Origin of the sequence: Alistipes sp. UBA6068 (assembly GCF_949428155.1) — a bacterium.
GTDB lineage: Bacteria > Bacteroidota > Bacteroidia > Bacteroidales > Rikenellaceae > Alistipes > Alistipes muris.
In genome coordinates this window covers 57,672-113,923 of record NZ_CASQFS010000006.1, presented here as the reverse complement: position 1 = coordinate 113,923, position 56,252 = coordinate 57,672, and the positions used below count along the sequence as shown (strand labels likewise).

The following is a 56,252-nucleotide window of genomic DNA, read 5'->3' as shown; positions in this document are numbered from 1 at the left end:
TGCAGCAATGGACCGGGGTGGCGAAGCTCGACGCCGAGGGCTATCTGCTGTCCGAAGTTCCGGTTGCGCTGGGAGGAAGCTGGCTGCTGCTGCTCAACGTCGGTGTGTTGGCGGTCATCGTGGCCCTGCTGATAGTCCCGGCTTCGGCCGTCTCGAAGATAAAACCTGTTGAAGCACTCCGCTACGAATGACGGTAAAACCTTATAATACACGTGCTTCCAAGAAGGAAGAGGTGCGCGAAATGTTCGACAGCATCGCTCCGCGCTACGATTTGCTGAACCACACGCTGTCGCTCAACGTCGACCGCTGGTGGCGCCGCCGCGTGGTCGTGGAGGTGCGCCGGGGGGCTCCCGCGCAGATTCTCGACATGGCGACGGGTACGGGCGATCTGGCCATCGAGCTGGCGCGGCATATCCCCGGTGCGCATGTCACGGGCGTCGATTTGTCGGACAGAATGTTGGCCGAAGCCCGCCGCAAGGTGGCGGCGCAGGGACTTGCGGAGCGTATCGAACTGCACCAGGGCGACGCCGAACATCCCACGGCCGAAGCCTGCTACGACGCGGCGACGGTGGCGTTCGGCGTGCGCAACTTCGGCGACCTCCACGCGGGGCTGTGCGGGTTGGCCCGCGCAATAAAACCCGGGGGCAAAGTCGTTATATTGGAGTTCTCGCGGCCGCGCAGCCGGTTGTTCCGGGCGCTGTTCGGGTTCTATTTTTGCAGGATTCTGCCGTGGGTGGGCGGGATGGTCTCCCACGACCGCCGGGCCTACGACTATTTGCCTGCTTCGGTGGGGGAATTTCCCTCGCCCGAAGCGTTCTTGGCGATGATGGGCCGTGCCGGATTCGCCGACTGCCGGGCCCGGAGCCTGAGCGGCGGGATAGCGTATATATATATAGGTGTGCGGCGATGACCCTTTCGGATATGAGTGCTACGCGTAAAATATTTTTCTTGTTGTTGTGCCTTGCGGTGTGCGCGGGGATGACTTCGTGTCGCCGGAAGCTGGAAAAGGCGCGGGAAAACATCCGTGTCGAAGCGGTCGAACGGGTTGGGATGCGCGGTCTGACGGAGCTGGACGTTGTGCTGCGCCTGCGCAACGACACGGGCTATAAGTTGGTGCTGGACAAGGCTTCGCTCGACATTTTCATGGGTCCGTCGTTCGTCGTGGGGGCGGAGCTCTGCGACCCGGTCACGGCCGAACGCCATACCACGCAGAGCATTGCGACCCGCTGGCGCCTGCGGATTTCGGACCCCTTTACGCTTTACGCTTTTGCGCGGCGCATCCGGCAGCAGCAAATCGCTTCCGTTGCGGTCGACTGCGCGGCGGAGGGCCGATGCGGTCCGGTGCCCTTGAATATTTTCCGCGGGAAGGTCCCTTTGTACGAATTTTTGAATACCTTTGGCGTGGAGTTGGAAGAACTGCAAAACCATTTTGAACCGTGATAAATAAGTATCTGATTGGGCTGCTGGTATTTGCAGCGGCATTGTGCGGGCGTCCGGCGGCGGCTCAGTCGCTCGGCGCCTTCAAGGGACGGCTGGCCCGGCCTGCGGCGACGCCGTATGCGCAGACCCCGGCCACGGTGACGGTGACCGAATACGGCGACGCGGCGGAAGCGGTGGCCGAAGCGTCGCGGAGCGTCCGGACCCCGGCGCTCAAGGCCTACCGGGTGTGCATCTTTTCCGACAATGGCCACAACGCCAGGGCGGGTGCGGCGGCGGCCAAGGAGCTCTTCGAGGAGACGTTCCCCGGCACGCCGGTCTACATGTTCTACGAAAATCCCTATTTCCGGGTGACGGTGGGCAATTGCCTGACCCTTGAGGAAGCCATCATTCTCAAAGGCCGCGTGTCGGGCACTTTCCCCAAGGCTTTTCCCAAAAGCGAGCCGCTTTCGCTGCGCGATTTCCGGTATTGAGCGGCGGTGCGATTCGGAAAAATCTTGGAATTTCCTTGCATATTTCTTACGATTGTCTAACTTTGCGGCGATGTAAAACAACTAATTTCAAACGTTTGAAGCTATGAAAAAGATTTTTTCTTTCGTTGTGGTTCTCGCTGCTGTGGCTATGGTAGGCTGCTGCGGCAACGCCAACAAGAAGGCTGCCGAGGCTGCCGCTGCTGCTGAAGAGACTGCTGTTGTGGAAGCTGCTGCTGAAACCGCTTGCACCGGTGAGTGCGAGAAGTGCGATTCGACGGCTTGCGAGAAGTGCGAAGCTGCTGCCGAATAACCAATCCGGTACGGAAAAAAGAGGGCTCCTGGACGATTCCAGGAGCCCTCTTTTCATTAGAACGAAATACCTACCCGCAGGCCGAAGTTGCTGAGGTTGTCGACCTTGTAGGTGAGCAGGTTGGTGCTGTTGGTCGCGTAGCTGTAATAGAGTGCGAGGTGCAGTCCGAAACGGTAGTTCGGATTGGGGAAGATCGAGACGCCTACTTCGGGCGAGAGGTAGAATCCCCAGGTGTTTTCGTACTGCTTGATAACATAGTAGTACGACGAGAACTGCGAGTAGCAGGCGCCCAGCTTCATCCCGACGTAGGGTTGGAAGATGCTGTCGTTGAGCCAGCTGTAGCGGCCCGTCGCACCGAACGGCAGTTGGAATACGGCGTGTTTCTGGTTGGTCGTCAGCGCCGAGCCGTCGTTCAGGTAGAGCGTCCGGCGGTCGATGTTCTGGAGGTTGGTGTGGAACGAGATGAACGGACCCACGGCCACGGCCGGCGTGATGCGGTAGCCGCCCTCGAAGTTCATGCCCCAGCCCGAAGCCTTGTCGGCGAACGATTTGCCCAGCGGGACGTTGACTTGCCAGTCGATGTTGATGTAGGACTTGGGGAAGATTTGCGCCTGACCGGGCCGGGCAAGGGCCAGCAACAGGGTGCAGAGCGCTGCAATACGGAGGTATTTTGTCGTTTTCATGATTGCTGCGTAAAATGGTGATCGGTTATTCGTAGAGGTAGGGCGATTGCGCGAAAGCCTGTTCGACGGCTTGGAGCGTGCGTTCCTGGTTGAGGCTGGCATTCGAGGTCAGCAGACCGCTCATGAAGCTGTCCCAGACGACGGGCAGGCGTTTGCCTTCGACCCGGGTGGCTTTCAGGTCCATCATTTCGAGCAGCAGCGACCCGGCCGTGTAGCCGTAGTAGACACGGTAGGGGTAGAACCAGCCCATCCAGTCGCCCCAGTAGCCCGGGCTCCAGTAGTAGGGATAGTACCACCACCAGTAGGGGTTGTTCGAGCCGACGAAGTAGGTTTCGCGTTCCACATAGCTCAGTTGGACGCCTAAGTCGGCGTTTTGTTTTTCGGAAGTCCGCAGGAATCCGGCCGCTTCCAGCTCGAAGGCTACGGTGCCGACGATTTCAAGCGCGTCGGCGTCCTTCCAGTATTCGGTTTGTTTGTTGCTGCCGATAATCAGAATGCTGTCGGGCAGATAGAAGGTCTCGAAAGCCGCGAAGTCGGCGGCGCGGTCGCGGTCGGTGTAGACTAAGTACTCCCGGTGCAGGGCCGATGTCGACGGGTCCTTCTGGCACGAGCTGACCGCAGCCGCGAGCAGTGCGATCGCTAAGAAGTGAATGGTTTTGACGGTCATGGTTTTTCAGATTTATGGTTTGCTGTCGGGCGGAATGTTTCAAAATTCGTTCCGCAAGCGGTTGTGTGCTCCGGAAAAACCGGACGGGTCATAAAAAAAGACGCTCTCTGCGAAGAAAGCGTCCGAACGAAAACGGTTGCGCACCGTTAGCGGTATCGGTGGGAAATCAGCGTCATGAACTCTTCGCGCGTGCGGTGGTCCGAAAGGAAGATGCCCGTGAACGCCGAAGTCGTCGTCGCCGACTGTTGTTTCTCGATGCCGCGCATCTGCATGCACATGTGGCTCGCTTCGATGACCACCGCCACCCCCATCGGGTTGAGCGCTTCCTGGATGCAGTCGCGGATTTGGACGGTCAGCCGTTCCTGTACCTGCAGCCGCCGGGCGAAGCACTCCACTACGCGGGCTATCTTCGACAGGCCCGTAATGCGGCCGTCGGGGATGTAGGCCACGTGGGCTTTGCCGTAGAACGGCAGCATGTGGTGTTCGCAGAGCGAGTAGAGTTCGATGTCCTTGACCAGCACCATCTGTTTGTATTCTTCGCGGAACATCGCCGAGCGGAGGATTTCGAGCGGGTTTTCGTCGTAGCCTTTCGTCAGGAACGACATCGCCTTGGCCACCCGTTCGGGGGTCTTCAGCAGTCCTTCGCGGGCCGGGTTCTCGCCCAGGAGGCGCAGGATTTCGCTATAATGGCCGCGGAGCGCTTCGACGGTCGCGGCGTCGAAACGTTCTTCCTTTTCGTAGTTTTTTGTCTCCATAGGGCCGCGAAGTTAGGTTATTTCTCGATGGAATGCAAATAGGCGGCAAGTTTGCGCACGGCACGGCCACGGTGGGAGACGGCGTTTTTCTCGGCTGCGTCCATCTCGGCGAACGTCTTGTCGCCGCCCTCGGGTACGAACAGCGGGTCGTAGCCGAATCCTTCGGCGCCGCGTTCGGCGGGGATGATCTGTCCCTCGACAATGCCCTCGAACAGGTGTTCTTCCCCGTTGAGAATCAGCGCGATGACCGTGCGGAACCGGGCCCGGCGGTTCGTTTTTCCCTCTAAGTTTCGCAGCAGCAGCCGATTGTTGGCCGCGAAGTCGTGACCGTCGGTGGCGTAGCGGGCCGAGTGTACGCCCGGGGCTCCGCCGAGCGCTTCGACTTCGAGCCCCGTGTCGTCGGCAAAGCAGTTGCGGCCCGTGCGGGCGTGCAGGTAGCGGGCCTTTTGCAGCGCGTTGCCTTCGAGGGTGGGCTGCGTTTCGGGTATCTCTCCGGTCACTCCGCAGTCACGCGGGGTCACCAGGCGGTAGCCGTCGCCCAGCACGGCGCTTGCTTCGGCCAGCTTGTGGGCGTTGTTTGTGGCGAAAAGGATTTCCATTTCTTTCAGTACCAATAAGTTTTGCCGTGGGAGCCGTATAAGATCACTACTTGGTCATCGTCGACATATCGGGCGTCGACCTCCACTTCTTCGTGGTCGATTGTCGCGGTCAGCTTCAGTTTTCCGCGTTGGAACTGCAAGCGTTTTTCCGAATTGTATTTCAGCGGTTCGAGTGTTTCGTAGGCGACGGTTCCGAAATCGGGGGAGTAGACCCCTTCGGACAAATTGCCCGTGCCGTTGATTCTCAGTTCGCACCAGTAGCGGGTCGGGCCGTCGGGCTGCGGCTGGTTGCAGTAGAACGGCGTCACCGACCATTGTTGGTTGCCGTCGGGGAGCCGGAGGTCGTAGGTGTCCGGTCCGGTTTCGTGCTTGCGGCAGCTGATTGTCGGCATCTCGCTTTCCAGGCAGCTTTGCGAAGAATAGGCATATCGCCAAACGGCCCCTTCGGCCGAGAGCGGCTGCCCGCCGGTGTAGATAATCAGGTCGCTGGTGCCGTCGATAATGTGGCATGCGTCGTCGGAAATGACGATGCGCGAGGAGTAGAAATAACGATTGTGCACGACTTCCCGCTCCTCTTCGGAGGCGGAGTAGTAGAGGTCGAAAAGCAACACGCGCGTCGCATCGGCGGCCGTTTCCCCGAGGCAGCGGTTCGCTTCCCGGAATATGTAGAAGCCCTCTCGGGTCGGGTCGAAATCTTCGGCTTCATGGATTTTGCAGCCCGTCAGCGCGGCCGCGGCCGCCAGCCATATCAATGCCCGTTTCATTTTGCTCGCATGTTTTGAGGTTTGAACTTGTAGCCGACACCCATCATGAAGACGCCCTGCGCGCCCAGTCCCAGTTCGGCGAATCCGAACAGCGAGCGCCCGACCGAAATGCCTATCGGCGTGAGCTGAAAGGCGAGGAAGCCATTGCGGAAGCGGTCCGAATTGTGGTCGAAGCGTCCGCCGGAGAGCGTCGCTCCGAGCCCCAGCGTCGAGTACATGCGCACCCAGCTGGAGTTGACCCACGTGAAGCGCACGACGGGCATGACCGTGAAAGCATGGGCCCGGTTGCGGCCGACGGGCGAAAAGTCCCTGTTGCTGTACGAGCGGCTGTATTTGCCGTAGTAGCTGAGCGTCACCCCAAGGTCGAACCACTTCTTGAACCGATAGTCGTAGGTCAGCGACCAGGTTCCGCTCGTGTAGACCGGGCCGCGGTGGGTTCGGTCGTAAAAGATTCCGTCGGCGCAGCCCTCCCAGTCGAACATGGAGGGCAGAATCGGGTAGGCTCCGACGGTCAGGCGCAGTTCGTGTTGCGGAGTGAACGGCCTGCGCACTCGGATGGCGGCAGGTTCTTCCTGCGCGAGCAGTCCTGCGGGCATGGCCGCCAGCAAGAGCAGCAGCAGTAGTTTCTTCATAGGTTCGGGGTTTTGGCAGGTTTCGGTTACAAATATAGGATAATTCCCCCCCCCTGCAAGAAACCGGCGGTTTATTTGCCGTCGGGCTCCGGATTTTCGGCCCGCGCTTGCCGGGGGCCGGGTCAGAAGATGGTTTCGCGCTTCTGGAGTTTTTCGTCGAGGTCGAGCTTGTCGATAATCAGCTTCACGAGCGTGTCGATTTTGGAGCCCTCCGAATAGTCGGCCGGACAGACGTGGTTCACGCGGTTGTCCTGGATGAGCGACGCCATCTCCTTGTGGGCTCCTTTCTGTTCGGGGTTGTAGACGGCGATGGAGTGGCCGCCGTAGTTCTTGACCAGCCGCATGCAGGGGATGTCGGTGGTGCCGTCGCCGACGTAGATCATCCGGCTGAACGGCACAGGCCGTTCGTTCTCGGGGATGTAGCGGTTGACCAGCTTGGAGTCGGAGACCGATTCGACCCCCTTGTTGATTTTGAAGATGAACTGCGTCTTGTTGGTGTAGTTGACCGCCACGGCGGGCCAGTAGGCGATGCCGTCCACGTCGTAGAGGAACGAGCAGGCGTAAATCTTGCGGAATTCGCAGGCGATTTCGGTTCCTTCGATAATCTCTTTCAGCCCCGACGAGTTGATATAGTGGAGGATGCGGATGCCGCGCTCGGCGCCGTAGCGGTTGATGCGTGCGAACCACTCTTTCACCCCGCGGAACAGGGCGACCTTGCGTCCCGATTCCTGGAAAGCTTCGCGGCGGAGCGACAGCCCCTTGGACTTGGCGCCCTGAATCATGCGGGCCATGTAGGTGAGCACCATGTCGGCGTCCTGCTCTTCGGCCAGCGAGTTGGCTTCGGTCCAGAATTCCTTGTTGCTTTTGCCCACGGCGGGGATGAAGTCGTATTCCTGCATGTTGCCGGGGGCCAGCGTCCCGTCGAAGTCGTAGATCAGGGCGATGGTGAAACGGTAGGTGTCGTTCATGGTGAAAGGATATTTTGCCATTCAAATATACGCTTTTTTCATTATCTTTGCAAGAAGCGCTCGAAAACAACAGCTTATGGAGTTCAAGGAAATCATACGCATGCGCCGTTCGGTCCGCAAGTTCAAGGCGGAGCCCGTGCCCCGGGCAGTGGTGGAACGGTTGCTCGCCGCCGCTTTGTCGGCCCCCTCGTCGCGCAATACCCGTTCGACGCGGTTTTTGGTGGTCGACGACCCGGCCGCCGTGGCCCGGATGGCCGGGATGCGCGATTACGGCGCAGGGTTCATGAAAGGGGCACCGCTGGCTGTCGTGGTCCTGGGCGAGACGGCCAAGACCGACCTTTGGCGCGAAAACTGTGCCATCGCGGCGACGCTGTTGCAGCTGGCCTGCGTGGACGAGGGGCTAGCTTCGTGCTGGGTCCATGTCGACGGCCGCCCGCGGCTCAAGGATGCCCCCGACGGGGAAATGGCGGCCGATTATCTGCGGAGTTTCCTGCCCGTTCCCGACGGCTGCGAACCTCTGTGCGCCATCGCTTTGGGCTATTCCGATTTCGTTCCCGCGCCCCTGCCCCCGGCCGACGACGCGGCAAGGGTGACTTGGCTGAAGTGAAAAGTGAAAGGTGAAAAGTGAAAGGTGCAGGTAAGCGGAATTGAAACTTGCTGCGCGATTGAAAAAGAAAGGTGAAAGGAGCAAAAGCCCTTTCACCTTTTTCAGTCAGATGCGAAAAGCATTCGGATAGACTTTTCACCTTTGACCTTTCACTTTTAACCTTTCACTTTTCACCTTATTTCTCCACTGGCTTGATGTCCTTGATGCGCAGTTGCGTGGTGACGCAGCCGCGGTAGTGGTTCTCGACAATCTGGTAGCATACGTCGATGGGCTTGCCCGCGCGGACCCATTGGTAGTGGGTGGGTTGCTGGAACGCAATCGACTGGATTTTGGTGTTGGGCTTCTGCCGCTGCATCAGGTCCATGCGCAGGTGTTCGCACTCCATGCCGACCAGCTTGGCATCGCCGTGGTTGCTCACGCCGTAGGTCACGAAGACCGGGGCCGCGTTGCCGGGGCCGAAAGGCTGGAAGCGGTTGAGGTGGTCGCGGAACTTGGGCGTGATGTCGGAGAAGAGCAGTTCGCTGTCGATGTCGACCTGCGGAACCAGCATCTGCGGGTCGATGTGCTGTTCGACGAAATCGTTGAACCGCCGGGTGAATTCCTCGACGTTCTCGGGTTTCATCGTCAGCCCCGCGGCATACATGTGTCCGCCGAAGTTTTCCAGCAGGTCGGAGCACGATTCGACGGCCTGGTAGAGGTCGAAGCCCGGTACCGAGCGGGCCGAGCCCGTCACGAATCCGTTGCTCATGGTCAGCACGACCGTGGGCCGGTAGTAGGTCTCTATCAGCCGTGATGCGACGATTCCGACGATTCCTTTCATCCACTTCGGGTTGTAGATGACGGTGCTTTTGCGGCGTTTCAGTTCGGGGTTGCTCTCGATGTAGTTGTGGGCTTCCTGCGTCACGGAGCGGTCTATCGACTTGCGGTCCTGGTTGTAGGCGTCGATGACGTTGCCGAATTCCTCGGCGACGCTCTCGTTGCCCTCGATCAGCAGTTCCACAGCCGCATGTCCGCCCGACGGCGACGCGTTTTCGTCCGTCTCGTCCATCCGCATGCGGCCTGCGGCGTTGATGCGCGGGCCGATTTTGAACACGATGTCGTCGATGGTGATGTTGTGCTTGTCCAGTCCGCAGATTTTGATGATGGAAAGCAGTCCTTTCGACGGTTCGCGGTTCAGGTACTTCAGCCCGAAGTGGGCCAGGATGCGGTTTTCGTTGACCAGCGGCACGATGTCGGAGGCGATGCTGACGACCAGCAGGTCGAGCAGCCCGAGAATCCGCTCGAACGGGATGCCGTTTTTCTGGGCATAGGCCTGCACGAGCTTGAATCCCACGCCGCAGCCCGACAGTTCGTCGAACGGGTAGGAGCAGTCGACCCGCTTGGGGTCCAGCACAGCTACGGCACGGGGGATCTCCTCGGCCGGAAGATGGTGGTCGCAGATGATGAAATCCACGCCTTTCTCTTTGGCATAGACGACCTTTTCCGTGGCCTTGATACCGCAGTCGAGGGCGATGATGAGCCCCACGCCCTTGCGGGCTGCGAGGTCGATGCCCTTGACCGAAATACCGTAGCCTTCGGTGTAGCGGTCGGGGATGTAGAAAGTCAGGTTCTGGTGCCCGAGCTGGCGGAGGAACTTGTAGACCAGCGCCACGGCCGTGCAGCCGTCGACGTCATAGTCGCCGTAAACCATGATTTTCTCATTGTTCGCGACGGCCCGTTCGACCCGTTCGACCGCCTTGTCCATGTCCTTCATCAGGAACGGGTCGTGGAGGTCGGCGAGGGTGGGCTTAAAGAACTTTTCCGCCTTTTCTACGGTGTCTATGCCTCTCTGTACGAGTAGATTGGCCAGCACAGGCGAAAGTTTCAGCGCGGCCGCCAGCGCAGCCACCGCTTCGGCATCGCCCTGCGGCTTCACTACCCAACGTTTTTCTATGGGCATATGAACTATTATTTATATATTTTAACATTTACTTTCTTCTTTTTCCGGCGGACGGCCGTTTCGCCGACCGTTCGTTTTGTTTTGGCATGCAGGCCGCAGTTTCGTTCCGCGGGAGCCGCAAGGCTTCGGCCCGATAAGGGTCAGATTCGTATTTCAACGCCCAGCTGTTCTCCCAATTCTTCGAGAACCAGCCGTTTGACTTCTTCCATGGCGACTTCGCGCCTTGTTTCGCGGGCCATCGAGGTCACGCCGCGGTCGCTGAATCCGCACGGGTTGATCCGCGAAAACCACTCCAAATCGGTGTCGACGTTCAGCGCGAACCCGTGCATGGTTACATAACGCGATGAGCGGACGCCTATTGCGCAGATTTTGCGGGGCGCATCCCTTTTTATTCGGACCGTTTCTTCGGTACTTTTTCCGGCGCTCCGTTCCTCCTTGGCGCTTTTTTCGCTGGTCTGCTCCTCTGCGACGTTTTTCTCTGCGGCGTTTCTTCCGTCAGTCTCTGCGTCCTTGCTCTCTGCGGCGTTTCTTCCGTCGGTATCTTCCGCGTTTCTTTCCGTTTCGGCGCTTCGTTGTTCGGCCGCTCCTCCGAGCCATACGCCCGAAGCTCCGTCTATACGCCCCGCCGCAATGCCGTAGTGCGCCACCACGCGGATGACCGTTTCTTCGAGCCGGCCGATGTATTCCCGCAGGCCGATTCCGAGCCGTTCGAGGTCGAGAATCGGGTAGCAGACCAACTGTCCCGGTCCGTGGAACGTGATGTCGCCGCCGCGGTCTATGTGAAAGAACTGTGCTCCCAGTTGCTCCAAGGCTGTGCGGCCCACCAGCAGGTTTTCTGCGTGGCCGCTTTTGCCCAGCGTGTAGACCGGGGGGTGTTCGACCAGCAGCACCGTGCCCGCGTCGTCCGGCCTTGTGTCTGTCTTGTCTGCCGCAGGGCCGCTTTCTTTCGCCCCGCAGCCGTTCCGCCGTCGGTTTTTCTCCGCGAGGAGTTCCTCGAACAGCGTCCGCTGCAATTCCCAGCAGGCGGCGTAGTCCATCGGTCCGAGGTCGCGGCAGCGGACTTTCATGCCTCGGAGCCTTTCGCTTTGCGGAGCGCTTCTTCGGCCATGTACGACGACCGCACCAGCGGCGCGCTCGCACAGTAGCTGAAGCCCATTTCCAGAGCCCGGAGCCTGTACCAGTCGAATTTTTCGGGAGCGACATACGCCGCAACGGGATAGTGCTCCAACGAAGGCCGAAGGTACTGGCCGAGCGTCACGATGCCGACCCCTGCCTGGCGCAGGTCGTGCAGCGTTTGCAAAACTTCCTCATCGCTCTCGCCGAGGCCGACCATCAGACCGCTTTTGGTCACGGCGCCCCGTTCGCTCAGGTGGCGCAGTGTCTCCAGACTGGTCCGATAGGTTGCTTTGGAGCGCACCAGCGGCGTCAACCTCTCGACGGTTTCGATGTTGTGCCCGATGATGTCGGGCTTCGGCGCGACGACCACGTCCAGCAGGTCGGGCCGTGCGTCGAAATCGGGAATAAGGAGCTCAATGGCGGCGTCGGGATTCTGCTGCCGGACGGCCTCCACGGTCGCGGCCCAGTGGTGGGCTCCGCCGTCGGGGAGGTCGTCGCGCGTCACAGACGTTACGACGACATGCCTAAGTTTCATCAGCGCAACGCTTTCGGCAACCCGTCGGGGTTCGTCGGCGTCGGGGGCAAGGGGCCGGCCGGTCTGCGTGGCGCAGAAGCGGCAGCCGCGCGTACAGATTTCGCCCAGAATCATGAAAGTCGCGGTCCTCCGGCTCCAGCATTCGGCCTGATTGGGGCAACGGCCGCTGCTGCAAATGGTGTGCAACTCGTGTTTTTCGACGATCCGTCGCACGTCGGCGTAGTCGGACGTGCGGTGCAGACGGATTTTCAGCCATCCGGGTTTTCTGAGTGCGTCTACCTTGTCATGGAACTTCGGCATTTAAGTTCACTATTTTCCAATTGATGCAAAAATAGGAAAAATAATCGACATTTCCCCGGAAAATCCCGATTATTGCTTCCCGTTCGTAAGAATCTTCGGCACAGCCGTTCCGCAGGGGGATTTTTTTCGTCGATGAAAAGTGAAAGGTCCAAGGTCAAAAGTGTTTTCGCTTTCGGTCCTCCTTTTCTCTTTTGTCCTACTTGTCCCTTCCTTTCTCGTTTTGCCCCGTTTTTGTCATTCAGACCGTCTTTTTCTCCTTTGTTCTTTTACTCTGCTCTTTCTCTTTTGTACCATCCCTTGCCCCCTCCCGCCTTTTCTCCTGTCACTTTGCTACTTTCGTTCTCCTTCGCTCTCATCTTCTGTTGTTTCCCTGCTTTCTCTCTTGTCGTTCTGCCCGTCCCTCCCTGTCATTCTGAGGAGCCGTAGGCGACGAAGAATCTATTACTCGGCGCACAGATGTTTCGCTGCGCTCAACATGACATACTGCTGCCCTCTGTCATTTTGAGCGTCAGCGAACCGACGCTCGCAGCATGCGCAGAGACTACTTGCAGGCTATGCCATGCAAGGAGGAGGGAAACAGGCGTAGTGCAGTTAAGAATCTGTTTCACAGCATCGTCATTGCGAGGGCTGTTAAGCCCGTGGCAATCTGAACAAAACCACACCGTCTCCCCGCCCTTTCCCGCAGAACACCGCAACGCTCTGCGTTGCCATCTGCGGCGGCCCGCATCGAAGATGCGTCCGGCCCCAGCCGCCGCAGATGAATACGCCAGCTATTCAGCGCATCCGCAATCCCCACCTCGCAGACCCCAGGCTGGGGCGGTCGTGCTATGGACACAAGCCGGGCGCCGCGCAGAATTATTATTTTTTTTGTGTTTTCCTCTTGACAAACGGTTTTTCAGGTTGTATCTTTGTTTCGTCTTGCAACAAGTTCGTTTTTGCGTATCGTCGTTCGCGCGCTTGATTCTTTGAATACGACGATTGCGGTGCACAGCAGCGCAGAAACAAGCGAAACCCGCCAAGGCAAATCTCCCCTTGTTTTTTGCTGACGTCAGAAACAAACAATTCTTCGTTCTGTCAGTAACATCGAAATCCCGAATTCTCTCTTTCGGTTTTTTGCTTTCTGTTTTTTTTGTTTCTCCGGTGGTGCCGTTCCATTTTCCGACGTTTTCACCTCTTCAGAAGGCGTTATGGATATATGGTTCGACAGACAGTCAACTCTCGGTTTTATGAGGTGAAACCCCGAGCCTCGGACGCGTATAAAATGCGTAGTATCATTTAAGAACAGCCCCCAGAACGAACGATCCTCTTTCCTCGAAGTCTCCCGGAACCGACCAAACACGGCGCCGGGGGACTTCCTGTGTTTGTACCTTATATATAAGTAAAGAAGAATTCCGGCGCCGCAGGCGCCGGAATTCTTGGTTAGGTTAGTTAGGTCAATGAGAGCGGGAGAACCCCGCTTATCGTATTACAAATATAAAAGTAATTCGACCTAAAACCAAATTTTTCGTAATATTTTTTTGTCGGTTGGTAAAAATTACGGCCGTATCGAAACGGCTTGCCGCCGGACACGGGTCATTATTAATATTTTTTATTAAAGCGCCTCGCGGATGCTTTCCTCTTTCTTTTCGGGTTCCGCCAGGGTCATCGAGGTGTTGATGTGGCGGGCACGATAGGTGGCAGGCGTCATCTGGTATTCTTTCTTGAACAGCTTGATGAAGTGCGAGGTGTTGGGGAACGTGCATTCGTTGCCGATTTCCGAAATCGACTTCGAGGTGGAAATCAGCAGCAGGCGCGAGTGCATGAGACGCTGACGGATATACCACTTGTGGGGCGGCATCTGGAAGTGGCGCCGGAATTCCTTTTTGAACGAGGTGAGCGAACGGTTGGTCAGCTGCGACAGCTCCTCGATGGATATGTCCTTGAAAATGTGGTCGTAGACGATTTGCTCGAAGTTTTCCTTGGCGGCGTCTACGTTGCTCAGCAGTTTGCTTTTGATGCAGCAGTCTTCGTGCGAGGCAATCAGATAGATCAGTTCGGTCATCTTGATGTTCTCGGCCGTTTCGTCGTGGTGGAAATCCTCGTCGCGCAGGTAGTTGTTGGCGTTGGTGAAAAAATTCCGGATGCTTCCCCATGCGGGCATGGATACGTGCATCCGGTGGCTGCAGTTTTCGCAGGAGTGCGAATTGGAGATGTTGAGCCCGTAGGTGATGTTCAGGTGCAGCAGGATGCGCTGGAGGTCCGACGGCGTGTAGTAGACAAGAATCTGCTCGAAGGGCTGGCCGTTTTCGGGGAAATGCTCGATGTAGTGGTGGCCGATTCCGAGGTAGAAAATGTCGCCTCGGGTGAGCTGGCGGCGTTTGTCGCCGTCGTAGATGAACATGGACCCCCGCAACACGTAGCCAATGGCATATCGCGACAGGGTCTGTGACTGGATGCCGGAGTGAAGTGTTTCCACATACTTCACAATCATCGGCTGTTGGGCCGACGAATTAACTGAATTCTTCATGTGTAGATTGTTAATTTAATTCTGCGAACAAGTGTTGCGTCACTGTTGTTGCACCTCAAATATACAATCTAAACTTTGATTTATAAAATTATGGATAACAAATACGGTCTTATGTGGATATATTAATCTGAATTTGTTAATATTAGGCCCGAATATATTATTGTAGAACCATATTGCAGGCCGCTCCCGCCAGGCAGAGCGCATAGATCGGTTGGGCGATTCCGGGGTGGGCGCGCACGAAAAACAGCGGCAGCAGGGCGGACAGCGGCACGGCGGCCAGTGCGAAGACCGATACCGTGGCACCGGGCAGAGAGGCGACAGCGGCAATCAGAAGCAGGATTTCCAGGTGATAGACAAGGATGCTCCGCGATTTGGAGCTGACGGCATAGAGGTCGGCATAGAAATACTGCATCGCAAAAATAAGCAGTACGACGGCCGCGCCTCCCAGTAGTTGAACTCCGAACGGAAGTTCGACGAAGAAGAGCAGCCATTGGCCCGCGATAAGTTTTTCGCCGAGAGCCAGCAGGGGTGCATGGAATTCGTTGCCGAGCCCCCAGCCGACATAGCACAGCAGCAATACCGGAAGCAGCAGGCCCGTAAGCGCGACGATGAGTTCGCGGAACGTGCGGTGGAAGTGAATCACGGCCAGCGGCAGCAGCAGAATCAGCGGCAGCGCCTTGGGCGAAAGAATAAGCAGAATGCCTAAGTAGAGTGCGCCGCGGAAAATGGCGTCGAAAGCGTAGCTGGTCGAGTAGGAGCGGCAGAAGTTCTTGATGCTCAGTATCAGAAACAGCGCGCTGACGAACATGGACAGGTCGGCGGCGCCGGCGGTCAGCCCGCCTGCGAGAACTCCGTAGAGCGGGATGGCGATGCAGGTGTTTGTCGTATAGAGGTTGTAGCGGACCGTGAGGTGGCCGGTGCGGATGCCTGTGACGATAATCAGCAGGCAGGTCAGCGCCCGGGCCCAGCCCGGAAACGAGTTTTGGAACAGCACGAGGAATTCGCCCGGCAGCCGGAAATCGACCCCGGTCCCGGCGACGGCAGGCACAGCGGATGCTGCCGCGGCGGCCGCTACGGGTCCGTAGACTGCGGCTGCGGCCAGAGCGGCGAGGGTCAGAAACGACGGTATGAAGGCTTGCCGGGCAATGTCGAATTTCATGCGGACGGGATGTTGTTCCGAGGACAAAAATACGGAAAAAGTTCGTAAATTTGTCGTATGCTCGATACGCAATATCAATATGATTTTCCCGAAGCGGGCTGCGACGAAGCGGGGCGGGGGTGTCTGGCCGGTCCGGTCTTCGCGGCGGCGGTCATGCTGCCGCCCGGGTTCCGCGACCCGCTGCTCAACGATTCCAAGCAGATGACCGAGCGCAACCGCGACCGGCTGCGCGAAATCATCGAGCGCGAAGCGGTGGCATGGGCCGTGGAGGCCGTGCCGCCGGAGCGTATCGACGAAATCAACATCTTGAACGCTTCGTTCGAGGGGATGTCGCTGGCCGTTGCGCGGCTCGACCCGCAGCCGGGATTTCTGGCTATCGACGGCAACCGTTTCCGCACGCGGCTCGAACTGCCCTACAAGTGCATCGTGAAGGGCGACGGCAAGTATGCCGACATCGCGGCGGCTTCGGTGCTGGCCAAGACGCACCGCGACGAATACATGCGGCGGCTGGCCGAAGAATTCCCGCAGTACGGCTGGCTGAAGAACAAGGGTTATCCGACGCGCGAACACCGGCTGGCGATTCGCGAACATGGGCTGACGCCCCACCACCGATTGTCTTTCAACCACGAAATCGACCAGCTGGAACTTCCGTTCGGAGCGTGAGCGGGGTTTCGGCGACAGCCGGAAGTCTCTCCGGACAACATAAAAACAGCCTGCTGACCCGGAATGGTATGGGCTACGGTTCATTTCTGCGCACCTTCGGCTTGTCGGAACGGTGCGACCAGCGAGGTCGGGTAGATTCAGCAATCCGCTGGCGGCGATGCCGACGTGCCGAAACGTTTCGGGCTTCAGCTCCAACGTTTCAGGGACCGCCAGCTGTTCAATCCAGTCTGTGCCGGAGCTGTCCGCCGAGGACTTCTCCGGCATATTCAACCGAGCGATTGCCAATGCACCCTGCTGCGGGCGCCCGCAACCGTGAGACGGGAGCCTTGATCGTCGTCGGCGAGCACGGCAATGTTTGGTCTTCGTCTTCCTACGCCGCGGGCAATCTGAACGTTGGCGGCCTGCACTGCCGGGCGGACAACGTGAACCCGTTGAATGGGCACAACCGGGCCAACGGCCTCTCCGTGCGCTGCGTCCAGCATCTACGGGCTGTTTTTATTAAAGTGAAAAGTAGAAAGTGAAAGGTGAAAAGACCAACCGCAGCCGTTCGCGGGCCCGGCTGGGGCGGTTGCGCTCCAAGCGCGAGCCGGGCTCCTCATTCATCGAGCCAACATGGCAAACCCTCGAAAGAGGGTTTGAAAGTGCGAAATCCGTATCCGGCTTTTCTCCGCTGTGCATCGATACAAAAAACAACGGGCCCCAAGAACGGGGCCCGTTGTAAACAGGGAGTGTAAGACCTAATAACCCAGCGACTTGGAAGCCGCGTAGGAAATCTTCAGGGCATTGGCCCGGCGAAGCTCCTGCTTGACGTCGGTGACGATACCCATCTTGGTGGTACCGTCGGCCTTGAGACAGATGGTCATCAGGGCACGGTCGGCCTCGCTGAGCTTGTCGCGCTCGGCGGCGACGAAGTCGAGGATGTCCTTGGTAGTCTTGTAGGAATCGTTGAGCTGGATACGCGGCGCAGTACCGAACTTGGCCTGCATGGCCAGTGACGGCTGCCCGATATGGATGTAGCTCACGAGCGACTTCTTTTCGAGCTTCTGCACCTCGGTAGCTTCGGGGAGCTTGTAGCGCACCAACAGCTCCTGGTCGCGCATGGTCGTGGAGACCATGAAGAAGAAGAGGATCATGAAGATCACGTCGGGGAGCGACGCTGTCGAAATGGGGGGCAAGCCTTTGTTGCCCTTCTTTTTCATTACTGCCATAATCTTACTTCTTGATGGTTCGCGGCTCGGCTTCCGAAATCTTCAGAGGAACGGCCTTGGTGATGATGTCGCGCTGCTCGGGCGTCAGCGAATCGAACTTGTCGCCGAACTTGCGCATGGCCACCTCGTCGCGGATTTCGTTGAAAGCGCGGGCCAGTTCGTTCTGGACCATGATGTAGGGCTGGTAACCCGTGTCGCGGGTGGTTTGCAGCGAAACCACGCCCATGCTCACGGGATAGACCCACTTGCTGCCGTCGGGGAGGTCGAATTCCTTCTCCTCCTTTTCGGGCAGGTCCTCGGTGCTCAGCGGGTTGAGGATGAACTCCTTGGTCTTCTCCTTCAGCTGGCGGAGCTCGATGAACTCCTGCTTGCCGGGCTGACCTGCCATGATCTGACCGCTACCGTTGATAAGCACCAGAAAGAGGTTGCGCTCCTTGACCTTGATTTCCTCCTGTTTCTGATCCTCGGGAGGAATCGGCGGCAGCATGCGCGCAAGACCCGTGTCGGTGTTCATGGTAGTGGCGACCAGGAAGAAAATCAGCAGCAAGAAGGCAATGTCGGCCATCGAACCGGCGTTGATTTCCTGTACTTTTCTTTTATCCGTTGCCATGGGTTACGATTATTTGAAGGCGCCCCGGATTTCCGTAACGATGGCCGTCAGGAACGCGGCGACGAAGGCGACGTAAGTCACCAGGATGCTCGTTTCGGTAATGACGGTCTCGCCGTGGCCGAAGAACCCGTTGTTCTGCAGGTCGATGATGTTGACCGTGTGGCTGGCCGAATAGGCGTACGACGCACCCACGATAACGAGGATCAACGCTACGGAAATGATGGTTCCCTTGATGCCTGCCGGGTTCTGAATCATGCCGAAGATGGCGCAGAAGAGCGCAGCGGCGATGGCGAACACGAAGAGGAAGTATCCCCAGATGAGGTTCGCGCCGATGGCTGCTTCCGAGCCGCCCGTGGCAACCGCGTAGATCAGAAGAACCGCGGTGATGGCCATCAGAACGCCCAGCAATATGTTAAGAATCTTTTTCATAATTGCATGAACTGCTGTTGTGGTTGGGGATTATTTCTTGCTGTAGGCGGTGAGGATGTCCATCAGCGTGATCGACGAATCCTCCATATCGTTCACCAGCGAGTCGATCTTGGAGACGATGTAGTTGTAGAACAGCTGAAGAATAACCGCAGCGATAAGACCCATGAGGGTGGTCAGCAGGGCGACCTTGATACCGCCTGCCACGAGCGTCGGGCTGATGTCGCCGGCAGCCTGGATGGCGTCGAACGCACCGATCATACCTACTACGGTACCCATGAAGCCCAACATCGGTGAGAGGGCGATGAACAGACCGATCCACGAAAGACCCGATTCCATCTGGCCCGTCTGAACCGAACCGTACGATACGACGGCTTTCTCTACGGCGTCGAGACCCTGGTCGTAGCGGTCGAGACCCTGGTAGTAGATCGAAGCGATGGGACCGCGCGTGTTGCGGCAAACGTCCTTGGCAGCTTCGATGCCGCCGTTCCGGAGAGCCTCCTCAAGAGCGGTGATGAACTTCTTGGAGTTGATGGTCGAGAGCGAGAGGAACAGGATACGCTCGATGGCTACGGCCAGACCGATCACCAAGCAGAGCAGCACGGGCAGCATCCAGCCCCAGCCGCCTTCGAGGAACTTCTGCATCAGAATGTGGTGCATGCTCTCGCCTGCGATTTCGGTTTCGGCAGCAACGGCGGTCTCGGCTTCGGCCACTGCCTCGTCGGCAACCGCTTCGGTCTGTTCGGCTGCGGCCACGGCCTCAGCTTCCTGCGCGAACGCATTCACGGTGCCCAGCGAGAAGAGGGCCACCGACAGAATCAAAAAAAGTTTTTTCATAGTGGTGTGTTTGATAATTGATTTGATTAGGTTGTCTTTTTCTTAAAGTTCGTTTCCCTCGTTCGGTCTTTTTTGCGGAAAAGGCCGTTTTTTGTCTTCGCGCCTGCCGGAAAATCCGGTCCGGAGCAGAAAAAACCGGTTCGGCCCGTCGGCTCCGTGTGCGAATCCCCGCTTCCGGAACGACGGATTCGGGGCTGTGCAACTATCAGTTTTATAATATTTTACACTCTGTATCCTGCGCCGAATCCCTCCGTTTTCGACCGGAATACGGCACATTATCAGTGCGAAATATAGAGAAAAATTTTGGTTTATGCAACGGCCTATGCCGTAAATTCTCCGCGCAGGGGTCGGCGCAGCAGTGCGCGGCACTCCTCGTCGGGCAGTCCGAGTCCCAGCACGTACATGAGTTTGGCGACGGCGGCTTCGGTGGTCATGTCGTAGCCGCAGAGCACCCCCGCCTTTTGGAGCCGGAGCCCCGTTTCGTAGAGCTCCATCGAGACCCTGCCGCCGCCGCACTGGGTGATGTTGAGGATGATGACGCCACGCTGGATGGCTTCGTGGAGCACGCGGATGAACCACTCGCTTGTGGGTGCGTTGCCCGCGCCGAAGGTCTCCAGCACGACGGCCCGCAGCCCGGGAGCGGAGAGCATCGAACGCAGAATCTGCTCGCTGAGTCCCGGGAAGAGCTTGATGACGACGATGCCGTCGGCCAGCCGGCCGGCGACGCGCAGTTCGGGGTCGGCGGAATCGGGCCGGAGGATGGCCGGGAAGTTATAGGCGATGTTGACACCCACCTCGGCCAGGGGCGGATAATTGTAGGACCGGAACGCGCTGAGCGCTTCGGCGCTGCGCTTGGTGGTGCGGTTGGCGCGGAAAAGCTGGTTCTGGAAATAGAGCGACACCTCGGGCACGGCGGGCTGGCCGCCGCGGCGGGCCCCGGCGATTTCGATGGCCGTGATGAGGTTCTCGCGGCCGTCGGTACGCAGGACGCCGATGGGAATCTGGCTCCCGGTGAAAACCACGGGCTTGGCGAGGTTCTCGAACAGAAAACTCAAGGCCGAAGCGGTGTAGGACATGGTGTCGGTGCCGTGCAGGACGACGAAGCCGTCGTAACGGGCGTAGTTGTCGCGGATGATCCCGGCCAACGCGAGCCAGTTGGCGGGAGCCACGTTGGAAGAATCTATGACGGGCGACATGGTCTGCACGTCGATGTCGACATTGAGCCGCTTGAGCGAGGGGAACTCGTCGTAGATGGCGCTGAAGTCGAACGGCACGAGGGCACCCGTTTCGGCGTCGGTCTTCATGCCGATGGTACCTCCGGTGTAGATAATCAGAATCGAGGATTTGGAACTGTTCATGGCAGCACGGTTTGCGGGGAACGGAGACCGAACATGCGCTCGGCGTTGGCGGAAGTTATGGCGGCGATGCGCTCGGGGGTCGTGTTTTTCAATTCGGCGACCTTGGCGCATATATAGGTAAGGTAAGCGGGTTCGTTGCGCTTGCCCCGGTGGGGTGCCGGGGTGAGGTAGGGGCAGTCGGTTTCGAGCACGAGGTCGCCGGGCTCCATGCAGCGCACGGTGTCGGCGAGACGGCTGTTTTTGAAGGTGACGACCCCGCCGATGCCGAAAAGAAAATCGCCGCAGGCCCTGAGCCTTTCGTAAGTCGCGGCGTCCTCGCCGAACGCGTGGAAAACGCCCCGCAGCCCGCTGCCGCGGAACTCCTCGACGATGGCGAGCATCTCGGGCCACGCGTTGCGTGTATGCACGGCGATGGGCAGGCCGAACTCCAGGGCCCATTCGCACTGGCGGCGGAACGCTTCGGTCTGCTCGCTGCGGAAATCGGCCGACCAATAAAAATCGAGCCCGATTTCACCGAGGGCGCAGAATCCGGCGATTCCCTCCGGCGGATTTTTCAGATACTGCCCGACCCGGTCCAGCTCCTCGCGCCAACGGGGATTGTCGTTGACCGACGTGGGATGCAAACCCATCATGGGAAAACAACGGTCGGGGTGGCGGCGGCAAAAGGCGAACAGCTGCCGATGGCTGGCGGAATCGATGGCCGGGAGCACGAACCGCCCGACCCCCGCTTCGACGGCCCGGGCGAAGACCGCGTCGCGGTCGGTGTCGAATTCGGGCTCGTAGAGGTGGCAATGGGTGTCGGTCAAAAACATGGACGGCGGATTCATGACCACAAAATTAGGAAAAAATCCGGAAGCCGAGCCGCCGGGTCACAATTTCATGTACCGATTGCCGGGCAGCTGCCGCAGGGCGCCTGCGAGCTCGAGCCCGAGCAACAAGGCGGCCAACTCGCCGGGCTCGAACCCGGAGAGCTCGCGCAGGGTCTCGATAGAAAACGGGTCGGAGGTGGTGAAACAGGCGAGCAGGCGGGTCTCGTCGGGAGTGAGGGGCTGCGGCTCGGACTGAGGACGGAGAACCGCGGGCTCGGGCTCCAAATCCCAACCCAGCTCGACGATGATGTCCTCAGCCGAGAGGACGGCCTGCGCCTTACGGCTGCGAATCAGAAAATTGGTTCCGGCGGACGAACGGTCGGTGACGCGGCCCGGAACGGCCATGACCGAACGGTGGTACTCGTCGGCAAGCCGGGCCGTGACGAGCGACCCGCCGCTGTCGGGCGACTCGACGATGACGCACCCGGCGCTGAGGGCGGCGATGATGCGGTTGCGGGCGATGTAGGCGGTGCCGTACTGCCGTGTTTGGCTACTCAACTCGGTGACGAGGGCGCCGCCGTGGTCGAGCATGTCGCGGGCGATGGCCGTATGGTGGGCGGGGACGATGTTCGGCAGGGAACACGGCAGGACGCCGACGGTGGGGACTTCGGCCCCAAGGGCCGCCCTATGCGCGGCGGCGTCGATGCCGAAAGCGAGCCCGGAGACGATCGTGAGCCGGGGAACCCGCTCGGCGAGCCGCTCGATGAGCCTGCTGCACACGACCTGCCCGTAAGGAGTGACTGCGCGGGTGCCGACGACGGAGAGACAACGCTCGGCGAGCCGCTGCGGATTCCCCTGCACGTAGATGACATGCGGGTAATCGGGAATCTCGCGCAGGAGTGGCGGGTACTCGGGGTCGGTCGATGCGATGGGGATGATGCCGTGCTTGCGGCAATATTTCAACTCCTTTTCGGCGGAGGAGAATCCGGCGCGCCGAACGATTTGCCGGGCGAGGTCGGGCCGCAGCTCGGCCCGGAGGGTCAACTCTTCTTCTGCCGCCGCGAAAATCCGCTCTGCCGACCCGAAGCACTCCAACAGATGCACGGCGCCTTTCACCCCGATTCCGGGCGTGAACTGCAAGGCGATGTCTTCGATGGTCATGGCGGCTATTAATAAATGGTGCTTCTGGGTCGGTTGCGGCGGCCGAACGCTTTGGGGCTTCGGGCCGCTGTCGGGGCAACCTATCCTATGTAAAGATACTCCATTTGTATGAAACAGAAAAATATATTGGCCCTTTTCGGCGAAAGATTTGCTTTTTGCAGAATTGTTCGTATATTTGCATTCCCGTTGGGCCGCAGCGTTTCGCATGGGCTGGTCCGCGGGACATGTTTTGGTCTGATGGCCGAGTGGTTAGGCAAAGGTCTGCAAAACCTTGTACAGCGGTTCGAATCCGCTTCAGACCTCATCGAAACCGCGTTGCAGATTACTGTAGCGCGGTTTTCTTTTTGTTTTGTACGGTATTTGTACGGCAACCGCAAGAATGAATGTAAAGATTATGCCTTTTTTATTGTTGGCATATTCTGAATAACTATCCCGTGCAATAGTTTTCCATTAACTTTTTTATTACTTTTAACTCCATCTGCACTCCATGTCCCCCATTGTTTAAAGAAAAATGGAATGTGATTTGCTTCGGCTTGTCGTTTGATATTCAAGACCCACTCTTCTTTCATAGGTCGTGCCTGCACTCCGCTTTCTCCTCCGACAATAATCCAATTTATACCATTAAGATTTAACTCTCCCAAATCTTCGAGTAACGGTTCGCAAGAAATGAATCGAACAGTAGCTTTTAGGTTTCGTATATAATCTATGCGATTTTTTGTTTTTACGGCTTCAACTGTCACACCAATCCATACATTACTCGGAATAACACGAGTTGAAAAATATTCGGCCATCCGTTCGGCCCGTTTGGTCAAGATTTGATAATTATGCTGCGGTGTATTCCTAATTACTCCGAATACTTTATCAATGAAATCAAATGGTACGTCTGGATGAAAAAGATCGCTCATGGAACATACGAAAATCGTCGATGGCTTTTTCCACCTCATTGGTTCAACTAAATCCTCCGGATGCATTGTAGATTGAAATCCATTCGTATATTTAGAATTACCCATTGCACACAATCTGCGAGACATTGTTTCAGCATAGCAATGTTCGCAGCCAGCAGATATCTTTGTACAACCAGTAACCGGATTCCACGTCCTTTCAGTCCACTCTATTTTGGTCGTTCTCATTATTTCACTAATTTGTAAGCAATGATCCGCTTATTTTTACCGTAAGTATTTTCATACGAAATAAGAGGCTGTTTTGCATCATATGTAATAATTTTCTTTCGTTTAAGTTCTCGCACAACTTCTGTAGCATGAGGGGTTATGTGCCCTTGTTGTATGGTGAAATCAAAAGCTTGTTTATTGCTTATCACTCGTCCATTTAGTATCTCACTGCGTAGCATTTGCTGAAACTTCTCTATTTTATTAGGTTGCTTTCCTTCGAATATATCTAATTGTATTTTCTGAGCATCATCGTCGATATCAAAGTTAGCAGCACCATTTTGAGTATTTCTGTTCCATGCTGTTCGTAAGAATTTTTCGACACCTCGTGGATGAGATGCACCGAAAATTACTCCATACACATTGGTCCGTTTTTTTATGGTAAATGGATATAATGACAATTTGGTATCAACTGGCAATTTTGCCCTCAACTGATTTAACAATTCTTGATGAATATATTTATATGGTTGAGATTTTGCTTTGGCAACATCTATAGATAGACAACTCTGAAACTCAGGCGTATTGCCAAATCTCAAGATATACGATGATGAAACATAATATAGGAAATCAGTGGTATCAGACTTCTCTAATTCCAACAAATAAGTATCTGCTAAAAATTTCACACCATTCTGATCCAAATAAACCAATGAAGGATATTTTTCTATTGTTGAAATGGTTTTCGGAAATAGCTCTGCTAAATCACAGTTGCGGTATTCAATCCGTAAATATTTGCAATCTTTGGCTCGCTGCAAATTGGCATGTGTGGCAATATAATCATCACACGCAGTTTTTAATAAATCGTGTTTGTTTTTGTCGAATTCATTAAAGCAAACATTAACTTTAACTTTTTGTTGGAAAATATTCCCAACCTGACTATCAATTTGGGCAAGTAAGCGAATAGGACTACCGGGAATACCATTGAGATCATAACCTGGGCCAGCAAAGAAATCAAAGATCCAAATATTCTTATGGGTACTCATGACAAATGTCGGAATCCACTCTTTGGCATAATCCTCGAATAGTTCCAACTTAGTTAATGTACCTTCATCGAAAGGCTTACTATGGTGATTAATGATAGCCATAGTTATTATTCATCTTTTAATCGAGCTAAAGGTTCTCGATATTCATCAATGAGAGCGTACATAGGCTCTTCTCCATTGTAAAAAACGTCTGAATCAATACCATATTTAGCAGTTAAATGGGCAGCCTTTAGAGCTTCTTTAAATGCTCTTGGGTTAATTTGCCGTTTCCAACCCGGGAATCCTATGTCAAAAATTTTTACATATTCAGATTTACCTTTTATCAATCCAAATAGTTTAGATTCTTTTGTTTGGTGTTGATATACACCAATATAGTTTCCTTTAGGATTATCAAGTTTTACATTAAAACGATTGAGTCTTTGATTAAATTCAGCAAAAGTAATAGGATAATAACGTTTGTTTACAGGACTGGTGTAATGCTTGAGTAAATCCGCGATAAACATGATTTCTGGCTCCTCGCTATTTTGATATCTCTGATATGAACCATACTCATCCAATGTATTTGCCGCTATACGCACAACTAATGTTTCTAATTTTGATTTCTGTTTTCGTAATTGCAGTCTTTCTCTATCCATATATAGCAACAATACTAACAAAGCAGTGCGTTTATTCCCGTCATGAAACGCATGATTTTTCACTAAACCATATAGTAGTGTTGCCATTTTTTGGTAGTCTGTCGTCCATTTATCAACACCACCATAACTTGTAACCTGTCGATGTACCGCAGAAGATAGCAGGCCATAGTTTTTTACACCAAATAAAACTTCTTCTTCGTCGAGAAAATAGTCAGATATTAAATAGTGTGCTCGTAAGACATCATTTTCAGTAATTACACAACCATTACAAGTGTTCTTTTTCGTATTATATGTTTTACAAACCCGTTCGTAATCCTCTAATAATTCTTTCCTAATATGTTCCATATAAATACAATAAATTACTCTTCAAATTTCAATTTAGGCAAAGCCTTGACAATTTTTATCGTTTCGAGGGAAACAGTAATGATGCGCAACAGCAGATTGAGAATATATTTTTCGTCGTTATGTTCCGCAGCCCAATCGTTCGGGTCGTTGCGGATGCCGCTGTCTTTGTTTACGGCAACCGCGTAACGCTCCATTATCCACTCTATTGCAGATTTGCCGTTTACTACATAATCGTATGCCTCCAATGGAATGCCCTCGACAGTGATATGCTGGTTGTAATGTATCTTCGTCTTGTCGGGCGTTTTGCTGTCGAGTTTGCCGAAACGCATCTTCTCGACACGATAGTTCATGCCATCGCCCCGATTGGTATTTGCGCCATATACCAGCAGACAGCCTTTGTATGGCTCGACCGTCTCGTAATTGAGGTGGAGCTCTGCAAGGTCGCGACCGGCTTTGCTGAATGCCCAAAAATCATCGGCAGAATCCACCAACGGAAGCCGAGGTAACGATTTTTTGAGGTCTGCGGCAAAGGCGGAACGGTATTCGGGCGAGTGAAGGATACCGTAAACATAATAGAAAATATCCTCTTTGCCGACCTTGCTGCCGTATTGTTTACGAGCAGTCGAAAGAATCCAGTCGGTCACGCCGTCGCGTCGGGTATAGCGGTCCATCTCGCTCTGCGGGGCTGAGAAGAGGTCGGCAATATCTGCCGTGCTGTCGTCGTACCAGTATAATGGGAAACATTGAGTGTCTCCCACACAATGCAAATCCGTAATACAATCTGTTAATATAACAGATAGCCCGTTATTAGCACTAATACAGGAAATACAAATTACCAAATTCCCGTGTTTGGGCGTAGGAAACAGCTTGGGGCTTAATCCAATTGCTTCATTGAATTCCGATGCAAAGTACAAACATTGTTTTTGAAATGGACGATAAATCCCTATACGCAATTTCTTATCCGAATATACATAATCATGTTTTTTTCTAATACTATTACGCAAAGATCTTGTCCAGCTGATTTTTGTCGGATCCGTATCGATAAATTCTTCTACCAATAAATCGGGATTTTGTTTTATGGCTTGTTGATATGCGTGCTGCTGTCGATTATAGAAATTGATCATTGCACTCATGTTTTTTCCGACCGCCTGCTTGGAAAAATTGTAAACCCATGTGTCTCTATTGGATGCCAACCCAATAGCGAATGTATTGAAAACTGTTTTTGATTTCTGATTGAATTTCTTTTCAGGCTCCAGCGGGGTGTAGAGTTTGAACAATTCGCTGCGCTTGTTGAGCCAGTCGCCGTGTTCGTTGGGTACGATAGCCGACCACAGCATCGCCGGATTGCTTATATCCGTCAGATTGCGAATTATGCGCAATTTATCCTCTCTCGACAGATAATCGCCGATATCACGATAGAATATCCGTGCTTTCTGATTCGCCTCTTTGGGCCGCTTGACCAATATGGTTATGGCAATCGGTGTGCGGGACCCCGAACCGAAAATTTTACCGCCTTCTTTGCGGGATAATTCACCGCTGGTTCGTTGGTTGCCTCGCAGATTGAATACATAAACGGATGAAAATTCCTTTTCAAGGCACTTTCTCATGCCGTCCAATCCATTGGCGTCGAGCCATGCGCCGTTAGTGACAAAGCCTATTACGCCGCCGTCTTTATCGTCGATCCGGTCCGATGCCCAGCGGAAAGCCTTGATATAACTATCGTAAGCCGATTTGTTGAGGGCGGCTGTCGATTGGGCGACATAGGTGTTTTCGATGCGGGACTCAAGAGTCTTGTATGTCTGGTTCTGTGCATTGTCGTTGGCCGATTTCTGACCGATGGAATAGGGCGGATTGCCGACGATGACGGTTATCCGTTTCTTCTTTTGTTCGATCACTCGTTTTGAGTTAATCGGGAACTGCTCGGAATAGAGATTTTCTTCCGACGCTTCCTCGCCCAGCTGGAATGTATCGGTCAGGCAGATACCGTCGAAAGAACGATATTCCGCATTGGCTCCCATCAGATCATGATAGACATTTTCGATGTTGATGGATGCGATATAATAGGCCATCAGCACAATCTCGTTCGCATGGATTTCACTGCGATATTTGCGTTCCAGCGCATCGCGGCTGATCAGACCGCTCTGCAACAGCCGTGTAATGAATGTTCCCGTGCCGGTGAACGGGTCGAGGATATGTACATTCTCGTCGGAGAGGGTGCGCCCGAACTCCTTCTGAATGATATATCCGACCGAACGGATGATGAAATCCACGACCTCGACGGGAGTATAGACGATGCCCAGCTTCTCGACCGTCTTCGGCGATGCCGTCTTGAAGAATTTGTCGTACAGCTCGACGATTATACGCTGACGGCCTGCCGCATCCTCAATATTGCCGACCGTAGTGCGTACATAATCGTAGAACTTTTGCAGTTTCTCGTGCTCCTCTTCCGTCTTGGCTTCGTCATCCAGCAAATTGAGCATTTGCTGCATCGATTTCGATACAGGATTGTTCTTTGCAAACTCGTAGTTTTCGAACAGAGCTTCGAACACCGGTCGCGTAATAATGTGCTGCGACAGCATCTCGATAGCATCATGTTCCGACAGGTTCGGATTGATATTGCGACGCAAACCTCGCATCAACTGCTGGAAAGCTTTGCGGTGGCGGTCGTTGTCGGATATAAGCTGGCGTATGCGTTCGATATGCTGTTCGGCTATTTGGGCAATATCGCGTGCCCACTGCTCCCAGTAGCGTTTCGTGCCGACTTTCGTAACCAGCTTGGCATAAAAGACATTCTGCAACTCGTCGAACGACAGCGCCAACTGTTCGGCCATAACCTGCACGGCACTCTTTTTAGGCGTTCCGTCGCCGGTGCTATTGTCATCTCCGCTACCACCGACACCTCCGAAGACAATGTTCTTCGGTTTCTTTTTAGACAGTTCTATTTTGTTTACTTCCGCATTGAAACGGTCATCATGAGCGCGCAATGCGTTCAACACCGTCCACACGACTTTGAAGTTCGGATGATTTTCCAGCACCTTGTCTCCCTCTACATCGGCAGGAACGACAACAGGGATAATGATATAGCCGTATTGCTTGCCCTCGCTGCGGCGCATTACACGCCCCACAGACTGCACTACATCGACTTGCGAGTTTTTGGCCGATACAAACACCACCGCATCCAGCGACGGCACATCAACACCCTCTGACAAGCAGCGCGCATTGGTCAGCATACGGCACTCCCGTTCGTTTTCGGGCTGCTCTTTAAGCCACATCAGAGCCGCATCCCTCGCTGTTGCCGACATCGTGCCGTCCACGTGGCGGGCGGCGACATCGACCAATTGCAACTTCTCATCTTCGGGAACATCTGCCATATAACTCTCCTTGCAAGATGAGAATATCTCTGCCGTCTCTTTCGACTTCTTGATATTCTGACAGAACGCCACTGCACGACGCATCGGGAGCGGGTCGGCATCCTTAACCAGCCCTTCATCTCCCAACACCCGTTTTGAAAGCGCATTGATGCAGCCGACAAATTTCGCAGCATCGTCTGTTTCGATTGTGCCGTCCTCACTCGTCAGTACATTGCGTAGCGCCGGTGTAATATCCTTGTCGCCGACCGCCAGAATCAGCACCTTGTAGTCTGTAAGCAGCTTCTTATCGACCGCTTCACCGAAGCCAATCCGATAAATTTCATCGCCGTACATCGATTTGTCATCCATCGAACACAAAACAGCATCGCTCTGCTTGGCCTTGTCCTTCATCGCATCGGTGTACAGACGCGGTGTCGCGGTCATATAGATTCGTTTGTCGGTTTTCAAAAAGTCGTTGTCATGAACCTTTACGAATGCGCTTTCATTGTCATCTTTCAGAGTAACCCCCGTAGTACGATGGGCTTCATCGCAGATAATAAGATCGAATTTGCCATATTCACCGCCGGTTTCTTCCAATAGTTTGTGCTGGGCTTTGGAGACGACCTCGATGGATTGGTAGGTGGAGAACACAACCGTCATTCCCTGCTGGTGCTTATCTCTCAAATATCGCAACTGGCGGACAATGGCGTGAACATCGGTTGTTGCAGGCAATGCAAGGTCTATTGTGCCAAAAGTCGAGCTGTCATCATTCTTCGACACCTGCTTCGACACCTGTGCATCAGAACAAATGCAAACTGCTTCAAGCGGTTGTGCCGATTGCGCTTTCCACACACGTAGCGTCTGACCCAATAAAGCGATAGACGGAACAAGAAACAAGATCAGACCTTTGTTATCTGTTTCATTTTCGGCAATCTTCAACGAAGTAAATGTCTTACCAGTTCCGCAAGCCATAATCAGTTTACCCCGATTGGTTCCTTTAATCTGGAAATACTCGTGCGTTTTATCGATTGCTGTTTTCTGATGGTCCAACACACTGAACTGCACAGTTCTCGCAGATGCTCCGAACACGCCTTTTTCGAGAACATCCCAATCTACTGCATCGTTGTCAAGGTCAATCAGATTGAGACGAGTAACCGGCGGATTTTGGTTTTTAATGGTCTGCTCGGCAGTTGCGTTCCATTTGTTCGTGGTCGAAATCCACAACCGTTGAGAAAATGTTTTCGACTCGCCATTGATATCGAAACTTCGTCCAGAAGTAGACAAAAAAGAATCTACAGATGGTTTATCGATATAACTATCTGCTGCGTAACATTTACATTGTACCGCCCAATAATCTCCTGTGTATGTTTTTGCAACAAGATCAATTCCAATATCCTTACCGCCGAATTGATTATGATAGGGAAATTCCATCCACAACCACACCTCCTCGAAAAGATGAGCATAAAGCGCCGTTGTCTTCAAATAAGCCTGCATCAAGCGCTCGAAACGGAATCCTTTGTCTTTTTGCGAAAAAGATTCCTTGCGGAATTTATTTAGTATATCGATAAAAGTTGCCATTTATATAAAATATTAATATAACAAAGGTAACAAAATTCGTTGTAAATAAAAAGAGGAGATTTATTCTCCTCTCAATTTGGCCGCTTTGTTGTCGAGTTTCTCTGCTTCCTGTTCTTTCAGTCTAGCTTGTTCTTCAAGTATGATTTTTCGGCGGATAGTTCGTTCGTATTCTTCGACATCTCTTTTCATTTGGCGGATTTTTGCGTTGTCGCGGTTTAGCTCAAAGACTTCTTCTAGTTCAGCAAGGCGGTCGGGTAGCGCTTCGCCTTTCATTTTGATATAGCGGTATTTCAGGTCGTTGTCGATGCGGTCGTAATTGGGTTTCGCAGTCCAATACAGCATCGTGCACAGCAGTACGATTGCCGATATCATGCCTATCATCGTCCAGAATACTCCTTTCGATTCAATGGCGAGCGATATTCTGCGCTGCACGATTCTCGGCGGCAATTCGGCAGGGATTTTGATCGATTCGACCGCTGCTTGTAGGCTATCTATTCCTGCTTGAGCCTTTATGTTGTTTTGTTCTATGCTTCCCAGTTTTTCGGCAAGCTGGGTTATTATCGTCCGATGCTGTTCTTGTTCGGAGTGAACGATTTGCTCTATCCGTTGGAGTAGATCATTGTCGCCCGATTGATTATTGTTTGCAGTTCTTGCCGACAGTTCGGCTTTGATGGTTTTCACCATTGTGTCCTTGAAGTCTTCGTACATTTCGTAAGACATCATATTGTTTTCTTTCATAACAAATTGTCGATTTAAGTTTACAGCTTCATTTTTAGTTTGTTCGCTTTTCGATCTCGCAGCTTGCGCTTCTGTTCCATGGCTGCTACCGCCATTGCTTCAGCGACGGTGTTGAGCAGTGCCGTAATGCGGGTGATATGTTCTTCGGGACTTTCGCCGGGTTTGCGTTGGAGTTGAGTTGCCGACAATCCGACAGTCGAATCGCTGGGCGGTAACGGCAATGTTCCGATATTGCCTCCGAAGTTTATCGAATCGCTAGCAATTGGCCCCTTATTCCCGTTTCCGCCTGTATGACCGAATAGGACGGTGTATGCCGACCGATAATTGCCTATGGCCGCATGGAATCCCTTTGCAAGTGTTGTCCGATGCCGGGTTTGTTGCTGTGCTTGCGTGAAGTGTCGATTCAACTTCGAGTAGCTGAATTGTCGGTCTATCTTCGACCCTGAAAACTCCAATCTGTTCTTGCTGAACAATACTCCTTGCTTTTGATTGGTTGAACCGCAATACTTGTAGCGCATACTAATACCTCGCTCTTTCAGCCGAAGCTCTAAATCACTCCAACTGCCGCAATTCCGCAAATTCGTTTTGATTGCGTCGTATATTTCATACTTTGTTTTGTCGGGTTCCCGCAGGCGCTCCCTGCGTACTGATTCTTTTCCCGGTGCAAGATGCAATCCGTATTTCTCGGTCAATGCCCGACAGACTTTCGCATTTCGGATTTTGATGTTCTTATCCGAAATGGTTTGCCCGTCATTCCCCACTCGATTATAGACCAAATGGCAGTGCGGATGCGGTTGGTCGAGATGACGCACCAATAGATACTGCGTGTCGGTAATGTTCATCTTCTGCATATACTCTTTGGTAATCTGTGTCATCAACGCATCGGTCATGCGCGGCGCATCTTTCGATGAAAACGAAAGGGAAATATGTCCGACTGCATTCTTGATACGCGGATTCAGTAATGTTTGGTCTTTGAAGTCCTGTATCATCTCCCGAACATTCGGCGTGGTTACTCCATCGGCTGACAATATCCGCGATTGTTTTTTTATGACATATCCGACTGTCCCTGCGAATGATGCTCCGGCGATGATTTTACCTATCATCGCGAAAATTCCTTAACAGAGTTTCAATGCTTGCCACAATAGCCGCATGACGGGACACTATCTCCGTCAATCCTTTTGCATGAGCAAGGCGGGTTAGTTGGTTCAGGTTGCGGGTCATACCTTTGAGCTGGGACATGAAGTCGAGATGTTCGCGGCGCAGACGCTCGCGCACACGACCGGCGGCTATCAGCTGGCGGAGAACTTCCGTGCGCGGCCGTCCGGCAGCACGGGCCAATGCTTGAAGTCGCAGTTTATGCTCCGTATCGAGACGGAGGGTTATGCGGTATTCCTGTTTTCGGGCCTTGCCCAGCGACGGGCGTCCGCCCGTATGTTTGGAGTGTTTCATGGATTCGATATTTAAGGGTTAGACCAACGGGATGAGAGCCGCATGGCGAGTTTTTGGCTGACAAAAACACAAACTTGCCTTCTTACATTTTCATACCTCGTTTGCGTTGGGGCGCAATATGCAGTCGAGACTGTTTCGCCTGCCAATATTCGTTCAAATCCTTATGCTTCCGATAAAGATGCGACCGGTCGATGACGGAGCTGTTCGGGCATAGCCGTTTCAAATCAGCTGTGGCTTTGCGTCCCGCTTCGTCATTATCAAAGAACGCATGAATCGTCGTATGCCGGTCGAGAAACGGAATCGCTTTCGGCAGATTAACAACCGAGTTCAGAACTGCAGCATCGGTTTGTAATTGGTTTTCCATCGAGAGGTAGGAGAGGAAATCCATAAATCCCTCGAATGCGACGACGGTATCGGAACGGTTGTCGATCGTCGTAATCTGTTTGGGCGACACACAACCCTTGAAGCATTCCGAACGCAATTCCCAACCGCTGGCATCGTTGCGGAATCCGACAGCGAAATAGTTGCGTCCGCCGACGGTATAATGTACTTCCCGGCAGCAGGCCGATGCGATTGCCGGGTCGATTCCCCGCGACGAAAGATAACCGACCAATGCCGAATGACGGAGCGGGATGTCGAAGAGCATGCGGAGCGCGGGAACAGTCGGCAAGACCGACGGTGATACGGGAACCGCGATCGATGTTCTCTCACCGCAGCTAAGCAATTGGACAGCCTCTGTGAAATTGCACCGCTCCAATCGCATCACAAGGTCGATAATCGAACCGCCCGCACCCAGCCCGAAGTCATACCACAGATTCTGCATGTAGTCCACCTTGAAACTCGGCGTATGTTCTTTGCGCAGCGGTGAAAGATAAAGACCGTATCGCGGATTGTCTTTGGTCGGGTACAAACCCCGTTCAGCAAGGTAGGTCCGAATGGGAAGGCGTTTGATAGCTTGAATCGTTTTCATAAAATCTATGTTCAGTGAAAAGAGAAATATTTATTCTTTCACTGAATTATTTAATGGGAACAATTCGATTCAGTGCTGCTTCGACATCGCTGTTGCGAAACAGGACACGCCCGCCGATTTTGTGGGCGCAGATTTTACCGTGGTTCACCCAGTCGGTGAGCGTCACGAGCGAGATGCGCAGACGGCGGGCGGTTTCATGCCGCGTGAGGTACTTCGTGTCGGTTTTCGGATGTATGGGACGCAGCTGTTGCAGTTCGTCGCGCAGGGACTCCCGAATCATCTCCGAGAGTTGGTCGGCAGTCATGCCGTTCAGATAAATTTCCTTTGCCATAATTCTTGCGATTTAACGCTGCAAAGGAATACGTTTATCGGAACTGACTAAAATAAGTAATTGTGTTACAATGCGAAGACACACGATGTCAAGTTAGGAAAATCCACGGATAATTATCTCGTTTTTTGAGGCGGATTTCCATAAATTGCGGAGATTGGCACAATAAAATGCCGCGTGTAAAGTGATTAAAAAATCATAAAAAACAGGGAGCAACGACTCGTGCTCCCTGCAAAACGGTTTGGAGGTTTTTAAGCGTTATTCGCTTTGGTCTCTGGCAAGATACCTTTGCAGTGCTTCGCGAACGGCCGACGAAGAGTAATATTCATCCCGAGACATCCGTTCGTCGCGACAGCCCTCGAACCACTTGCTACTCAGCCAACGGTAGAGTGTCGGACGGGTGATACCCAATGCGGCGGCCAACTCCTTTTTGTTCATCGGCCGCCCGCCGACGAATGCCGGCAGCTCGTTTTTGTCCTTGCAGATATATAGCCAGCGGTCAAAATGCCGAATCGCTTTATCCGCGTTTTTCAGTTCTTGTTCATAACTTTCGTACGCCCACACGCGCAGACTTGCCGGGTCGAAGTCCGCAAACTCCGGCCGGGAGCGCAATGCCTCGACCAGCGTGTCGAAGCACGCCAGTTCGGAAGCTTTGATTTCTATTTTGCGACGACGGGACATTATCTATATTTTTTAGGGGGGGGTATATTTTCTCTCTACCCAAACATTTCTACACGCTTTTAATCACCTAATACACAGCATATAAGCAAAACATTAAAAGAAATAAGTATGTAAAAAAGCGTGTAAAAGCGTGTAAAAATTAAACATTAAACCAATCTGAATTCGGGCCTTGCGATTCATTTCTTATCTTGCCCTGCCTCTTTAATTTTGCCAAAAGATTCGTAATCTTATCTTTTTTCTGTCTGTCAGTAAGCAGGTCGGAAAGGAGATTCCACAGTAGCTTATCGATTTCTTTGCGCGACAACGATTTGTGATCGCGCAATGCCGTCATCAAAAACTCTTCGCAACTTTTATTTCCAAGTCCTTTATGCTCCGAATACTCAATTTTTTGTCCGACTTTTTGGGCGATATGTTTCGCAATATAGACTTTGGGCTTGCGGCCTTCAATCAAATGTTTGCTTCTCAATCGGACGATCTCGTCATCGGATAACGGTTTCCCCAGCTGCACGCGGTTCAGCAATTCGATATCGAGCAGATGCAAATCGGTATTTCCCGCCAGAATATTGGCGTAGTTCATATCGAGAATTTTACCCGTTATGGTAACTTCAACCCGATTGTCGGTCAAATTGTAGTCCGGCAGAGGAAACAGTCGCTGTCTTTGATAATTGTACATCTTGCGGATGCCGCTGCCGATCGTATCGACCATTTTCAAACCGACCATGGCCGTTACCAAAAATTGATTTCTGTATCGCTCCTCGGGAGCATCACTGACGAGCACTCGTTCGATATTGCCCGGGATGAACGATCCTTTGTTCGAGAATACCAACTTGTCGTCGTATTCCACCACGTTGATCTGACCGCCAAGCGTATAATCCTGATGGGCGATAGCGTTGTTCAATGCCTCGCGAATGACATACGGCTCGTAGGTGTCGATCTCTTCGGGAAAGAGTGTTTTATATTCCGGATTGATGTAGCGGTATTTCAGATTGCGAATCTTGTCGTATATTCTGTCGACAGCCAGAATGAACGGACAGGAGGCAATCATATAGTCGCGCTCGATATTGTTTTGTCCGCGCAAGATCCATTTGATTTTAGCTACCGCGGGAGAGATCAGGTGCTCGCTCTCCTCTTTGCCGAGCAGCACGATTGCCGTATTGGTAATTTTTCCTCGAATCGTCAGTTTCGCCTTATTCAAAAAGGTCGTGTCGTCCCACGATGCAATCTCGTCGGTCTTGTCCTTGTGGGCGTTCGTGTACAACTCCCTTGCCTTGACAATGGCCGCCGAATCCAAGTCCTCCAACGAGGCGTCTTCGATTATTTCCGCGCTCCAATCCTTCAAACGAACCTGATTCCTGATTCTTTCAATTTTGTCCATACTCAACGCCTGCAAAGATTCTCCGTCTCGACCGTAATAATGGCCTTGATAGTCAATCGGAATACCCTGCGGAGCGGGCGGTATTTCGAACATCACAACTCTTTTGCCGTTCTTGTACCGCAATTCATGTATCTCGACGAAAGTATGCCGGCCCGTAGTCTGATCGGCGATCTTTTTCTTCATCGCATCGAGAGCCGGACGGCTATTCTTGTATTGGCTGCCGACAACCTCGTGCGTATGATTCTCCACGCCGAAAACCAGCCATGCGTGCGACATGCCTTTCAGATTGGCTTCGTTGCTCAATGCCGAGAAGTATTGTCCCAGCTCCTGATCTCCGAACCCATTGGACGCTTTCTTAAACTCCACCACCTCCGTTTCCGCAGGTAGATTCAGTAATGAATCGAGTATGTTTGTCAGTTCCTCAACCGTCATATATTTCTAATTTTCTGTAAAGTTACAATTTATTCGCGAATAATAGGAGCAACAACCGTCCATGCCGGAATTTGTTTGACATTTTGTTACCGCGGTAAATTTTACGGCGGTAGCATTTCGAATTACCTACCGCTGAAATACGGATGATTCATCAACTCCATTGCGGTCTGTTCTTCTGTAATCTTGATATATTTCATGAACTCCTTTTCAGTCTTGTGTCCCGTGATTTTCATGATGGCGATGGTTGGGATGCCCGCCAAGTACATATTCGTCGCTCCGCTGCGACGTGCTGTGTGGGTCTTTACCAAATCGCATTTATCAACCAGATGCGTCTTCTTTTCCCCGTTTTCGACGTATGACACTTCGATTTTCTCCGTGATACCTGCCTCGCGGGCAACCTCCTTGATGAATTTGTTTACTTTCTGTTCATAGGCCTTCGGCAAACGGTTTTCGTACTTGTCCAATATCGCCTGCAATTCGGGCCGAATGGGGATGACGACGTGATTGCCTGTTTTCTGCTGCTTGAGGTCGATGACCCGTTGCCCACTTTCCAACGTGCGGATATTGCCCTCGTTGATAGTCGAGTAGTCGCTGAACCGCTGTGCCGTATAGCAACCGACCAAAAATACATCGCGGGCAACATCTTTGTGTCTATTGTTCGACAAATCGAGGTCGGCAATAGCGCGGATTTCCGATTCGGTCAAATAGATATTCTCGACATCGGCAGTCAACACACGGAATTTGCGGCTTTCAATCAAGCCGTTGTCGTGCAGCCCCTCTTCACGTGCGGCCCGCATGATGATTTTCAACTCCTTGACATGACGGCCGATGGTATTGATCGAGTAATCCTTCGCTGTAAACCACGCTACGAAATCGTCGTAGAATTTCAGGTCGATGTCGCCGAAGTCGAATCGCTTCCGCTTCGCCTTGCAGAACTCGTCGAACTGAATGATAAACCCTTTGTAGTTCTTGATTGTCGATGCTCCGTAGCGCAGTTTGTGAATGTTGAGCCTTGTGCCGGCTTCCATTTCGTGCGTATAACGGGCTATGTAGTCGGTCAACGATTCCCGACTGCGTATGTTGCGGCCACCGGATGCACTGCGCGGGTGATGGAAACTGTAAACAATCTTTTCCAGTTTCGTTTTCGTCATCGCATGTTCGGGGTCTTTCGCCATCTCTCCGAGAATGAAACTGCGCAACTCCGACAGGTTCTTCGTCAGTTCACGCCCCTGCTGCTCGGTGAAATCATCCGTAAAGGCGTAACGGCTTTTAACCGTCTGTTTTTTGTTGTCCCAAGCATCCGCCCACACGACATATTGAGATTCGGCATAGAATGAAGTATGCCGGTCGACATTGAAACGAAGATACACTTTCGTCAGTGTGCTTTTCTTCGTCGTGCGAATACGATATGCGAAAGTTGCCATATGCGACAAATTTTATTTCTGCCGCAAAGATAGAAATTTGTACGGCATTTGTACGGCGTCAGCGAAATTTTCTAAAATTTCCAGACCTCGCAATTAATAAGATATTCGCATAATATACTGAAATACAAATTAAATAAGATAAATACAGATTAATATCAATTAATTTTTATGGCGTCCGCTTCAGACCTCGAAGAGATGGCGCGGTAGTAATCTACCGCGCCATGCTATTTTATTGGGTATCAAATGGCCTTGCGGACCCACCGTCCGGAACGGAGGTAGAGATAGGAGGAGAGCAGGACGAGGTAATAAACGTGGTCGGCGGACCAACAAAGGGCGACGCCGGCGCGGAACCCGAAAGCGAGGAGGCAGGTATAAGCCATATAGACGGCGGCGGTGAGGGTGACGATAATCATGGCGGCGCGGGTGTCGCCCGTACCGGAGACGCTGAACTGGTAGATGATGGCGGGCCCGCAGATGATGAACGACGTGAGCATGACCCTTAGAGATGCGACCGAAGCGGCTATCAACTCGGTATTGTCGGTATAGATGCGCAGCACGGGCTCCGGAAAGAGGAACGCGAGGACCACTATGGGCAGCACGAAGAGATAACAAAGCCGAATCATGCGGCGGCACAACGCCAACACGTTGCTGCCTTGTCCGGCGCCGATGAGGTTGCTGACCAACGAACTGGCGGTCGAAGCGAACGCGTTGACGAACATGAAGATGAACGACGAGACGCTGCGCACGATATTGGAAACGGCCAGCGGCCGCTCGCCCAGATGCTCGATGGCGACGAAGAAAAAGAGCCACGCGAAAAACGCGAAACCCTCCTGCGCCATGATCCACACCGAGACGCCGAGAATGCGGCCCAGCAACGGGAAATCGAGGCCCTGCCAACGGAACAGCCCGTAGCGCCTATGGTCGGTCCGCAACCGGGTGTAGAGGACGAAGAAAAGTACCGAGACGCCCTCCGAAAGCGCCGAAGCGATGGCCGCGCCGGCGATGCCCAGGGCGGGGAACCCGCATTTGCCGAAAATCAGCATGTAGTTGAGCACGACGTTGGTAAGGACCATGACGACCGAATTGCTCGTCAGTATGCGCGTGCGGGTCGTGGCGACGTAGAAAGCCCGGAACATGGCGGCGGCGAACGAGAAGAAGAAACCGTAGACGCGCCAGTTCAGATAACTTACGGCGGCGGCGTAGACCTGGTCGGATTCGATCAGCAGCCGCAGCAGCCGGGGAGCCCACAGCCGTGACGCGGCGAAAAGCAGGGCTGCCAGCAGGAGCAGAAATCCCATGCCCTGCGTGAAAATCGGGCCGATGCCGCGGTAGTCCTTTTCGCCGTTGCGCCGTGCCATCAGCACCTGCGCGCCGATACTGAACCCGAACCCGAGCATGAAGATGACCAGGTAGAAGATGCCGGCCAGCGCGGCGGCCCCCAGCTCGGTCTCGCCGACGCGGCCCAGATAGGCCGTATCGGTCAGTCCGATAAGCTGTTCCATGAGCAGGCTCAGCAAGACCGGAAAGGTGATTTTCAGTATCTCTCTGTCGGAAAAAGGCATGGCGCCGCAAAGATACGCTTTTCGGGGAAATTCATGCAGTGTTCGGTCGGTTTCGTCGCTGTTTTCCGGAGTTTCGCCACCGGACAAAACAACGGCCGTCTTGCGAAAAGACGGCCGCTGCGGATGGGGCGGGAAAGCCTACTTCTCGACCTTCGCCTTGAACTTGTCCAACTGGTGTTTGAGGGCGTCGATAGCCTCGTCGACCGCCTCCTCGAACGTCTTGGCCTGGTGGCTGGCGACCAAATCCTCGCCCGGCATGCGGAGCGTGATGGTGGCTATCTTGTTGCCTTTTTCGTAGTCCTTATCGAGCTTGAGAATGACCTCGGCGCCTGTGGAGCGCTCGGCGAAACGGTCCAACTTCGCCATCTTGGCATTCACGAATTCGACCAGCCGCTTGTCGGCGTCGAATCTGACGGATTGAATCTGCACGTTCATAGCCTTGGTTTTTAATGTTTTACTTATTCCCCTTCTGCTCCCGGGGATGGGCTTTGGCATAAATCTCTCTCAGTCGGGCGATGCTGTTGTGGGTGTAGACCTGCGTGGCCTGCAACGACGCGTGGCCCAGCAGCTCCTGTATCTCGCGCATGTCGGCGCCGCCGTTCATCAGGTGGGTGGCGAACGTATGCCGGAGCACGTGGGGGCTCTTTTTGCCCTGTACTCCTGCACGGGTCAGTTCGTCCTGGACAAGCCGGTAAACCGTCGTGCGGGAAATGCGCTTTCCTTGCTGAGTTAAAAATAGTGCTTTTTCTTGGGATTTGCAAATTTTCTGCCGTTCGATAACGCGCAGATAGTGTCGGATTTTGTCGCGCACCTCCTCCAGAATGGGTACCATGCGCTCCTTGTCGCCCTTGCCGCGGATGCGCAGCGACGTTCCGTCGGCCGAAAGGTCGTCGCGGTCGATGCCCACCAATTCGGCCAGGCGCAGGCCGCACGAATAGAAAAGCAGCACGGCCAGCGAATTGCGCTCGGTGAGGAACTCGTCGCTGTCGAACCCGCATTCGCTGACGATGGCCGACATGCGGCTTTCGGGCACGAAGGCAGGCAGGCGGCGCGAGGTCTTGAGCGAAGCGAGGGGCCGCAGCACGTCCTTGTCGACGGCGCCCGTGCGGTGCAGCCAGCGAAAAAGGGTCCGCAGCGATGAGAGCTCGCGGTTCATGGTGGCGGCGCCGATGCCGCCCTGCTCGGTGCGGAAGATGATCCACTCGCGGATATGGCCTACGGTCACTTCCCGCGGGTCGAAACGGGCGTCGTCGGTGCCGAGCCACGCCATGAAATTCTCTACGTCGCGGCGGTAATTGCGCACGGTGAGGGGCGAATAGCGGCGTTCGGCCTCCAAATAGCGGATGAAATCGGCGAGCATGGAGCAAATATAACGAATTTTTCGTAGCTTTATTGAAAATAGGCTCTATATAAAAGCCGGTTTGCTTTTCCATCCGACTTGCGCTATCTTTGTCCTTATGAAAGAGAATTGGAAACCCGGCACGGTGCTTTATCCGCTGCCTGCCGTGCTGGTGAGTTGCGGTGCTACGCCCGAAGAATACAACATGCTGACCGTGGCATGGACCGGAACTGTATGTTCCGACCCGCCGATGTGCTATATCTCGGTGCGGCCCGAACGTCACTCCTATGAAATCATCCGCCGCACGGGCGAATTCGTCATCAACCTGACGACCGAGCGGCTGGCCCGGGCTGCCGACTGGTGCGGCGTGCGCTCGGGACGCGATTACGACAAGTTCCGCGAAATGGGGCTGACGCCCGGCAAGGCGCTGCATGTGGCGGCGCCGATTGTCGAGGAATCGCCCGTCAATATCGAATGCCAGGTGCGGCAGGTGGTGCCGCTGGGCTCGCACGACATGTTCGTCGCCGAGGTCGTCGGGGTGCAGGCCGACGCCGCGTATATCGACCCGCAGAGCGGGAAGTTCTGCTTGGAAAAGGCTTGCCCGATTGTCTACTCCCACGGCGAATATTTCGGGCTGGGGCAGGCGCTCGGCCACTTCGGGTGGTCGGTGCGCAAGAAACCGTCGCCGAAAAAATAACCTTGTAACTTCCTGATACGGAGCCCCGGAAAATTTTTCCGGGGCTCCGCTCTTGACAAGGGGCTTTTGCGATAGTATATTTGTACGGGCGTTCGCCCTGCGGCCGGAGTTCTTCCGGTCTGCGCCGGATTTGGGTGCCGCTGCGGAAGCGGCTTCATCGAAAACATTCAAAATTTTTATCCATGACCGATTTTTCGTGGCTCGGCGAACTGCTTGCGTTCGCCCTGCCGAGCGGATTCTTGGGCGCGGCCGTTTCGTGGTTCGTAGGCCGGCGCCGGCGCGACAACGATTTTTTGGCCGAAATGCAGCGGTCCATCGACCTGCTGAGCGAAAAGTACAATCAGGTTTTGCAGGAAAATGTCATGCTGCGGCAGGAGAAAGCCCAATGGCAGGTTGCCCAGCAGACGCTGCTGGCCAAGGTCGACCGGCTGACCCGCGAAGTCGAAGACCTGCGCCGCAGAATCAGTCCCCGACTTTTCAACCGAATAAAACTATGAAACCGAATTCTTTTTTGCTGTGGCTGCTGGCCGGATGGCTGGCCGCATCGGCCGTTTCGTGCGCTGCTTCGCGGAGCAATGCCCGGACGGCGCATCGGGCTGTGTCGCAACGGAGCAAGGAACTCCGTTCGTCGGCCGCATCGTCGTATCGGGCGGGCGAGGAGGTGCTCCGCGAAGAAATCATTGTGGATTCCGAGCCTGTTCCGGCCCGGGAGGTTGCGGCCGCTGTTCCGCTGGCGGCTTTGCAGGAGTTGCCCGAAGGGGCCCGGTTCGTTGCGCGGGAGGGCCCTTTGGCGGTCGAGACACGGCGGCGCGGCGACACGCTGGTTGTTACGGCCCGCAGCGACAGCCTGCCGCGCAAGGTGGTCCGGACCGTCCGGACCGAAATCCGCCGGCAACGCGATTCGGCAGCGACCCGATGTTCGGAGTATCGGACACAGACGGCCGACAGCATCCGGCGGGAATCCCGGACCGAAACCGTGGCAGCGCCTGCGCGCTCGTGCGGCCGCTGGTGGTTCGTTGCCGGCGCCGTGTGCTGTGCCGCGGTATTCGCAGGGATTCGCCGATGGCTCTGAAGCGGAGACGAAAGAAGCTGCTATCTTCGGATAGCAGCTTCTTGTTTTTGCAGGCCCTGTAAGCCGGGTTCTGTTCCCGGGGCTTGCGTCCCGGGCCCCTGTCATTTATCTACGGCGGCGGTCACCCGCCGTCTCCAGCAACCTACCCCCCGGCATCGGGCGAGCAACCCTCGTTTGCCGGTATACACGGTCTTGCAACCCGCGGGACGTACGGCCGGGCGGCATCGCTGCCCCCGCGGTGGGCTCTTACCCCGCCTTTTCACCCTTACCAACCGGAAACCCGGCGGGCGGTCGTTCTCTGTTACGCTCCCATACCCTCACGGGTATCAAGTCGTTAGCTTGCGCGGCGCTCTGTGTTGCCCGGACTTTCCTCCCCCGGTTACCCGGCGGCGACAGAGCGGGCCTGCGGGGCAAAATTAAGAATTAAAAATGAAAAATTAAAAATGAAAAATTGGGAATCATTTTTTGTCGATGTCATTTTCGGCAAGCGGATTTTTGAGGGCCGCTGTATTGCCGGAATCGCAAATAATTCTTAATTGAAAATATTGAACCTCGCAAGCAGGGGATTGCGGCGGTCGAGGAGGAAGAACTCCAACAACAGCAATACGAAGGCCGCGGCGAGCAGGCCGCGGTATTGTTCGTCGTACTCCTCGAAGCGGACGGTCGAAAGTTCGGACCGCTCCATTTCGTTGATGCTCCGCACGATTTCGTCGAGCCCGATGGACTGCTTCGTCGACCGGACGTAGACGCCGTCCGTCAGGTCGGCGATTTCGGCAAGCATCTTCTCATTGAGCTTCGAGACCACCATGTCGCCCTTTTCGTCCTTGATGAAGTCGCCGCCGATGCGGATGGGCGCCCCCTCGGGCGTGCCGATGCCGACGGTGTAGATGCGGACCCCCATTTCGGCGGCCCGCCGGGCGACGGCCAGCGCGTCGTCGTCGTGGTTCTCGCCGTCGGTAATCAGCACGATGACCCGGCTGCGGGCTTCTTCGGTATTGCCCGAAAAGGCCAGCAGCGACTGTTCCAGCGCCTTGCCCACGGCCGTACCCTGGACCGTGACGAGCGAGGGGTCGATGCGGCGGGCGAACGCCCGGGCCATGCGGTAGTCCGACGTGATGGGCAGCTGCACCTTGGGCTCTCCGGCGAAGACCACCAACCCCACACGGTCCTGCCGCAGTCCGTCGAAGAGTTTGCCGATGGCATACTTGGTCCGTTCCAGCCGGTTGGGCTCGAAGTCTTCGGCCAACATCGAATTGGAGACGTCGACGGCCAGCATCATTTCGATGCCCTGCGTCTTCTCTTCGCGGAGCTTGGACCCGAACTGCGGCCGTGCGGCCGCCAGCGCGAGCAAGGCGAAAGCTGTGCATAAAAGGATGAACTTCAAGGCGATGCGTCCGGACGAAACTTCGGGCATCAGCTCGCGGAGCGTGGCTTCGCACCCGAAGCGGGCCAGGCGGCGCCGACGGCTGCGGGCCGCCAGCCAGAAGAGCACGACGAATGCGGGGACGGCGGCCAGGAGCCAAAGGTATTGGGGGTGGGCGAATCGGAACATGGCTTTAGGGAATGCGTTTGAAAACGAGCGTCGCGAGCAGGAATTCGGCGGCCAGCAGCGCGGCGGCCCACAGAAGCCACCGGACGAAAAGCTCGTGGTAAACAACGTGTTCGGTCACCTCGACCTTGCTTTTTTCGAGCTGGTTGATTTCGTCGTAGATGGCCTTGAGCGTCGCCTTGTCGGTAGCCCGGAAGTAGCGGCCGCCCGTGAGCTCGGCAATCGAAGTGAGGGTTTTCTCGTCGATTTCGACCTTGGCCATGACGGTGCCGCCCGTCGGGTTGCCGTAGATGTCGGCGGCGGGATAGGGCGCCATGCCGCGGGTGCCGACGCCGATGGTGTAGACGCGGATGCCCTGCGCCTTGGCGATTTCGGCGGCCGTGAGCGGGGCGATTTCGCCGCGGTTGTTCACGCCGTCGGTGAGCAGGATGACCACCTTGGACTTGGCGTCGCTTTCGCGCAGGCGGTTGATGGCCGTGGCGAGCCCGTTGCCGATGGCGGTGCCGTCCTCGATGATGCCGCTGCGGATGCGGCCGAGGAGCGTTTGGAGCGTGCCCTGGTCGGTGGTGAGCGGACTTTGGGTGTAGGCTTCGCCTGCGAATACGACCAACCCGATGCGGTCGCCGCAGCGGTCGGCGATGAACGACCCGGCCACCTCCTTGGCTGCCGTGATGCGGTCGGGCCGGAAGTCGCGCGCGAGCATCGACCCCGAGACGTCGAGGGCGAGCAGGATGTCGATGCCCTCGGTCGAAGTGTTGGAATATTGTTCGGCATCCTGCGGCCGTGCCAGCGCCACGATAATCAGACCGACCGCCGCGGCACGCAGGGCGAACGGCAGGTGCCGCAGGTAATAACGGACGGTCTTCGGCGCCTGCTCCGCCCCTTCGACGGTCGAAATCCGGATGGCCGCGCCGCCTTGCAGCGTCCGCCACACGTAGTAGCCGATCATCGGCAGCAGAAGCAGCAACAGCCAGAGAATATGGGGGTTGTGGAAAGTCATATTTTGCAATTAAAAATGAAAAATTAAGAATTAAAAATCATTTCCTGTCTTTCATCGTCTTGACGATACTGGCCAATAAATTCGTGAGCTCCCGGCAATCCTTGAATATGTGGTCGAATTCCGTTTCTTTCAAATATCCTGTTCTGGAAAGAAGTTCCAACCAATATTCCGTTTCGTATGCTTCTTTCAATGCGATGTGCATTTTGGCCGTGAAGTCGTTCGGGGACTGCCCGCCGATAGCCTCGCGGATATTCGCGCCTATGCTGGTCCCGCTTTTCAGAAGTTGTTTCGAGAGAACGTATTCGTTATGCGTGCTTGTTATGTATTTGTACAGATTGACGATGCGGACCGCGAAATTCAAACTTTTCGTAAGAACGATATTATCGGGTTTCACGCTGATTTTTCATTTTTAATTCTTAATTTTTAATTTTTAATTTGGGACAGGCTACCAGTTTTTTCCGCCGCGGACGATGACGCCCTGCTTTTCCTTGAGCTTTTCCTGGGTTTTATCTTCCTGGGCCTGGATGGCGTCGAGCATCTGCTGCTGCTCCTGCTCGGAAATTCCGGCGGGCACGGGCTGCTCTTGGCCTTCGTTGTTGTTTTTGTCGTTTTGGTCCGATTCCGAGGGGTCTTGTTGGCCGTCTTGTTCTTCCTTGTCGCTATCTTGTTGTTCTTGGTTGTTATCTTGTGATTGTTCTTGCTGATTCTCGTCTTGTTCTTGTTGCTGGTTGTTATTGTTTTCGCTGTTTTGATTTTCGTTTTCGTCCAAGAGCTTCTTGGTATAGGCGTAGTTGTATTTGGCCTCCATATCCGCCGGGTCGAGCAACAGCGAACGGCGGTAGCTTTCGAGCGCTTCCTTGTATTTCTTTTGCAGGAACTGGGCGTTGCCTAAATTATAAAACGCTTGGGCGCGCTCCTCGTCCGTGCGGAGCGTATCGGCCGCGGCGCGGGCCATGGTCTGCTCGGCCTTGTCGAACATTTCGGCCTTGCAGAGGGCGCTGCCGAGGTTGTAGGTCCCCTCGAACGAACCGGGCGCATAGGTCAGCGCCTGCGTGTAGCGCTCGACGGCTTTCTGGTAGTCGCCCTTGTGGTAACTGCGGTTGCCCTTGCGCACCTCGCGCCGTTCGGGCATCTGCTGGGCCGAAGCACTCAAGAAAGCGAAAAGAAAAAGGATGTACAGGAATCGTTGCATGGCAGGGGTCATTCGTTTTCGGCGTTCGGCTCGGCCTGCTCGGTGGCTGGCTTGGTCTCCTCGACGAAGTAATAGGCTTTGAGATAGGCGTTTTCGTTGGTCTCAGCGTCGGGCGTCGCCTTGGCGAATTTCACCAAATCGCCGTCGCGCAGAATCGCCGTGAGGTCCATCCGTGCCTTGTCGGGCAGGTCGAGGGGACGCAGGGCGCCGAGAATCTCGTCGGTGGTCATCTCCATGGCCCCCACCTCCCAGCGGCGGGCGATGTAGCTGCGCAGGATGTCGGTAAGGCCCGAATAATATTGCTTGTGGCGGTTGTTCTGCCACAGCTTGCGGTTGTGAAGTTCTTCGAGCGCCTGGATGGCCTCGACGTGGGGCGGCAGGGCAGGAGCCGGGGCGAAAAGCCCGCCTAAGGTGGCGCCGCGCTTTTTCAGATAGCGGAGCAGCGCCCAAAGGGCCGCGGCCAGCACCAAGGCTCCCAACAGGCTCCACAGCAGATAACCGCGGATTTCGCCCATCCGGAACGGGAGGTCGCGCTGGGGCTTGAGGTCGAAAATGGAATGCGACGTCGAGTCGATCTGGAAAGTCGTCACCTCCAGATGCAGCCGTTCGGCCGTGCGGAGCGTGTCGACGATGTTCTTGTCGGCGTAGAGGATTTCGGCCGGGCCGAGGTCGTGGTGTCCCTCCTCGAAAGCAGCCAGCCGATAGCGCTTGCGGAGCTTGATGCGGCGGCCGTCGCGCTGGAGCGTGTCGACCGGAAGCTCTTCGACCAGCTCGAAATGGCGGTCGCCCTCGTTGGGCTCGAAGAGGGGGAATGCGACCGTCTGCACGAGGTCTTTTTCCACCTCGATGACGTAGTCGAAACGGTCGCCGATCATCAGGCTGTCGGGCTCGACGCGGGCCGTGACGACGGGCTGTTGGGCGTGGGCGGTGACGGCGGCGAACAGCAGGCCGCATAACAGCAGTCGTTTCATCGTTGTCGGAAGAGTTTGAGGAGTTCGGCCACGTAGTCGCCGTCGGTCGTAATCGTGGCCGAGTCGATGCGGTGGTGGCGCAGCAGGTCGTCGATGGCTTCGCTGCGGGTGCGCCAGGCCGCGGCGTAGTGGTCGCGCACGGCGCGCGAGGAGGTGTCGGCCCACACCTTGCGGCCGCTTTCGGCGTCCTGCAGCTCGACGATTCCCACGTCGGGAAGCTCGGCTTCGCGCGGGTCGCAGACGCGGATGCCTACCAGGTCGTGTTTGCTGCCTGCGATTTTCAGCGCGTCTTCCAATGCCGCGCGGTCCTGCGCCGGGTCGAGGAAGTCCGAGAGGATGAAAGTCGTGCAGCGTTTCTTGTTGACGTTGGTCAGCATCCGCAGGGGCTCGGAGAGCCGGGTGCCCTGCGACTGGGGCCGGAACCCGACCAACTCGCGGATAATCATCAAGATATGGCTGCGTCCCTTTTTGGGCGGGATGAACTTCTCGACCTTGTCCGAGAAGAAGATGCAGCCCACCTTGTCGTTGTTCTGCGCGGCGGAGAAAGCCAGCACGGCCGCGATTTCGGTCATGACGTTCTTCTTGAACCGCTCTGCCGACCCGAACAGCCGCGACGCGGAGACGTCCACGAGGAGCATCATGGTCAGCTCGCGCTCCTCCTCGTAAATCTTGATGTGGGGCTTGCGCGAACGCGCCGTGACGTTCCAGTCGATGTCGCGCACGTCGTCGCCGGCGCGGTACTCCCTCACTTCGGAAAACGACATGCCCCGTCCGCGGAAGGCCGTGTGGTACTTGCCGGCGAAGATTTCGTCGGAAAGTCCGCGGGTCTTGATTTCGATTTTGCGGACGCGCCTGAGAATATCCTGTTCGTTCTCCTGCATCGCGTTAGGGGACGATTACGTTGTTGAGGATGTCGGTGACGATCTCTTCGGAGGTAATGTTCTCGGCTTCGGCTTCGTAGGTGAGGCCGATGCGGTGGCGCAGCACGTCGTGGCAGACGGCGCGCACGTCCTCGGGGATGACGTAGCCGCGGCGGCGGATGAAGGCGTAGGCCCGGGCGGCCTTGGCCAGCGAAATCGACGCGCGGGGCGAACCGCCGTAGGCGATGAGGCTCTGCAGCTTGCCCAGGCTGTATTCGCCCGGTTCGCGCGTAGCGAAGATGATGTCGATGATGTACTTCTCGATTTTCTCGTCCATGTAGACGTCTTCGACCACCTTGCGGGCCTTGACGATGTCTTCGGGCGCGATGACCTTGCTCACTTCGGGCATCCCGGCCCCCGCGAGGTTCATGCGCACGATGTCGCGCTCCTCCTGCTTGTTGGGATAGGAAATCTTGGCCTTGAGCATGAAACGGTCGACCTGCGCTTCGGGCAGGGGGTAGGTGCCCTCCTGCTCCAGGGGGTTTTGCGTGGCGAGCACGAGGAACGGCTGCGGCAGGGGATAGGTCTCGTCGCCGATGGTCACCTGCCGCTCCTGCATGGCTTCGAGCAGCGCCGACTGCACCTTGGCCGGGGAACGGTTGATTTCGTCGGCCAGCACGAAGTTGGCGAAGATGGGCCCCTTGCGGACTACGAAGTCTTCGTTCTTCTGCGAGTAGATAAGCGTGCCCAGCAGGTCGGCGGGCAGCAGGTCGGGGGTGAACTGGATGCGCGAGAAACCGGCGTCGACAGCCTTGGCCAGCGTGGTGATGGCCAGCGTCTTGGCCAGACCCGGCACACCCTCCAGCAGGATATGGCCGTTGGACAGGAGGCCGATGAGCAGCGTGTCGACCAGGTGGCCCTGCCCGACGATGACTTTGCCGATTTCGCTGCGCAGCGTGTCGACGAAGACCGATTCGCGTTCGATGCGTTCGTTGAGTTCCTTGATGTTGATGACTTCGCTCATGGTATGTTTCTGTTTCGATTGTTTGCCGGTTTCGTTCTTTCAACGCATCCGCGCCGAAATTATTGCAAAACTAATAAAATAACGCTTAAAAAATCCCGGTTTCCGCCGATTTTTCCCTATCGTGCCATGGGTAGAACCTTAATTCGCATGGCTTGACTTCGATGCCGCGCCTGCGGAGCCTGGGAAACACACGCTTTTTGTGCGTCTGACCGCCGATGACGGAACGGTGTTCGAGGCGAGCGAAGAAGCCGAATTCTGACGGTGCGCCGCCCCTTTTTCGGAGGGGCGGCGATTTTTTGCGAAAGATTTTTCCGGAAATCGGCGACGCTTCCCCGGCAGAATGCTAATTTTGCAGGGAAAATCTACGACATGGAATCACCGATATTACAGGGACTGAATCCTGCCCAGCGCGACGCCGTGGTGAACTACGATTCGCCGTCGCTTATCATTGCGGGCGCCGGGTCGGGCAAGACGCGCGTGCTGACCTCGCGTATCGCCTACATGATCGAACAGGGGGTCAAGCCGCACAACATTCTGGCCCTCACCTTTACGAACAAGGCTGCCGAGCAGATGCGCTCGCGCATTGCCGCCATGCTGCCCGACAACCGCAGCCGCTTCATCCGGATGGGCACGTTCCACTCGGTTTTCTCGCGGATTCTGCGCGAGAACGCCGAACGGATAGGCTATCCGCAGTCGTTCACCATCTACGAACCCTCGGACAGCCGCAATCTGCTGAAAACCATTGTCCGCGAACTGAACCTCGACGAAGACAAATACAAGCCTGCGCGGCTTGCGTCGCGTATTTCGTTTGCCAAAAACGCGCTGGTGACCCCCGGCGCTTACCTCGCCAATACGACCTACGGGACCGAGGACCGGCATGCGCAGATTCCCGAATTCGGCAACATCTACAACACCTACTGCCAGCGCTGCAAACGCAACGGAGCGATGGATTTCGACGACCTGCTGCTGCAGACCAACATTCTGCTGCGCGACTGCCCCGAGGTGCTGGCCCGCTATCAGGAACAGTTCCAATATATTCTGGTCGACGAGTACCAGGACACCAACTATGCGCAGTATGTCATCATCCGCCGCCTGTCGCAGATCCATTCGCGGGTGTGCGTCGTGGGCGACGATGCGCAGTCGATCTATTCGTTCCGCGGGGCCAAAATCGAAAATATTCTGTCGTTTCAGAAAGATTTCCCCACGGCCGAGGTTTTCAAGCTCGAACAGAATTACCGTTCGACCCGCACTATCGTCGATGCGGCCAATTCGGTCATTCGGCGCAACTCCAAGAAGCTGGATAAGAATTGTTTTTCGGAAGGTGCCCGGGGCGAAAAAATCCGCGTGCTGAAAGCCTATAACGACCGTGAGGAGGCCGAAATGGTGGTCTCCGACCTGCGCGACAAGGTGCGTGCGGCGGGCGACGAATGGGCCGAAGCGGTCATCCTCTACCGTACCAACAGCCAGTCGGCCGTGCTGGAGGACAACCTGCGGCGGCGCGGGATTCCCTACCGGATTTACAAGGGTTCGTCGTTCTACGACCACAAGGAAATCAAGGACCTGATGGCCTACATCCGGCTGGTCGTCAACCCGCGCGACGACGAGGCGTTCCGGCGCATCGTCAACTATCCGGCGCGTGGTATCGGCGACACGACCGTGCAGCGGATTGCGCAGATGGCCGCCGAGCGGGGCGTTTCGATGTGGGAGGCGGTCGATGCGCTGGTGGCCGAACCGCCTGCCGATGCCGTGCAGAAAGCCATCGTCCGCAAGGTGGCGGAGTTCGTGGCGATGATTCGTTCGCTGGCGGCCGCCCGGGGCGAAAAGGGACTCTACGACTTCGGCCACGAAATCGCTTCGCGGTCGGGCATTCTGGCGGCATATCGGTCCGAGAACACGCCGGAAGCGACTTCGGCGCTCGACAACATCGAGGAGCTGCTCAACTCGATGCAGCTGTTCAAGGAACAGCGCGACGCTGAAATCCGGAACGGTGAACGGCAGCCCGAGGAGGAGGCGACCATCGAGGAGTGGCTGCAGAACGTCATGCTCATGACCGACATGGACAAGGACGACCCCGAGGACCGCAACAAAGTGACCCTGATGACCGTTCATTCGGCCAAGGGGTTGGAATACAAACATGTGTATATTGTCGGGCTGGAGGAAAACCTCTTCCCCTCGCAGCGGGCCGTGGAGACGCCCGACGGCTTGGAGGAGGAGCGGCGGCTGTTCTACGTGGCGCTCACGCGTGCCAAGGTGGCGGCGACGCTTTCGTATGCCGAAATGCGGTTCAAGTGGGGTAACATGGAGTTTTCGCGCCCGAGCTGTTTCCTGCACGAAATCGACCCGCAGTACCTCGAAACCGCTGTGGAAGCCGACGGCGAACGCCCGGCAAGGCGCGAGGAGGGCGGTTCGGCCCTCGACGAGCTGCGCCGACGGTTCGACTACCGTTTTCAGCAGAAACAACCCGGCGACGAACGGGGCTACGGCAGCGGTCCGGCCCAACGGTTCCCGCGGAACGGACAGCCCGGGCGGCCGCAGGGCGGCTATGGCTCGGGCTCCGGGACTTCGCAGGGCGCTTCCCGCTTCGGGGCGTCCAAACCGCGCACGGCACCCGACCCGGCCTTGGTGCAGACCCCGCGGCCTTCGACCGAAGGGATGCGGCGTTTGGGCGTGCGTCCGGCGGGCGATGCGGCTGCGGCCTGCGGCGACTATGCTGTGGGGCAGCGGGTCGAGCACCAGAAGTTCGGCGTCGGCATCATCCGCCGCATCGAGATGCTGGCCGAGGACCAGAAGCTGGTCATCGCGTTCGACAACGCCGGCGAAAAGACCCTGCTGGCCAAATTCGCCAAACTGACCAAACTCTGACCCCGATGCAAACGCCGCTCGTATCGGTCTGCATGACGACCTACAACCACGAAGCCTACATCCGGCAGGCCATCGAGGGCGTGCTGGCGCAGCAGACGTCGTTCGGGGTCGAGCTGGTGTTGGGCGAGGACGGCAGCACGGACGGCACGGCGGCCGTCTGCCGCGAGTATGCCCGGCGTTTTCCCGACCGGGTGCGGGTGGTCGGCGGCGGGGAGAACGTCGGTTGGCGGGCCAACTACCGCCGGACGTTCGATGCCTGCCGCGGCAAGTATGTGGCCTACTGCGACGGCGACGACTGGTGGGACGACCCGCTGAAGCTGCAAACGCAGGTCGGCCTCCTGGAGAACGACCCTGCGTGCGGCATGTGCTGCACGGCGGCGACGGACTTCTACCAGGCGACGGGCGAACGGAAACCCTATCCGCCGGAACGCTACACCGATTTCGGCCGCCTGCTGCTGCGGACCACCGTCGCCAACTGCACGACCCTTGCGCGGCGCGGACTGATTGCCCGCTATTACGACGAAATCCGCCCCGAACTCCACCCCGAATGGCTCACCGACGACTGGCCCATGTGGCTGTGGTTCGCGGCGTGCAGCCGCATCCGCTTCATCGACCGGCCGACGGCCGTGCACCGTCGTCTGCCTGCGAGCGTCAGCCACAGCGCGGAGTACAGGCAGCGGATTGCTTTCCGCGATTCGCTGATGGGTATAAGCCTTTGGTTCGATGAACGTTACACCGGGGGCCGCAACCGCTTCCGCATCTTGCGCGAACGGAGTGCGGTGGCGCTGTGGATTCTCTCCTACCACGGTCCGGTGCGCGAATATTTGGTGCGCTGGTGGCGCGACCTCAAGGCCGCGCCGCGGCTGCTGCTTTGTCCCGAAGGAGCGGGACTGCTGGTGAAAAAGGTGCTGTTCAGGCGCCGGAAAACTCTGCGACTATGACACTCAGACAACGTTACGACGGAATCATCGGCTGGTTTTCGGAGCACATGCCCGTGGCCGAGAGCGAACTGCACTATGACAATCCCTACCAGCTGCTGGTAGCCGTCATCCTGTCGGCCCAATGTACCGACAAGCGGGTCAACATGACCACGCCGGCCCTCTTCGAGCGCTTCCCCACGCCCGACAAGATGGCGGAAGCGGGGGCGGAGGGAATCTATCCCTATATAAAGAGTATCTCCTATCCGAACAACAAGGCGAAGAATCTGGCCGGGATGGCCCGCATGCTGTGCGAGGAATTCGGCGGCGAGGTGCCCTCCGACCTCGATGCGATGCAGCGGCTGCCGGGGGTGGGGCGCAAGACGGCCAATGTGCTGGGGGCCGTGCTGTGGCAGCGCGAGGTGATGCCTGTCGATACACATGTGTTCCGCGTCTCGGAACGTATAGGGCTGACCACCAACTCCAAAACGCCGCTGCAAACCGAACTGGCGCTCGAAAAGAACATCCCCGGCCGTCTGCTTCCAGTGGCGCACCACTGGCTGATTCTCCACGGACGCTACGTCTGTACGGCGCGCGCTCCGAAATGCGCTTCGTGCGGCATAGCCCCCTGGTGCCGCAAATATGCGGCGGAACAGAAGACAATGAACAAGGAATAGTTAATAATGAATAATTATTTCGCTACATTCCGTTCATTATCCACTATTCATTATTAATTATTCACTTGACAAGACTGGTCACCGGGTATTTGAGATTCTTGTAACCGGAAATATAACCGTTGATGCTGCCCACGCGGACGGGCGATTCGATGTAGACCGGAATCTTGTTCTCGTCGTCCGTGATCCAGATGTAGAAGACCGTGCCGTCGGTGAACGAATAGCCTTCGGTCGTGCCCAGCTGGCAATCGAACTTGAGGGTCCGGAACTTGCCCATGTTGCGGATTTTCTTCACCTCGCGGCCCAGAAAGCGGTAGCGGATATTGCGCACCGTATCCTGTAGCACCATCCGCAGGTATTCCGGTTTGTCCTTGCTGAAATCGTCCGCCTCGGCTGTGCGCATGTTGAAAAAGAGCGATATGGCGTCCATGCTTTCGGGCGTGAGGGGCATCTCCTTCTCGGCGAACGGACGCTGCCGGCTGCGCCAGCGGGTCCGCACGACCGAATCCTGCCACACGTAGTCGAAACGGCTCTCGAACGTGTAGTCGCCCTCGCGGATGTCGCTCTGGAAATACTCGCTGCGCAGCGTGACGGGGTCGATCCAGACCTGGTAGATGTCTTCCATGTTGTAGAACCAGCGGTAGGTCGGCAGCGTGCGCCCCACCCCCTTGACGAGGTAGTATTTCTTCCCGTCGCACGTGGTCTCGGTTGTCGTCACCTCGACGGTCCCCACTTCGGTGTTGGGGAACATTTTGGCCTTGTAGCTCACCCTGTATCGGAGTACTTCGCCGGGGTGGTAGAGCTGGGCGGCCAGGGGGCCGGTCCACAGGAGCAGTATGGCAAGAAGCAGTCGTTTCATAAAAATCGGTATGCGTTCGTTAGGAAATGCGTGAGAAATCGGTTTCGCGGCGCCCCGAATAATTGTACCGCAGCACGGCGAGCCCGCGGTTTTCGGGACGGGCGAGTTCGGGGTCGGCAGCGAGGATTTCGATGGCCGCTTCGCGCGAAAGGGTCAGTATCTGCACGTCGGCCGTGGGGTTGGCGATGCGCAGGTCGAATGCCAGTCCGCTCTGCATCGTGCCGTTGACGTCGCCCGCGCCCCGCAGCTTGAGGTCGAGCTCCGCGAGCCGGAAGCCGTCGTTGGTCTCGCACATGGCTTCGAGCCGCGCGCGCGATTCCTTGGATAGCTTGACGCCCGACATCAGAATGCAGTACGACTGCTCGCCGCCCCGGCCGACGCGTCCGCGCAGCTGGTGGAGCTGCGAAAGCCCGAACCGCTCGGCCGATTCGATGACCATGACCGTGGCGTTGGGGACATCGACCCCCACTTCGATGACCGAAGTGGCCACCATGATCTGCGCTTCGCCCGCCTTGAACTGGCGCATCGACTCCTCCTTGTCGGCAGGCTTCATCTGGCCGTGGCAGATGGTCGTCACGTACTCCGGCAGCGGAAAGTCGCGCGAAATGGATTCGTAGCCGTCGGTGAGGTCTTTGTAGTCCATCGTCTCAGATTCCTTGATGAGCGGGTAGACCACGTAGACCTGCCGCCCTTTCTTGATTTCCTGCTTCATGAAGCCGAAAAGCCGCAGCCGCGCCGCATCGGTGTAGTGCACCGTCTTGACGGGCTTGCGGCCCGGGGGCAGCTCGTCGATGACCGAGACGTCCAGGTCGCCGTAGAGGGTCATGGCCAGCGTCCGCGGAATGGGCGTCGCCGTCATGACGAGGATGTGGGGCGGGCGGGCGTTCTTGGTCCAGAGCCGGGCCCGCTGCTCGACGCCGAAGCGGTGCTGCTCGTCGATGACGACGAACCCTAAGTTGGCGAACTGCACGCGGTCTTCGATCAACGCATGGGTCCCAATCAAAATCTGTACCTCGCCCGACGCGATTCCTTCGAGGGCCTGCCGCCGTTCGCGGCTTTTGGAGGCTCCGGTCAGAACCGCCGCCCGGACGCCGAGCCCGTCGAGCATGCGGCTGAACGTGGCGAAGTGCTGACGGGCAAGTATTTCGGTGGGGGCCATCATGCAGGCCTGGTAGCCGTTGTCCACGGCCAGCAGCATCGACATGAGCGCCACCAGCGTTTTGCCGCTGCCGACGTCGCCTTGGAGCAGGCGGTTCATCTGGAACCCCGTGACGGTGTCGCTGCGGATCTCCTTGATGACGCGTTTCTGCGCTCCGGTGAGCGGAAACGGCAGTTTCTGCGTGTAGAACGTATTGAAAACACCCCCGACTTTCGGAAAGAGAAAGCCGTCGTTCTTGGTCATGCGGGCCGTGCGGCGCGACTGGACGTTGAGCTGCACGCCCAGCAGCTCGTCGAACTTGAGCCGGTACTGGGCCTGCCGGAGCGCTTCGGGCGACTGGGGGAAGTGGATGTTGTAGTAGGCTTCGCGCAGGGGCATCAGACCGTAGCGGGTGCGGAGCGCTTCGGGCAGCAGCTCCTCGACATGGTCCTTGGCCAACTGCCATGCGTGGCAGATGATGCGGTACATGCCTTTGGTTCCCAGCACGTTGGAGAGCTTCTCGGTCGAGGGGTAGATGCCCTGCATGCCGCTTTCGGGCTTGC

General features: G+C 55.8%; 56 protein-coding genes, 1 tRNA gene and 1 other RNA gene (2 of these 58 cut by a window edge). 14 read left to right on the top strand and 44 right to left on the bottom strand.

Annotated elements, in window-relative coordinates:
- From QVG21_RS05040 to QVG21_RS05020, 5 genes are all read left to right on the top strand, one after another.
- Positions 1-191 carry the final stretch of an ABC transporter permease gene (locus tag QVG21_RS05040; protein WP_287922768.1) on the top strand. It extends 1,054 nt beyond the left edge of the window, so 191 of the gene's 1,245 nt are visible here — the last part of the coding sequence; its start codon lies beyond the left edge, outside the window; it ends in the stop codon at positions 189-191.
- Positions 188-910, top strand: coding sequence for a bifunctional demethylmenaquinone methyltransferase/2-methoxy-6-polyprenyl-1,4-benzoquinol methylase UbiE (gene ubiE / locus QVG21_RS05035; protein ID WP_251215102.1), 723 nt, complete (start codon positions 188-190; stop codon positions 908-910). The genes QVG21_RS05040 and ubiE overlap by 4 nt, the downstream gene beginning before the upstream one ends.
- Positions 907-1,440, top strand: coding sequence for a hypothetical protein (locus QVG21_RS05030; protein ID WP_287922766.1), 534 nt, complete (start codon positions 907-909; stop codon positions 1,438-1,440). The genes ubiE and QVG21_RS05030 overlap by 4 nt, the downstream gene beginning before the upstream one ends.
- Entirely contained in the window at positions 1,437-1,910 is a 474-nt protein-coding gene (locus tag QVG21_RS05025; protein ID WP_251215100.1) for a hypothetical protein, read from the top strand. The genes QVG21_RS05030 and QVG21_RS05025 overlap by 4 nt, the downstream gene beginning before the upstream one ends.
- Positions 1,911-2,013: 103 nt before the next feature.
- On the top strand, positions 2,014-2,220 hold the full coding sequence (locus QVG21_RS05020) for a hypothetical protein (protein WP_251215099.1): 207 nt from the start codon (positions 2,014-2,016) through the stop codon (positions 2,218-2,220).
- Positions 2,221-2,276: 56 nt separating this feature from the next.
- On the opposite strand, the gene QVG21_RS05015 is transcribed toward QVG21_RS05020, so the two are convergent.
- The 7 genes from QVG21_RS05015 to QVG21_RS04985 all read right to left on the bottom strand — a co-directional run bounded on the left by QVG21_RS05015 (position 2,277) and on the right by QVG21_RS04985 (position 7,309).
- Positions 2,277-2,903 carry an outer membrane beta-barrel protein gene (locus tag QVG21_RS05015; protein WP_251215098.1) on the bottom strand — a complete coding sequence of 209 codons (627 nt, stop codon included), beginning with the start codon at positions 2,901-2,903 and terminating at the stop codon, positions 2,277-2,279.
- A 25-nt stretch (positions 2,904-2,928) separates the two neighbouring features.
- Positions 2,929-3,570 carry a DUF4136 domain-containing protein gene (locus QVG21_RS05010; RefSeq protein WP_287922763.1) on the bottom strand — a complete coding sequence of 214 codons (642 nt, stop codon included), beginning with the start codon at positions 3,568-3,570 and terminating at the stop codon, positions 2,929-2,931.
- A gap of 146 nt (positions 3,571-3,716) precedes the next feature.
- On the bottom strand, positions 3,717-4,325 hold the full coding sequence (folE, locus tag QVG21_RS05005) for a GTP cyclohydrolase I FolE (protein ID WP_287922761.1): 609 nt from the start codon (positions 4,323-4,325) through the stop codon (positions 3,717-3,719).
- A 17-nt stretch (positions 4,326-4,342) separates the two neighbouring features.
- Positions 4,343-4,924, bottom strand: a complete 582-nt coding sequence (gene rdgB / locus QVG21_RS05000) for an RdgB/HAM1 family non-canonical purine NTP pyrophosphatase (protein WP_287922759.1) — start codon at positions 4,922-4,924, stop codon at positions 4,343-4,345.
- Positions 4,925-4,929: 5 nt separating this feature from the next.
- On the bottom strand, positions 4,930-5,688 hold the full coding sequence (locus QVG21_RS04995) for a hypothetical protein (RefSeq protein WP_287922757.1): 759 nt from the start codon (positions 5,686-5,688) through the stop codon (positions 4,930-4,932).
- Positions 5,685-6,320, bottom strand: a complete 636-nt coding sequence (locus QVG21_RS04990; RefSeq protein ID WP_287922755.1) for a hypothetical protein — start codon at positions 6,318-6,320, stop codon at positions 5,685-5,687. Before QVG21_RS04990 ends, QVG21_RS04995 begins: the two co-directional genes overlap by 4 nt.
- A 122-nt stretch (positions 6,321-6,442) precedes the next feature.
- Complete coding sequence (locus tag QVG21_RS04985) at positions 6,443-7,309, bottom strand: HAD family hydrolase (RefSeq protein WP_287922753.1); 867 nt, start codon at positions 7,307-7,309, stop codon at positions 6,443-6,445.
- Positions 7,310-7,364: 55 nt separating this feature from the next.
- Here QVG21_RS04985 and QVG21_RS04980 point away from each other — a divergent pair, with 55 nt between their 5' ends.
- On the top strand, positions 7,365-7,895 hold the full coding sequence (locus tag QVG21_RS04980) for a nitroreductase family protein (protein WP_287922751.1): 531 nt from the start codon (positions 7,365-7,367) through the stop codon (positions 7,893-7,895).
- A 175-nt stretch (positions 7,896-8,070) separates the two neighbouring features.
- Here QVG21_RS04980 and recJ read toward each other — a convergent pair whose 3' ends face one another.
- From recJ to QVG21_RS04955, 5 genes are all read right to left on the bottom strand, one after another.
- Positions 8,071-9,834, bottom strand: a complete 1,764-nt coding sequence (gene recJ, locus QVG21_RS04975) for a single-stranded-DNA-specific exonuclease RecJ (protein WP_287922749.1) — start codon at positions 9,832-9,834, stop codon at positions 8,071-8,073.
- 140 nt (positions 9,835-9,974) lie between these two features.
- Positions 9,975-10,871 carry a lipoyl(octanoyl) transferase LipB gene (lipB, locus tag QVG21_RS04970; protein ID WP_502871760.1) on the bottom strand — a complete coding sequence of 299 codons (897 nt, stop codon included), beginning with the start codon at positions 10,869-10,871 and terminating at the stop codon, positions 9,975-9,977.
- 26 nt (positions 10,872-10,897) lie between these two features.
- On the bottom strand, positions 10,898-11,785 hold the full coding sequence (lipA, locus tag QVG21_RS04965; RefSeq protein ID WP_287922745.1) for a lipoyl synthase: 888 nt from the start codon (positions 11,783-11,785) through the stop codon (positions 10,898-10,900).
- A gap of 1,591 nt (positions 11,786-13,376) precedes the next feature.
- A complete protein-coding gene (locus tag QVG21_RS04960; RefSeq protein WP_251214905.1) occupies positions 13,377-14,291 on the bottom strand; it encodes an AraC family transcriptional regulator in 915 nt (304 codons plus the stop codon).
- Positions 14,292-14,448: 157 nt separating this feature from the next.
- The gene (locus tag QVG21_RS04955) at positions 14,449-15,450 is read right to left on the bottom strand and encodes a hypothetical protein (protein WP_287922743.1); all 1,002 of its coding nucleotides are present in this window, start codon (positions 15,448-15,450) and stop codon (positions 14,449-14,451) included.
- Positions 15,451-15,507: 57 nt separating this feature from the next.
- Here QVG21_RS04955 and rnhB point away from each other — a divergent pair, with 57 nt between their 5' ends.
- Positions 15,508-16,113: a ribonuclease HII gene (gene rnhB, locus QVG21_RS04950; protein WP_287922741.1), complete on the top strand. Its 606-nt coding sequence runs from the start codon at positions 15,508-15,510 to the stop codon at positions 16,111-16,113.
- Positions 16,114-16,850: 737 nt separating this feature from the next.
- Here rnhB and QVG21_RS04945 read toward each other — a convergent pair.
- The 7 genes from QVG21_RS04945 to dprA form a co-directional block, all read right to left on the bottom strand.
- Complete coding sequence (locus tag QVG21_RS04945; RefSeq protein WP_369808766.1) at positions 16,851-17,321, bottom strand: ExbD/TolR family protein; 471 nt, start codon at positions 17,319-17,321, stop codon at positions 16,851-16,853.
- Between the two features lie 4 nt (positions 17,322-17,325).
- Positions 17,326-17,931, bottom strand: a complete 606-nt coding sequence (locus QVG21_RS04940) for an ExbD/TolR family protein (RefSeq protein WP_251214908.1) — start codon at positions 17,929-17,931, stop codon at positions 17,326-17,328.
- A 9-nt stretch (positions 17,932-17,940) separates the two neighbouring features.
- Positions 17,941-18,360 (bottom strand): hypothetical protein, encoded by a 420-nt coding sequence (locus tag QVG21_RS04935; RefSeq protein ID WP_251214909.1) that lies wholly within the window; start codon positions 18,358-18,360, stop codon positions 17,941-17,943.
- A 30-nt stretch (positions 18,361-18,390) separates the two neighbouring features.
- Positions 18,391-19,194, bottom strand: coding sequence for a MotA/TolQ/ExbB proton channel family protein (locus QVG21_RS04930; RefSeq protein WP_251214910.1), 804 nt, complete (start codon positions 19,192-19,194; stop codon positions 18,391-18,393).
- 320 nt (positions 19,195-19,514) lie between these two features.
- Positions 19,515-20,552, bottom strand: a complete 1,038-nt coding sequence (locus tag QVG21_RS04925) for an asparaginase (RefSeq protein WP_251214911.1) — start codon at positions 20,550-20,552, stop codon at positions 19,515-19,517.
- Positions 20,549-21,364: a TatD family hydrolase gene (locus tag QVG21_RS04920; RefSeq protein ID WP_287922738.1), complete on the bottom strand. Its 816-nt coding sequence runs from the start codon at positions 21,362-21,364 to the stop codon at positions 20,549-20,551. Before QVG21_RS04920 ends, QVG21_RS04925 begins: the two co-directional genes overlap by 4 nt.
- Before the next feature lie 57 nt (positions 21,365-21,421).
- Positions 21,422-22,522: a DNA-processing protein DprA gene (dprA, locus tag QVG21_RS04915; RefSeq protein WP_287922736.1), complete on the bottom strand. Its 1,101-nt coding sequence runs from the start codon at positions 22,520-22,522 to the stop codon at positions 21,422-21,424.
- A gap of 231 nt (positions 22,523-22,753) precedes the next feature.
- On the opposite strand from dprA, the gene QVG21_RS04910 reads away from it, so the two are divergent.
- Positions 22,754-22,824 (top strand) — tRNA-Cys (locus QVG21_RS04910).
- Positions 22,825-22,914: 90 nt separating this feature from the next.
- On the opposite strand, the gene QVG21_RS04905 is transcribed toward QVG21_RS04910, so the two are convergent.
- From QVG21_RS04905 to QVG21_RS04835, 15 genes are all read right to left on the bottom strand, one after another.
- Positions 22,915-23,652 carry a phage Gp37/Gp68 family protein gene (locus QVG21_RS04905; protein WP_287922734.1) on the bottom strand — a complete coding sequence of 246 codons (738 nt, stop codon included), beginning with the start codon at positions 23,650-23,652 and terminating at the stop codon, positions 22,915-22,917.
- The gene (gene tcmP / locus QVG21_RS04900) at positions 23,652-24,770 is read right to left on the bottom strand and encodes a three-Cys-motif partner protein TcmP (protein ID WP_287922732.1); all 1,119 of its coding nucleotides are present in this window, start codon (positions 24,768-24,770) and stop codon (positions 23,652-23,654) included. Before tcmP ends, QVG21_RS04905 begins: the two co-directional genes overlap by 1 nt.
- A 5-nt stretch (positions 24,771-24,775) precedes the next feature.
- Positions 24,776-25,648, bottom strand: a complete 873-nt coding sequence (locus tag QVG21_RS04895; RefSeq protein WP_287922730.1) for a type II toxin-antitoxin system death-on-curing family toxin — start codon at positions 25,646-25,648, stop codon at positions 24,776-24,778.
- A gap of 14 nt (positions 25,649-25,662) precedes the next feature.
- Positions 25,663-30,576, bottom strand: a complete 4,914-nt coding sequence (locus tag QVG21_RS04890; protein ID WP_287922728.1) for a DEAD/DEAH box helicase — start codon at positions 30,574-30,576, stop codon at positions 25,663-25,665.
- Between the two features lie 60 nt (positions 30,577-30,636).
- Positions 30,637-31,314 (bottom strand): hypothetical protein, encoded by a 678-nt coding sequence (locus QVG21_RS04885; RefSeq protein ID WP_287922726.1) that lies wholly within the window; start codon positions 31,312-31,314, stop codon positions 30,637-30,639.
- Between the two features lie 20 nt (positions 31,315-31,334).
- Positions 31,335-32,417: a relaxase/mobilization nuclease domain-containing protein gene (locus QVG21_RS04880; RefSeq protein ID WP_287922725.1), complete on the bottom strand. Its 1,083-nt coding sequence runs from the start codon at positions 32,415-32,417 to the stop codon at positions 31,335-31,337.
- Complete coding sequence (locus QVG21_RS04875; protein ID WP_287922723.1) at positions 32,407-32,763, bottom strand: plasmid mobilization protein; 357 nt, start codon at positions 32,761-32,763, stop codon at positions 32,407-32,409. The genes QVG21_RS04880 and QVG21_RS04875 overlap by 11 nt, the downstream gene beginning before the upstream one ends.
- Before the next feature lie 82 nt (positions 32,764-32,845).
- Entirely contained in the window at positions 32,846-33,733 is an 888-nt protein-coding gene (locus tag QVG21_RS04870) for a DUF8464 domain-containing protein (RefSeq protein ID WP_287922721.1), read from the bottom strand.
- 46 nt (positions 33,734-33,779) lie between these two features.
- Complete coding sequence (locus QVG21_RS04865) at positions 33,780-34,064, bottom strand: helix-turn-helix domain-containing protein (protein ID WP_287922719.1); 285 nt, start codon at positions 34,062-34,064, stop codon at positions 33,780-33,782.
- Positions 34,065-34,319: 255 nt separating this feature from the next.
- A complete protein-coding gene (locus QVG21_RS04860) occupies positions 34,320-34,742 on the bottom strand; it encodes a hypothetical protein (protein WP_287922717.1) in 423 nt (140 codons plus the stop codon).
- 139 nt (positions 34,743-34,881) lie between these two features.
- Positions 34,882-36,549 (bottom strand): DUF8451 domain-containing protein, encoded by a 1,668-nt coding sequence (locus QVG21_RS04855; protein WP_287922716.1) that lies wholly within the window; start codon positions 36,547-36,549, stop codon positions 34,882-34,884.
- A 122-nt stretch (positions 36,550-36,671) separates the two neighbouring features.
- Positions 36,672-37,973 (bottom strand): site-specific integrase, encoded by a 1,302-nt coding sequence (locus QVG21_RS04850; protein ID WP_287922714.1) that lies wholly within the window; start codon positions 37,971-37,973, stop codon positions 36,672-36,674.
- Between the two features lie 239 nt (positions 37,974-38,212).
- Positions 38,213-39,535, bottom strand: a complete 1,323-nt coding sequence (locus QVG21_RS04845; protein WP_287922712.1) for an MATE family efflux transporter — start codon at positions 39,533-39,535, stop codon at positions 38,213-38,215.
- Between the two features lie 138 nt (positions 39,536-39,673).
- Entirely contained in the window at positions 39,674-39,970 is a 297-nt protein-coding gene (gene hpf, locus QVG21_RS04840) for a ribosome hibernation-promoting factor, HPF/YfiA family (RefSeq protein ID WP_251214926.1), read from the bottom strand.
- Between the two features lie 19 nt (positions 39,971-39,989).
- Positions 39,990-40,895 (bottom strand): tyrosine-type recombinase/integrase, encoded by a 906-nt coding sequence (locus QVG21_RS04835; protein ID WP_287922710.1) that lies wholly within the window; start codon positions 40,893-40,895, stop codon positions 39,990-39,992.
- Between the two features lie 97 nt (positions 40,896-40,992).
- Between QVG21_RS04835 and QVG21_RS04830 the strand changes: the two genes are divergently transcribed.
- The 3 genes from QVG21_RS04830 (at position 40,993) to QVG21_RS04820 (ending at position 42,643) form a co-directional block, all read left to right on the top strand.
- Entirely contained in the window at positions 40,993-41,571 is a 579-nt protein-coding gene (locus QVG21_RS04830; protein ID WP_287922708.1) for a flavin reductase family protein, read from the top strand.
- Positions 41,572-41,753: 182 nt separating this feature from the next.
- Entirely contained in the window at positions 41,754-42,068 is a 315-nt protein-coding gene (locus tag QVG21_RS04825; RefSeq protein WP_251214929.1) for a hypothetical protein, read from the top strand.
- A complete protein-coding gene (locus tag QVG21_RS04820; RefSeq protein ID WP_287922706.1) occupies positions 42,065-42,643 on the top strand; it encodes a hypothetical protein in 579 nt (192 codons plus the stop codon). Before QVG21_RS04825 ends, QVG21_RS04820 begins: the two co-directional genes overlap by 4 nt.
- A 43-nt stretch (positions 42,644-42,686) precedes the next feature.
- Here the strand turns inward: QVG21_RS04820 and rnpB are convergent.
- From rnpB to QVG21_RS04780, 8 genes are all read right to left on the bottom strand, one after another.
- Positions 42,687-43,052, bottom strand: an RNA gene (gene rnpB, locus QVG21_RS04815) — RNase P RNA component class A.
- Between the two features lie 123 nt (positions 43,053-43,175).
- On the bottom strand, positions 43,176-44,195 hold the full coding sequence (locus tag QVG21_RS04810) for a VWA domain-containing protein (protein WP_287922704.1): 1,020 nt from the start codon (positions 44,193-44,195) through the stop codon (positions 43,176-43,178).
- Positions 44,196-44,199: 4 nt separating this feature from the next.
- Positions 44,200-45,192, bottom strand: a complete 993-nt coding sequence (locus QVG21_RS04805) for a vWA domain-containing protein (protein WP_287922702.1) — start codon at positions 45,190-45,192, stop codon at positions 44,200-44,202.
- Between the two features lie 37 nt (positions 45,193-45,229).
- Positions 45,230-45,586: a four helix bundle protein gene (locus QVG21_RS04800; RefSeq protein WP_287922700.1), complete on the bottom strand. Its 357-nt coding sequence runs from the start codon at positions 45,584-45,586 to the stop codon at positions 45,230-45,232.
- Positions 45,587-45,637: 51 nt separating this feature from the next.
- A complete protein-coding gene (locus QVG21_RS04795; RefSeq protein ID WP_287922699.1) occupies positions 45,638-46,384 on the bottom strand; it encodes a tetratricopeptide repeat protein in 747 nt (248 codons plus the stop codon).
- A gap of 8 nt (positions 46,385-46,392) precedes the next feature.
- On the bottom strand, positions 46,393-47,355 hold the full coding sequence (locus QVG21_RS04790) for a hypothetical protein (RefSeq protein WP_287922698.1): 963 nt from the start codon (positions 47,353-47,355) through the stop codon (positions 46,393-46,395).
- Positions 47,352-48,236 carry a DUF58 domain-containing protein gene (locus QVG21_RS04785; protein WP_287922696.1) on the bottom strand — a complete coding sequence of 295 codons (885 nt, stop codon included), beginning with the start codon at positions 48,234-48,236 and terminating at the stop codon, positions 47,352-47,354. Before QVG21_RS04785 ends, QVG21_RS04790 begins: the two co-directional genes overlap by 4 nt.
- Positions 48,237-48,240: 4 nt before the next feature.
- Positions 48,241-49,239, bottom strand: coding sequence for an AAA family ATPase (locus QVG21_RS04780; protein WP_287922695.1), 999 nt, complete (start codon positions 49,237-49,239; stop codon positions 48,241-48,243).
- 369 nt (positions 49,240-49,608) lie between these two features.
- Between QVG21_RS04780 and QVG21_RS04775 the strand changes: the two genes are divergently transcribed.
- The 3 genes from QVG21_RS04775 to nth are packed head-to-tail and all read left to right on the top strand — an operon-like array spanning position 49,609 to position 53,695.
- Entirely contained in the window at positions 49,609-52,101 is a 2,493-nt protein-coding gene (locus QVG21_RS04775; protein WP_287922694.1) for an ATP-dependent helicase, read from the top strand.
- Between the two features lie 5 nt (positions 52,102-52,106).
- Positions 52,107-53,042: a glycosyltransferase gene (locus QVG21_RS04770; protein WP_287922693.1), complete on the top strand. Its 936-nt coding sequence runs from the start codon at positions 52,107-52,109 to the stop codon at positions 53,040-53,042.
- A complete protein-coding gene (gene nth / locus QVG21_RS04765) occupies positions 53,039-53,695 on the top strand; it encodes an endonuclease III (protein ID WP_251214940.1) in 657 nt (218 codons plus the stop codon). The genes QVG21_RS04770 and nth overlap by 4 nt, the downstream gene beginning before the upstream one ends.
- A 61-nt stretch (positions 53,696-53,756) precedes the next feature.
- Here nth and QVG21_RS04760 read toward each other — a convergent pair whose 3' ends face one another.
- A complete protein-coding gene (locus QVG21_RS04760) occupies positions 53,757-54,551 on the bottom strand; it encodes a DUF3108 domain-containing protein (protein WP_287922692.1) in 795 nt (264 codons plus the stop codon).
- Between the two features lie 19 nt (positions 54,552-54,570).
- Positions 54,571-56,252, bottom strand: the 3' portion of a protein-coding gene (gene recG, locus QVG21_RS04755) for an ATP-dependent DNA helicase RecG (RefSeq protein WP_369808770.1). The gene runs 421 nt beyond the window's last position; only the last 1,682 of its 2,103 coding nucleotides appear in the window; its start codon lies beyond the right edge, outside the window; it ends in the stop codon at positions 54,571-54,573.

Coding starts and splice junctions, on each gene's coding strand:
- ubiE (WP_251215102.1), top strand. CDS start 188: ATGACGGTAAAACCTTATAATACACGTGCTTCCAAGAAGGAAGAGGTG.
- QVG21_RS05030 (WP_287922766.1), top strand. CDS start 907: ATGACCCTTTCGGATATGAGTGCTACGCGTAAAATATTTTTCTTGTTG.
- QVG21_RS05020 (WP_251215099.1), top strand. CDS start 2,014: ATGAAAAAGATTTTTTCTTTCGTTGTGGTTCTCGCTGCTGTGGCTATG.
- QVG21_RS05015 (WP_251215098.1), bottom strand. CDS start 2,903: ATGAAAACGACAAAATACCTCCGTATTGCAGCGCTCTGCACCCTGTTG.
- QVG21_RS05010 (WP_287922763.1), bottom strand. CDS start 3,570: ATGACCGTCAAAACCATTCACTTCTTAGCGATCGCACTGCTCGCGGCT.
- folE (WP_287922761.1), bottom strand. CDS start 4,325: ATGGAGACAAAAAACTACGAAAAGGAAGAACGTTTCGACGCCGCGACC.
- rdgB (WP_287922759.1), bottom strand. CDS start 4,924: ATGGAAATCCTTTTCGCCACAAACAACGCCCACAAGCTGGCCGAAGCA.
- QVG21_RS04995 (WP_287922757.1), bottom strand. CDS start 5,688: ATGAAACGGGCATTGATATGGCTGGCGGCCGCGGCCGCGCTGACGGGC.
- QVG21_RS04990 (WP_287922755.1), bottom strand. CDS start 6,320: ATGAAGAAACTACTGCTGCTGCTCTTGCTGGCGGCCATGCCCGCAGGA.
- QVG21_RS04985 (WP_287922753.1), bottom strand. CDS start 7,309: ATGGCAAAATATCCTTTCACCATGAACGACACCTACCGTTTCACCATC.
- QVG21_RS04980 (WP_287922751.1), top strand. CDS start 7,365: ATGGAGTTCAAGGAAATCATACGCATGCGCCGTTCGGTCCGCAAGTTC.
- recJ (WP_287922749.1), bottom strand. CDS start 9,834: ATGCCCATAGAAAAACGTTGGGTAGTGAAGCCGCAGGGCGATGCCGAA.
- lipB (WP_502871760.1), bottom strand. CDS start 10,871: ATGGACTACGCCGCCTGCTGGGAATTGCAGCGGACGCTGTTCGAGGAA.
- lipA (WP_287922745.1), bottom strand. CDS start 11,785: ATGCCGAAGTTCCATGACAAGGTAGACGCACTCAGAAAACCCGGATGG.
- QVG21_RS04960 (WP_251214905.1), bottom strand. CDS start 14,291: ATGAAGAATTCAGTTAATTCGTCGGCCCAACAGCCGATGATTGTGAAG.
- QVG21_RS04955 (WP_287922743.1), bottom strand. CDS start 15,450: ATGAAATTCGACATTGCCCGGCAAGCCTTCATACCGTCGTTTCTGACC.
- rnhB (WP_287922741.1), top strand. CDS start 15,508: ATGCTCGATACGCAATATCAATATGATTTTCCCGAAGCGGGCTGCGAC.
- QVG21_RS04945 (WP_369808766.1), bottom strand. CDS start 17,321: ATGGCAGTAATGAAAAAGAAGGGCAACAAAGGCTTGCCCCCCATTTCG.
- QVG21_RS04940 (WP_251214908.1), bottom strand. CDS start 17,931: ATGGCAACGGATAAAAGAAAAGTACAGGAAATCAACGCCGGTTCGATG.
- QVG21_RS04935 (WP_251214909.1), bottom strand. CDS start 18,360: ATGAAAAAGATTCTTAACATATTGCTGGGCGTTCTGATGGCCATCACC.
- QVG21_RS04930 (WP_251214910.1), bottom strand. CDS start 19,194: ATGAAAAAACTTTTTTTGATTCTGTCGGTGGCCCTCTTCTCGCTGGGC.
- QVG21_RS04925 (WP_251214911.1), bottom strand. CDS start 20,552: ATGAACAGTTCCAAATCCTCGATTCTGATTATCTACACCGGAGGTACC.
- QVG21_RS04920 (WP_287922738.1), bottom strand. CDS start 21,364: ATGTTTTTGACCGACACCCATTGCCACCTCTACGAGCCCGAATTCGAC.
- dprA (WP_287922736.1), bottom strand. CDS start 22,522: ATGACCATCGAAGACATCGCCTTGCAGTTCACGCCCGGAATCGGGGTG.
- QVG21_RS04905 (WP_287922734.1), bottom strand. CDS start 23,652: ATGAGAACGACCAAAATAGAGTGGACTGAAAGGACGTGGAATCCGGTT.
- tcmP (WP_287922732.1), bottom strand. CDS start 24,770: ATGGCTATCATTAATCACCATAGTAAGCCTTTCGATGAAGGTACATTA.
- QVG21_RS04895 (WP_287922730.1), bottom strand. CDS start 25,648: ATGGAACATATTAGGAAAGAATTATTAGAGGATTACGAACGGGTTTGT.
- QVG21_RS04890 (WP_287922728.1), bottom strand. CDS start 30,576: ATGGCAACTTTTATCGATATACTAAATAAATTCCGCAAGGAATCTTTT.
- QVG21_RS04885 (WP_287922726.1), bottom strand. CDS start 31,314: ATGAAAGAAAACAATATGATGTCTTACGAAATGTACGAAGACTTCAAG.
- QVG21_RS04880 (WP_287922725.1), bottom strand. CDS start 32,417: ATGATAGGTAAAATCATCGCCGGAGCATCATTCGCAGGGACAGTCGGA.
- QVG21_RS04875 (WP_287922723.1), bottom strand. CDS start 32,763: ATGAAACACTCCAAACATACGGGCGGACGCCCGTCGCTGGGCAAGGCC.
- QVG21_RS04870 (WP_287922721.1), bottom strand. CDS start 33,733: ATGAAAACGATTCAAGCTATCAAACGCCTTCCCATTCGGACCTACCTT.
- QVG21_RS04865 (WP_287922719.1), bottom strand. CDS start 34,064: ATGGCAAAGGAAATTTATCTGAACGGCATGACTGCCGACCAACTCTCG.
- QVG21_RS04860 (WP_287922717.1), bottom strand. CDS start 34,742: ATGTCCCGTCGTCGCAAAATAGAAATCAAAGCTTCCGAACTGGCGTGC.
- QVG21_RS04855 (WP_287922716.1), bottom strand. CDS start 36,549: ATGACGGTTGAGGAACTGACAAACATACTCGATTCATTACTGAATCTA.
- QVG21_RS04850 (WP_287922714.1), bottom strand. CDS start 37,973: ATGGCAACTTTCGCATATCGTATTCGCACGACGAAGAAAAGCACACTG.
- QVG21_RS04845 (WP_287922712.1), bottom strand. CDS start 39,535: ATGCCTTTTTCCGACAGAGAGATACTGAAAATCACCTTTCCGGTCTTG.
- hpf (WP_251214926.1), bottom strand. CDS start 39,970: ATGAACGTGCAGATTCAATCCGTCAGATTCGACGCCGACAAGCGGCTG.
- QVG21_RS04835 (WP_287922710.1), bottom strand. CDS start 40,895: ATGCTCGCCGATTTCATCCGCTATTTGGAGGCCGAACGCCGCTATTCG.
- QVG21_RS04830 (WP_287922708.1), top strand. CDS start 40,993: ATGAAAGAGAATTGGAAACCCGGCACGGTGCTTTATCCGCTGCCTGCC.
- QVG21_RS04825 (WP_251214929.1), top strand. CDS start 41,754: ATGACCGATTTTTCGTGGCTCGGCGAACTGCTTGCGTTCGCCCTGCCG.
- QVG21_RS04820 (WP_287922706.1), top strand. CDS start 42,065: ATGAAACCGAATTCTTTTTTGCTGTGGCTGCTGGCCGGATGGCTGGCC.
- QVG21_RS04810 (WP_287922704.1), bottom strand. CDS start 44,195: ATGTTCCGATTCGCCCACCCCCAATACCTTTGGCTCCTGGCCGCCGTC.
- QVG21_RS04805 (WP_287922702.1), bottom strand. CDS start 45,192: ATGACTTTCCACAACCCCCATATTCTCTGGCTGTTGCTGCTTCTGCTG.
- QVG21_RS04795 (WP_287922699.1), bottom strand. CDS start 46,384: ATGCAACGATTCCTGTACATCCTTTTTCTTTTCGCTTTCTTGAGTGCT.
- QVG21_RS04790 (WP_287922698.1), bottom strand. CDS start 47,355: ATGAAACGACTGCTGTTATGCGGCCTGCTGTTCGCCGCCGTCACCGCC.
- QVG21_RS04785 (WP_287922696.1), bottom strand. CDS start 48,236: ATGCAGGAGAACGAACAGGATATTCTCAGGCGCGTCCGCAAAATCGAA.
- QVG21_RS04780 (WP_287922695.1), bottom strand. CDS start 49,239: ATGAGCGAAGTCATCAACATCAAGGAACTCAACGAACGCATCGAACGC.
- QVG21_RS04775 (WP_287922694.1), top strand. CDS start 49,609: ATGGAATCACCGATATTACAGGGACTGAATCCTGCCCAGCGCGACGCC.
- QVG21_RS04770 (WP_287922693.1), top strand. CDS start 52,107: ATGCAAACGCCGCTCGTATCGGTCTGCATGACGACCTACAACCACGAA.
- nth (WP_251214940.1), top strand. CDS start 53,039: ATGACACTCAGACAACGTTACGACGGAATCATCGGCTGGTTTTCGGAG.
- QVG21_RS04760 (WP_287922692.1), bottom strand. CDS start 54,551: ATGAAACGACTGCTTCTTGCCATACTGCTCCTGTGGACCGGCCCCCTG.